Origin of the sequence: Chryseobacterium sp. JV274 (assembly GCF_903969135.1) — a bacterium.
Classification (GTDB): domain Bacteria; phylum Bacteroidota; class Bacteroidia; order Flavobacteriales; family Weeksellaceae; genus Chryseobacterium.
In genome coordinates this window covers 2,074,202-2,131,872 of the sequence record NZ_LR824569.1, presented here as the reverse complement: position 1 = coordinate 2,131,872, position 57,671 = coordinate 2,074,202, and the positions used below count along the sequence as shown (strand labels likewise).

Sequence of the window (57,671 nt, the reverse complement as noted above, 5' to 3'; positions counted from 1 at the left end):
ATGCCTTATCAGATCAGAATCAACAACTAAACTAAATTTTATATTGTATACAAAAATCCCGGATCTGAAATTTCAGATCCGGGATTTTATTTTTTATAAATACTTATCAGCTTTTCTTGGTAGCCATCCCATAAATCCATAGGATAATTAAAGCTCCTCCGATTGAAAGAATCCAGCTTCTTGGATTCCAGAATGAAGAAACATCTCCCCAGTGTAGAACGTAAACTCCTATAGCTCCTCCTACAAAAGCTCCCAGAATCCCCAGGATAATAGTGATTAGCCATCCTCCTCCCTGACTTCCTGGCATGATCATTTTAGCGATTGCACCTGCAATAAGACCGAATAAAATCCATGTTAGTATTCCCATAGTTGCAAATTTTTTTAATTGTTAATATTTAAAATTGATTGTTGCTAATATAAGGGAAAACATGATATAAATCATCTTTTCTTGAAGAATGAGTCTACAAATTCCGTACCATTAAAAAGCTGCAAATCCTGCATTTTTTCGCCTACACCAATATATTTAACCGGAATCTGGAACTGGTCAGAGATGCCAATTACAACACCTCCTTTTGCTGTTCCGTCTAGTTTTGTAACTGCTAATGCATTAACTTCCGTTGCTGCTGTAAACTGTTTTGCCTGTTCAAAGGCATTCTGTCCGGTAGAACCGTCCAGAACCAGCAGGATCTCATGAGGTGCATCAGGAATTACTTTCTGCATTACTCTTTTGATCTTGGAAAGTTCGTTCATCAGGTTGATCTTGTTATGAAGTCTTCCTGCTGTATCAATGATCACAACGTCTGCATTTTGTGCTACAGCGCTTTGTACAGTGTCAAATGCTACGGAAGCTGGATCAGAACCCATTTCCTGTTTTACGATAGGAACACCCACTCTTTCGCTCCAGATCACAAGCTGATCTACTGCAGCGGCTCTGAAGGTATCAGCAGCTCCAAGAACTACCTTTTTACCCTCTGATTTGAACTGGTGAGCCAATTTTCCTATAGTCGTTGTTTTTCCCACTCCATTTACTCCTACAACCATAATGACGTAAGGTTTTTTGGAGGTATCAATATTTCCTGTACTGGCGTGAGGATTTTCAAGCAGTAGCCCTGAAATCTCATCACGAAGAATTTTGTCAAGTTCGTTTACGCTTACATATTTGTCTCTGGCAACACGTTCTTCAATTCTTCCTATGATTTTGATAGTAGTAGAGGCGCCTACATCGGATGCAATCAGTATTTCTTCAAGATCATCAAGAACTTCATCATCTACTTTGCTTTTGCCGACTACGGCTTTTGTCATTTTTTCAAAGAATCCCTGACTGGATTTTTCCAATCCTTTGTCTAAAGTTTCTTTCTCTTCCTTTTTGAAAATATTTTTAAACCAACTCATAGTTTTAGTTTATTCTTATTTGTTTTTAATCACTGCTGTGGCTTCTACTTCTATAAGCACATCATCTCTGAAAAGCCTGCTCACTTCCACAAGGGTGCTTACAGGAGGGTTTTGAAGATTGACATACAAATCTCTGACTTTTCTGAAATCAGGTGTTTTTTTGATATCTGTGGTAAAGATTCCAAGTTTAATGATATCTTTTCCTGTTCCCCCATATTCTTTCAGGATGCTTTCGATATTTTTGAATACCTGCTGAGTCTGCTCCTCTATAGTATTTCCCACAAGGTTACCTTCCGGATCCAGAGGCACCTGTCCAGATAATAAAATCATTTTAGAACTCCCGCAGTCAATACTTACTGACTGTGACAGGCCTTTTATGCTGAAAACTTTTGGCGAACTTTTATATTCTACAGGGCTCATTGTTTTCTGACTGAATGAAAATAGAAAAATTGCTGTGCAAGCCAGAACAAGTACCTTTTTCATACTTTACTGATTATTAATCTGGTGCACAAAGATAACAAAAAAACTACCCAAAATATGAGTAGTTTTTTATATTGTAAACAAAGTACTGATTATTTTTTCAAATAACCGTCTACTTCGTCAGCATTCATTACTTTTTCTTCGAAAACGTAAGCTCCTGATTTAGAAGACTTAATCATTTTCACCACTTTTGTCATTTTCTTAGACTGACCGCTTTGTAGGGTTGCTACTACTTTCTTTGCCATGGTAAGTTATTATTTATAAATTACTTAATTTCTTTGTGAAGGGTAGATCTCTTAAGAACAGGATTGTATTTTTTCAATTCCAATCTCTCTGTAGTGTTCTTTTTATTTTTTGTAGAAATGTATCTAGACATTCCTGGCATACCGCTTTCTTTGTGCTCTGTACATTCAAGGATTACTTGAACTCTATTTCCTTTTTTTGCCATGATTTATTAATTCTTTTTAATCAATCCGTTTCTAGTAGCTCTTTCAATAGCTTCCTCGATTCCAATCTTGTTAATCACTCTCAATCCATGAGCTGATACTTTCAGTGTTACGTGCTTATCTTGCTCTGGAAGGTAAAACTTCTTCTCTAATAAGTTAATTTCAAAACGACGCTTCGTTTTGTTATTAGCGTGAGAAACGTTGTTACCAACCATTGCACGCTTTCCTGTTATTTGGCAAATTCTTGACATATCTCGATGTTCTTATTTGTATAATATTTGAGAGTGCAAAATAACGAAGAATTTTTTAGATAGACAAATCTTTTAGAAAATATTTGCAAATAAGTGACTGATTAATAATCATGAATTTTTAAAATAGTAGAATCCTTGGGATACAGCAGATATTCAGTGCTGATATATTTCATACAGGCTTTTTTTAGAGCAAAGAATTTAATATTCTATCTTTGTTTTTAATTAATCTAAATAAAAACAACTATGAAGAGGATTTATATTTTATGGTCTATGTTGCCTGTCAGTCTGATGGCTCAGAATTTTACTGAGGTACAGACCAGCATGAATAATTTTTATTATTCTGCGGCAGATATTGCTGATATAGACAACAATGGTACAATGGATATCGTGCTCAATGGAGCAATAGATTCTGATGGTGACGGAAATGTAGACAGTACTTATAATGAAGTATATCAGAACAATGGAACAACATTATTGCCTTATGCAGGATTGGGAGCTGATGTGACTCATCTTGGAGATATTAGATTTATTGATTATAATAATGACGGGCTGATGGATATTATTTCCACAGGACTCAGCTATATGGATGTTGTGAATTATAAACAGTACCGATTCAAAAATACAGGAACAGGTTTTGTAAAAGATGCTGAACTTCCCGGGAAAATTTATGGATCTGTAGAAGTTTTTGATTTTAATCACGATGGAAAATCAGATTATGCGATCAACGGAACTCAATATGCTCATGGCGGAGGTTTTGGAAACAGTTTAGACTATTATAAAAATACAGGTAATGGTTTTGATATGACAGGGAACTGGGTGGATGGAACCCAGAATGGAAGCTTTAAAGTAGTAGATCTGAATAATGATAAACTTCTGGATCTTGTGATTATCGGGTCGGATATCAATGGTGCTCCGGTTTCTAAAGTATATATGAATCAGGCAGGAGTTCTTACTCCTACGCAGGACCTTGCTCCTGTAGCGGTAGGAAAAATAGATTTTGCAGATTTCAATGCGGATGGTTTTCAGGATATTGTAGTGATTGGAAGAGATGGAAATGATGACGGATATTTTGCTGTTCTGATGAATGACGGTGCTGGCGTACTGACTCCTCAGATAATACCTGCAGGTGATATTTCTGATGTTGCATTAAGTGTTGGTGACCTTAATAATGATGGGTATTATGACTTTATCATTTCAGGAAATGAAGACTATAATGCTTTTGTGAAAACGTATATCTATGATGTTTCCAATAATAAGTTTAATGAAGGAATCTTAACGGGTATAACTGCGCTGGGAGGTCCGGGACTGATCAATCTATTTGATTTTAATAATGATCATCATCTGGATATCTTATTGGGGGGATTTGACTGGGCGGCTTCTGATCTGCCTTCACTGACTAAAGTTTTTAAAAATAATTCTACAGCTGAAAATGCGAAACCCACAGCGCCAACTCAATTGAATCTGACTAAAAGCGGAAACCGTTTTAATTTTGCATGGAGTGGGGCATCTGATGACAAAACTCCGGTGAATGCATTACGCTATGAAATTACGGTAGGATCTACACAGGGAGCTCATGATATTGCAAAATACATAGTAACGACACCATCATGGTTTCTGGACCTTGATCCGGCTATTCAGAATGTATACTGGAGTGTGAAATCTATTGATGCCTCAAAAGTATATTCCGATGCTTCTGTACAAAGTGTATTGGGAACATCCGAAATTAAATCTGTTAAACAGCTTGTCATCTATCCGAATCCTGTATCAGATAAAGTCTACATTAAAGGAGAAAAAGTTTCTGAAGCTGAAATGTATTCTATGGATGGAAAAAAACTGAATATCAGTGTGAATGGAGATCAGTCTATTGACGTGTCCCATTTACCTAAAGGAGTGTATTTATTAAAACTGAAGATAAAAAACGAAATAACCACAAGGAAGCTTACGATTAAATAATTGAATCAATTCTATCTTCTATCAATGAGAAAAGCCAGACGTCCAGCTGGCTTTTCTCTTTTTTATTCGTGAAGATTTGTGCAGTTTGTGTTTAAAAACTATGCTTTCTTTGTTTTCTTTTTGAACCATTCAATAAGGTAATAAAACAGTAAGAACCCCAATGCAAATATGGAAAACCTTGAAAGAATATCTCCTGCTCTGGTATAGAATGTCTTGGTGTCATACAGGTTTACTTTCGCAAATAAAGCGGTTTTGTCTCCATAGAAAGTATCAGCAGTCACTTCTCCTTTAGCATTGATATGCGCTGAAATTCCACTGTTTGCAGCGCGGGCAATTTCTCTTCTGGTTTCAATGGCTCTAAGTTTAGCATAAGATAAAAGCTGTTTATGTCCTTCTGTAACACCCCACCAGGAATCATTGGTCATAATAGCTAAGAAATTGGCTCCTTTTTTCACATAGTCTGTTACAAACTCACCGTAAATACTTTCATAGCAGATAATAGGTGCCAGTTTCCCTTTGTTGTACGGATTTGAAAAAGCAACTCTTTCTTTGTCTGTTCCCAAAGAAGCTACAGTTCCTCCCAGGTTGAGCATAGCATTTCCTAAAAGCGGTTTTAAAACATTCATATAAGGAAATATTTCAACACCCGGTACCAGTTTTCCTTTGTGGTAGGCCTGTACTTTCTGATTAGGCACAAGTTGAATCGCAGTATTATAACTGCTCACCCAAACCCCGCTATTAATCTGATAGGCTTCTTTAGGTAAATCGGCAGGATTATAAAAAAAACGATGTGAAGAAATTCCTGTTGCAAAAACAGATCCCGGATGATTGGCTAGAAATCCTTTGATATTATTGAGAAGTAAACTCTTTTCAAATGCTGTTTCAGAAATAGATCCTCTCCCCGGAAGAGCGGTTTCAGGAGCAATATAATAATCAATTTTACCTGTAGAGTTTTTTTCAGCAAGTGCTAATAAATCCTGCTCAATGGTCAGGCTGTCTTTTGAATATTTTTCGGCGTAAGGATCAAGATCTGGCTGCAGCATCAGAACGCTTACCTGTCCGGTTGGTTTTTCAGCAAAATTATTGTATTTGATCACTGAAATAATCATCGGAAGAATAATAAGAGCTCCAACGATAGTTGAATTTTTAATTAAATCTTTTCTCTTTCTTCCGGCTTCCCATGTTCTTACTGTGTAGAAAATCAGAACGTTAATCAGAAGAATCCAGAAACTTCCTCCGGTAGCTCCTAAAGTGTCATACCACTGGATCAGTTTTGGATAATCAGCGAATACATTCCCCAGGTTCAGCCACGGCCATGTCAACTCCCATCCTAGATGAAATTTTTCAAAACTCATCCAGATCGCGATCAGGAATCCTAATCCCCAATACGTTCCCTGAGCATTTTTATACCAGTGATAGCATTGGAATACTAAAGAATATAAAAGAGAATTGACTAATACCGGAAATACAACAGCCATCAGAGAATGGCTTCCATCAGGATTCTTTGAACCATACAGCCATCCTGTAGTTACTATGTTCCAGATCACAAAACACAGATAAGACAATCCGAAGACAATCCAGCTTTTCCTTTTGTAATCTGAAAATTTTGAAACACCATGTTCCATCATCAGAAGAGGAACAAGGGCAAAAAATATAAAAAACGGAACTCCATAAGTTGGCCATGAAACCGACAGCAGCATTGCTGAAATAAGTGTAAGTAGAACGTATTTCATTAAATTATTTTAATACACAAATTTAATGTTTTTGAAATGAATATATTAGCAGTTCAATGTTAAAGAAAATATATAAAATCATTATTGTTCCGTATACTCTGTTTCTGCTTTACCTGATGTTTTTGGGAATGGGCAGATTTCAGTATGAAGAAAATCTCCTTACTTTAGAACCTGTTTTTTCTACAATAAAATTTATCCAGGGCCCGAATAAGATGATAGATATTGTGATGATTGTTCTAGGAAATATTATCATGTTTATTCCTTTTGGGTTTTTGGGTTGGATTTTTCCTGACCTGAAAAAATTAAAACCATTGATTTTTAGCTTTATCTCATGTATCGTTATTGTTGAAGCTCTACAGTACTTTACAAGAATGGGAATCTTTGAGGTAGACGATATCATCCTGAATACATTTGGCGTGTATCTGGGATGGGAATTTTGCAGGATTTTTGAAAAAAGATTTAATTATTAAGTTCCTTGGCTCGTTTTTCGGCATTCAGAATCCCCTGTTTCAGAATTTCTTTTAAACTGCTGTCTTCAAATGTTTTTAAAGCAGCTTCTGTAGTTCCGCCTTTAGATGCTACATCGTTAATCAGTTCTTCAAGATTTTTTTCTGAGTTATTGATCAGGTGATAAGCTCCCAGCATCGTCTGCTTTACAAAAAGCTTAGAGAGATTTTCTTCAATTCCCATTTCAATGCCAGCCTTAATCATGGCATCAATGATGTAATAGAAATAAGCGGGACCACTTCCGGAAAGTGCTGTAACACCGTCTAAAAGTTCTTCTTCTTCCAGATAAACGGATCTTCCGGTGCTGTTCAGTAATCTTTCTATACTTATTAATTGAGTGAAAGAAATTCCTTCTGCAGCTGTATATCCCGTAATTCCCATTCCCAGAAGGGTAGGAGAGTTCGGCATTGCTCTTACAACAAGCGGATGGTTCAGTAATTTTTGAATTTTTTCAATATTGATTCCCGCCATGATGGATAATACCATCTGGTTTTCTTTTAAAGTAAATTGAATATTTTGGGCAACCGATTGAAAATCCTGAGGTTTTACAGCGATGATAATCAAATCAGAATCAATTTCCTTTACTTCTTCAAAGGTGGAAATTTTAGATTTGGGGAATTCTTCAGCTATTTTGGAGATTTTAGATTCATTTCTGATAATCAGATGCAGATGTTCAGGTTTGATCAGTTCGTATTTCAAAAATGATTTTGAAAAAGAAAGGCCCATATTTCCGGCTCCAAGAATAGCTATTTTCATCACGAGTTGTAATTTTTAAGCTAAAATAATGATTTTCCGGAGACTGGATGTGAATTGATTCTGAATTAATTTTGTTGGAAAACGCAAAGTCGCAAAGATTTTGAAAAACAGACTGTTTTTAAGACGCAGGAAAACCGAAGATTTTCAGCAAGCATGTAAATATTATAAAATCCTGTAGCAAAGATTATACGATATTTAATTTTATCGAAGATAAAATCTTTGCGCCTTAAAAGTTCAACATAAATTAAGGACTCTGCGCCTTCCAACAAATAGAAAAAAGCTGTACTCATCATGAATACAGCTTGTATATTTTTTTTAGATTAAATAATATTCACTTCCCGTTCAAGCTCTATTCCGAATTTTTCTTTCACAGAATTGATAATTTCAGTAGAAAAGTCAAAAATTTCTTTTCCGGTAGCATTTCCTGTTGCATTGATGATGACTAGGGATTGCAGTTTGTGTGAAGCTACATTTCCAATCTGCTTTCCTTTCCAGCCGCATTGTTCAATCAGCCATCCTGCAGGAACCTTCACCATATCACCATTAGGGTAGCTTTGAATATTTTCAAACTTTTGTTTTAAATCTTCAAATTGAATTAAAGGAATAGTCGGGTTTTTGAAAAAGCTTCCGGCATTTCCGATTTCTTTAGGATTCGGCAGTTTGCTTTGTCTTATATTGATTACTGCTCTGGAAATATCCTGAATGGTAGGATTTTCAATGCCGAGATTTTCCAGTTCAGATTTGATAGCACCATATTCTGTTTTGATAGAATGGTCTTTCCGGGTAAGTTTAAAAGTGACTTCCAGAATAACATATCTGCCTTTTCCTTCCTGTTTGAAAATAGAGTCTCTGTAACCGAACCTGCACTGTTCAAGGTTGAATGTTGTAAGTTCAAGATTTTCCAGATCCAAGACTTTGCAGCTGACAAAAATATCTTTGATTTCTGTCCCATAAGCCCCGATATTCTGCATCGGAGAAGTTCCTACATTTCCGGGAATTAAAGAAAGGTTTTCCAGCCCGCCAAAATTCTTTTGCAGGCAGTACATCACAAATTCATGCCAGTTTTCACCTGCTTTTGCGGTTACCAGTGCTTCATTTTCATTGACATTCTCTTCGGTAATTCCTTTTAAATTAAGTCTGATAGCCAGACCATCAAAATCTTTGGTAAGAAGAATGTTACTTCCTCCTCCCAAAAACAGAAGCTGAAGAGATTGGGTTTCCGAGAAAATAAGGGCCTCTTTTAATTCATCAATTGTATTGACCTCTGTAAAATAGCGGGCTTTGGCTTCAACACCGAATGTGTTATAAGGTTTTAATGAAAAATTTTCCTGCATGTTTTATTTGTATTCTTGGGGAAGAATTTTGTCTAGTTGTTCTTTAAGTTGTTGTAGCTGCTTGTAATGTAAAGTATCCACATAAGCATTCACATAGATGTGTGATTTTTTCGGAGTCCGGATCTGGAAAGTTTCATCTGTTCCGTCTGCCGATTGCTGGCTGGGAGAACTTTTTATATGATCAAGATCTACAATCCTTACCGATGAGATAAGCTGTTTCCATGTGCTGGAATTGATGGCAGACCCCCATTTTGTATGAGTTTGAGTGGCTGTCATTCCTTTTTCTGCAAAAACGGAATCTTTTGTGACTTTAATAATTCTGTAATTTCCAAGATGTCCTCCGATTTCGGATACACTGATGAAAGTAATCTCGTGCGGATTTTTGTGAGAAATAGTCTGTTCCGTTTTTTTGGAATCACAGGAAAAAAATGCCGACAGCAAAAGAATCGAAAACAGTATTTTCAGATAGAGTTTTTTTGTTGTCGGCATAGGATATATTTTACAGACTGAATTCTTCTCTGTACTTCTTTAAAGCTTCTTTAAGAATTTCAGCACTTCTTTTTAAATCTTCTTCTTTCAGAACGTAGGCAATTCTTACCTGTTTCTTTCCTAATTCCGGATCACTGTAGAATCCTCCTGCAGGAGCTACCATGATGGTTTCGTTGTTAAGAGCATATTTTTCAAGCAGCCACTGTGCAAATTTTTCAGTATCATCTACCGGAAGTTCAGCAACACAGTAGAAAGCTCCTCTTGGTTTTGGGCAGATAACTCCAGGAATAGCATTTAAAAGATCTACCAATACATTTCTTCTGTGGGTATATTCTTCTCTTACTGCTCTGATGTAAGCCCCATCATTCTGGTGTGCTGCTGTTGCTGCAATCTGTCCTAAAAGAACCGGGCTCAATCTCGCCTGTGCAAAAAGCATGGCAGCATTACGGATTTTGTTGGAACGGGTAACCATACATCCGATTCTTACTCCACACATAGAATAACGCTTGGATTCTGAATCTATGATGATACAGTTTTCACTCAGTTCAGGGAAATCAAACATTGAGATCTGCTGTTTTCCGTCATATACATATTCTCTGTATACTTCATCAGAAATGATTACGATATCATATTTCAAAGCAATGTCTGCAAGCTGCTGAAGCTCCTCACGGGTATACAGATATCCGGTAGGGTTTCCTGGGTTACAGATAATGATTGCTCTTGTTTTTTCTGTGATTTTTTTCTCGAATTCTTCAATAGGAGGCAGAGCAAAACCAGTATCAATAGTAGAAGATACCGCTACTACATTCACATCAAATGTGCTGGTGAAACCATTGTAGTTGGCATAGTAAGGCTCAGGAATAATCACTTCATCACCTTCGTCACATAAAGTAGAAATAGCAAAGTTCAGGGCTTCAGAACCTCCATTGGTAACAATGAAATTATCAGGGGTAAGATCTGAAAAACCTAATGAATGATAATATTCTGTAAGGGCTTTTCTGTATTCTATATTTCCTTCAGAAAGTGCATATTCCAATACTTTTAAATCGATGTTTTTTAAAGCATTTAAAGCTGTTTCCGGAGTTTCAATATCAGGCTGTCCAATATTAAGGTGGTATACTTTTATTCCTTTCTGTTTTGCTTGTAATGCAAAGGGAACCAGTTTTCTTACCGGCGATGGCGGCATATGCAGCGCTCTGTTTGAAATATTCGGCATTGTTCAAAAAATTTGTATGACAAAAATAGGATTTAATTTCTCAATAATAAAATTAAGAATCAATAAGAAGGTGTTTCATTAAGTTTCACACTGTATTTAAAATCTGCTTATTTTAATGATGTTTAATATTAATTTTTCATGTATTTTAAATAAAGTTTAAGATTTTAGTAAAAATAATATTTTCATATTGTTATTTTTACTAAATTTCGCCTCAAATGTGATCAAAATGGCAATAAATTTATTTTCTAGAGTGGTACCTGCTATCGCTCTCTTCTCAGCCAGTGTACTAATGGCTCAAAATTATCAAACCATGCCGATTGCTTCAGGCTTAACAGCTGATGTAATTGCAAACGGTATAGGTTCTTCAACAATTACTACAAATAATGACGTAGACGGAGTTTCTTACGCTTTTGTAGCTAAAGATTTTCAGCTGACATCCACAAGTGCTGCTATTACGTATGGTATTCCTGTTGACGGAACTGTTAATTCTGTAGTGGCGGCAACTCCCGGATTGAAGTTTCAGTTAGCAGATTTGAATGTTAACAATTCTTTGAGATTGGCTGCTGTAAATGATAACGGGACCTTGGCATTTACAACCGCCAAACCCGTTACCAAACTGTATATGCTTGCTGTAAGCGGAAGTGGTACTTCTACAGTAAGTGCAGTGGTAAATTTTACAGATGGCAGTTCGCAGACATTTTCAAGTATCAGTCTTGCAGACTGGTATAATGGATCTAATTTTGCCATCCAGGGGATAGGAAGGGTTAAAAAGCCAGGAGCTACTCCTGCAGCTGGTGATGATGTTCCTTCTCCTGAGGGCGGAACGAACCCAAGATTATATCAGATTGAACTGGCAATAGATGCCGCGAATCAGGCAAAACCAATACAAAGTGTAACGGTTACCAAAACCACTGGTTCAGGTTTACCGAATATCTTTGCTTTTTCAGCAGATGTCTATTCAGACTGTGCACCTCCCGTATTACAGGCGGTTTCTGGAATAACAGCTAATTCTGCTTTAGTTTCATGGACGGGCAATGCTGCCAGTTATGATGTATACCACAGTACTTCAAACACAACACCTGCGGGTTCAGTAACGCCTACTTATCCGGGGGTAACAGGTACAAGCACAACTATTGGTGGTCTTAATTCAAATACAACGTATTATTATTGGGTAAGAAGCAACTGTAATACTGCAACAAGCCAAAGTGTATGGTCTTTTGTTGGAACATTTAAAACAGCTTGTTCTACTTTTACGGTTCCCTATACAGAGAACTTTGATACAACAAGTACAGGCTCCAGCACTAATACGAATGCGCCAAGCTGTTGGGCATATCTTGAAAGTGCATCATTTGCAGGGTATGGATATGTAACGACATCAAATAACTATTCAGCACCCAATGCATATTACATGACTAATTCAAGTGCTACTACTGGTAGTCAAATGCTGGTTGCGCCTCCAACTGTAAACCTTTCAGATGGTACTAAACGTGTAAGATTCTATGCAAAAGCCGGAGGAAACAATTATACATTATTAGTAGGAACATTATCAAACCCTACGGATCCTGCTTCCTTTACACAAATAGGTTCTCCTATTGCTTTGACAACTACTCATACACAATATACGGTTAACATACCTGTAGGTTCTGATTTACAATTAGCATTTAAACATGGTTTAGGAGGTTCTTCACGTTCTATTTATATTGATAATATTACCGTTCAGAATATTCCTTCTTGTTTTGAACCAACTGCAGTTACATCATCAAATGTAGCAGCGAACACAGCAACGATCGGTTGGACGGAACCATCTCCAGTTCCTGCAGGCGGATACGAAGTTTATTACAGCACAAACAGCACTGCGCCGGATGTATCTACTGTTTTAAATGCTACAAACTCTGTAACTTCTACAACAGCTTCTGCACCGTTAAGCGGACTGCAGCCCTCTACAACATATTATGCATGGGTAAGATCCAGCTGTAGTGCATCTGATAAGAGTATCTGGAGTACTTCTACATCATTTACAACTCTTTGTGTACCAATAACTACACTGCCTTGGAGTGAAAATTTTGATGCAATGGCAACTATAGGTTCTGCAATCATTCCGAACTGCTGGACACAAACTCCGGGAGGAAGTTCATCTACTTATAACTTTACCTCAGCAAATGCTTCTCAGCAGGCTTATAATGATCCTAAATCTGCTCCGAATTATGTAACGATCTATTATCCATATAGCAATGCTGCTTATTTATGGACACCTACATTTACTTTAACTGCAGGAAGTTCGTATGATTTTACATTCTACTGGGTAGGAGATGGCTATTCAGGTTGGCAGAATGAAGTATTGGTAAACAACGGACAAACAGCGACTGGAGCAACTAGCTTATCAACATTTATTACGGCTGATCAAACAGCTGCAGGGGGAGGTAATAGTGCTAATTATACTAAAGTTACCGTTACCTATATCCCAACGGCTACTGGTGACTATTCATTTGGAATTAAAGCTTTGAATACAACAACAGATCCGTACTATATGGGATTTGATGATTTCTCTCTTACACAGTCTAATTTAGCTACTGCTGAAACATCTGTTAAGAAAAAAGAAGTGAATGTATATCCTAACCCTTTCAAAGATGTTCTGCATGTTGCTGATATCAAAAATGTTAAATCTGTAACGGTTACAGATGTAGCAGGAAGAGTAGTGAAAACTATTGACAATCCAACTACAGAACTTCAGTTAGGTGAGTTGAATACCGGTCTTTACTTAGTGACAATGAACTTTAAAGATGGTTCAAAATCAACAGTAAAGGCAATTAAAAAATAAAATTTTTTGAGTTAATAATTTCTGTAGGCAGTTGCATTGATGTGGCTGCCTTTTTTATGATCTATTTCATAATAACTGGACAATTTATTCTTAAAAAATGTTGATGAAATTATTATACATTTGCATCGAAAACTATAACATCCATGAATAAATTTAAACTACTTTTTTTAATACCATTATTTTATTCCGAATTTTCGCAGGCTCAACGAATTGATAAAGAAACAATCAGTTTTCAGCTTTTGAAAGAACCGGTTTTTCCTACAGATCTTTCCAGCAGAAACTATACGATTACGGTAAAATCTCCTTATAATATTACTAAAGATGATGTTGTAAGACTTTCAAAAGAAGATCATCAGAAAAAGGTAGATAATTATCAGGCAAACGTTGAAAATGCCAAGTACGAACACGGAGAAAGATTAAAGGATTATGATGCTGAAGTAAAAAAACTTCAGGAAAAGTACAAACTTGAATCTGCAGAATACAGCAAACTATCAGCGGTTGAAAAAATTGCGGCAACTAACGGAGCTCCTACACTGAGATTACCTTCAAGACCTATCCTTAATATTCCTCCGGTTCCGGTGTATCAGCAGCCAGACCTGAGAGACGCTTTAATTGTAGATAATAAGATTCTGGCTTCCCAAATGGATGTAACAGGTTTTTCAAAAGGAGGAAACTATCTTGACATTGTGATTGAAATGGAACGAACAAACTTTCAGGACAATCAAGGGAAAACTTTTGCCAATCAGCCTACAAGGATTATCGCAAAACAAGATGGAGCTGTAAAACTGGATAAGACCTATTTCTCCGATTTTTCGGAAATAGCAAGTGTTCCAACCAACGAAATTAATCTGAATGCTCAGGAAAAAAGATATCTTCAGAGAACGATAGACCGTACAAGGAATATTATCAATGAAAATTTTGGGTATCAGACCATCAATTCTACGGTGACCCTGGCCACTGTAAAGAACAAAGGAGAGTATGACGATTTGGAAAAAGCCTACATCTACGTGACAACCAATCTGAAAAAACTTCAGGCAAAGTCAGAGTATGCTCCAAACAAAATAGCGATGGAAAATATGCAGAAAGGAATTGATCTTTGGAAAAGCAGTCTGACGAAAGTGAATTACAATGATAAGAAAGCGCTTTATAACCAAAAAATCGGGGAGTATCTTTATTTTAACCTGATCAGATTGAATATCGCTTTAGGAAACTATCAGGAAGCAGAGAAATATTTAAATGAGTTACAGGAACATTTAGTAGATATTAAACTATCCTACGACGCTAATCTTGAACTGAAAAGATTAGAAGAAAAAATTTATAATAACTAACGAAAACTATATGATTAAACAGATTATTGCTTCGGCATTAATTACAGCTTCTGTGTACGCTTATGCACAGACGAAAGTGACTGAAGGAACAAAATTTACAGTGGATGCCAATCTTGAAACGGATGATAAACTGGTGTTGGCAGATGATTACAATTCTTATATGTTCAGCGCAATCAATATCGACGGGCTGATGAGAAATGTTTTTCCCCACAAGAAATTACTGATGAGAAAACTGGATCAGAACGGAAGTCTTGTAGATACTTATGTGAAAGATTACGCCAACAAAACGAATGGAGTACTTCACAATTATTTGGGATCACAGCAGATAGATGATGATAAGTTTATAGCATTTACAGAAGAGTATTTTGGAAAAGAAAACAGAAAAGAAGTCTTTCAGCATGTTTTCAGCAGAAAAGAAGGTACTTTTACAACAAAGAGTATTGCAAAATACAGTATTGAATCTACCAATAGATCAGGAACTACTTACGTACTTTTCTCAGAAAACGGGAAATATGCAGCCATCTTCAATGACCGGTTTGCCAACAAAAAAACGGATAATGTGAACGATGTTCTGGTAATGGATCTGAGAACCCTTTCTCCGGTTTGGAACAAAGAAATTACATTGAGTAATGATTATGTTGAAAAATCTTTTACATTGACCAACTCAGCGAAAATCGTTGTACTGCGTAAAGCTGCAGGTTGGAAGGAATCTTATAAGCTGGAACTGGTTTCCAACACTGAAGATAAAGACCTTCCATTTGATGATAAATATATCCCTGAGAAACTATATGCATTCAGTAAAAACGATAATGACTATCTGGTAACTTTTGGAAGGAAAAATGCAGCGGTTACTATTGGCGCAAGTACTTTTGGAACGGTAATGTACTATGATATGAAATCTGGAAAAGCGGTCATCAGCAATACCAATTTAGCAGGAAGTAAAGACATGAACGATGTAAAGGTCATCAAAACCATTGTGAAAGGGGATGAAACTTTAATGGCTGTTCAGCAGGAGACTGTGACAAGACCAATGCCTACAACAATGAATCGTTTCCCTGATCCTGTATATTCTCTGGATGCCGGAATGCTGATCAAATTTAATAAAGAAGGGGAAGTAAAGCAATTTGTTGCAGCAGGAACTTCTACAGGAAAAAGAATTCATCTCGTTGAAGCCGGAGACAAACTTTATATTTCTGCTTTCTATCCTAAAGGAGCATTCGGAAACACAGGATTTTCTATGAAAGTTTTTGATTTTGCCAATCTGAAACCTCAGGAAGTAAGCCTTGATTATAAAGGACGAAATTTCTTCCAGAACTATGGTTTTGCAGATGGAAATATGATTCAGTACGTTCCGAATGTAAACAAAATGATGTTCCTTCAAAAGAGTAGTAAAGACGTTCAGATGTTCAGTGTGTACAATTTTATAAAATAATCGTATTTTAGAAAAAATTAAAATATGCAGATTCAGTCAGTTTCCATAGAAGATTATATCTCAAAGATTCCTGAAGAAAGACAGGAGTCTTTTAAAAAGCTTTTTGATACGGTGAATGATAACCTTCCGAAAGGTTTTGAAGAAGCTACGAATTATGGGATGATAGGTTGGGTAGTTCCTTTGGCAACTTTTCCTGCCGGATATCACTGTGCACCGGGAACACCGCTGCCATTCATCAATCTGGCTTCCCAGAAGAATTTTATAGCACTCTATCATATGGGACTGTATTCAAAGCCGGAACTTCTGGATTGGTTCGTAGGAGAATATCCAAAATATTCCAAAAAGAAACTCGATATGGGGAAATCCTGTATCCGCTTCAAAAAAGTGGATGATATTCCTTTTGAACTGATTGCCGAGCTGAGCCGGAAAATGACTCCCGATGACTGGATCGGAATTTATGAATCTCAGTATAAAAGATAAAAAAGAGCCCTTAAATCAAATAGATTTAAGGGCTCTTTTTTATGCTGGAAGCTGGAGGTTTGAAGCTGGAAGTCATATTTGTGTTTTTAGAATCACTGATCGTAAATGCTGGAAGCTGGAAGTTATATTTGTGTTTTAAAGCGACCGATTGTCATTCCTTGATGAGCATTCTGAATATTAAAAAGTTAATAAAATTGATATATAGTTATTCATCGGCTTCCGGAAACTTCCATCATCCAGCTTCCCTCTTCCAGCTAAAAATGTATATCCCAGATCCCAGCCTTCCTTTCAAGTTCGATCAAAGCGGCTGCATTATCTGCAAGGGCCTGGTAATACTCTTTTCTTACGTTGTTATACGTTCTCTGGGCATTCAGAACTTCAAGGATAGAGCTTTCCCCTCTTTTGTAGCTGTAGGTAATTCCTGCCAAAATACTTTGTGCTTCAGAAAGCATTCCGTTATGAAATTGTCTGAGCTGTTTTTGCGTTGCTGTATATTGCTGATAAGCCTGCATTACTTCAGCCTTTATGCCTTGTTCGATCTGTTTGTATTCAACCTCAGCCTGGGAATGTGCCATTTCTGCTATTTTCAATCCTGCATTTCTTCTGTTGGAAAACTTCAAAGGAATACTAATACCCATTTTTACAGCATTTACGGTTGGAGATGGAGCAATTTCATTAGTCGCTTCGGTATGTCGTTCTGCTCCGGCACTGATGCCTAAATCTATCATACGATTGGCTTTTTCCAGATTGATCTGACTTTTGGCAACTTCTGTATTTTGTTTGGCTGCCAATAAATCTGCTCTTTCGTTTAACGCCTGAAGAATCAAATCATCAATACTGAAATCTCTGTTGAAGGCATTAAAATCCCCGGCAACATCTCTTCCTGCTATTTTGCTGTCTCCAAGAAATACTGATAAACTGGTGAGAGCCTGTTCTTCTGCACTTTCAGCCTGATATACTTCATTGAGCAAAGAAGCCGCTTCCAGCTTACTCTGTTTGGACGTAACTAATGATATAGTTCCCAATTTGTAACGGATACTGTCGGATTTTGCCAGCTGCTGCATATTTTCATAAGAATCCTGCTGTACCTCAAGCAAAGCTTTGGATTTTAGAGCATCAATATATCCTAAGCTGGCATCCGCACGGAGATTCCTGAAAAAATCCTGCAATTGTATTTTGCTTAGCTCAGATTGGTTTCTGGCGAGATTAACCCGGGCTTTTCTTTTGCCGCCAAGTTCAAGCGTCCAGCCAATGGAAGCTCCATATACATATCCCATATTCTGCTTCACTCCGTTATTGGAAGTTTCCATTTCCAGTTGAGGATCAGAAAACATATTGGCAGTCTGGATGGAAGCTTCAGCCATACTTACATTGTATTTCTGGGAAGCATATCCAAGATTTTTATTTCCAACAAGACTCAGGTAGTCTTCAAATTGTAAAAGTTCTTTTTCCTGTGCCTTCATACCTGTTATACTCAACAATACTACAGATAATATGATAATATGAACTTTAATTTTCATCTGATTCTAAATTTTGTTTTTCATTACGTCGTTCAGCCATAAAATAAATAGCCGGAAGCACGAATAGTGTTAAAATAGTAGAGAACATCAACCCATAGACAATTACTGTTGCCAGTGGACGTTGTACATCAGAACCGATTCCTGTAGCCAATGAGGCAGGGAATAATCCGATTACTGCAACCGTTGCCGTCATCAGTACAGGTCTGAAGCGGTCTTTTGCTCCTTTGATGGCAGCTTGTTTCAGCTCATATCCTTTCTTACGCAGATCGTTGATATGAGAAATCATAATGACTCCGTTCTGAATGGCAACTCCGAAGAGTGCGATGAATCCTACTGCAGAAGACACATTCAGAGACATTCCCCGGATATTGAGTGCCAGCATTCCGCCAAATAAAGCTAACGGAACAATTGACATCAGAACCAAAGCCTGTCTGAAATCTCCAAATGCACCATACAGCAACAAAAACATAATTGCCAATGCCAGCGGGACAATAAATGCTAACCTTGAATACGCTCTGTTTTGATTTTCAAACTGCCCACCCCATTTGATCTGGTATTTCTCATGATCATATTTGATGTCTTTTTCAATTTTATCCTGTGCTTTTTTCAGGAAAGAAGAAAGATCGGTACCTCTTAAATTCAGTTTTACGGTAAGGTGGCGTTTGTTCATTTCTCTGGTAATGGTACTTTCACCTGTACTTAATTTTACTTCTGCCACCTGAGAAAGTGGAATTTTCGCTCCGGAAGCTGAGGTCAGCATTAGGTTTCCTATTTTGTCAGGAGTGTCACGGCTGTCTTCCGTATAACGGCAGGAAATATCATATACTTTATTACCAATAAAGATCTGGGAAATTGCTTTTCCTCCCAATGCCACTTCAATAAGGTCGGCAACATCTGCTACATTCAGTCCATACTGAGCAATCTTGTCTCTGTCTGCAATAATCTGCAGCTGAGGTAATGGTGGTTCCTGATCAATGGCAAGATCTGCTGAACCCGGAATTGTATTTAGGGTTGATAATACATTTTCTGCAATACGCCTTGTTTCCTTAAAATCTTCTCCATACACCTTTACCACCAGTTCACTATGAGCCCCTGAGATTTTATCCATTACTCCGTCAATCATAGGTTGTGAAAAACCTACGGTGAATCCCGGCATATTTTTATAATCTGCTGCCAATTCTTTGATGAGATCTGCTTTTGTTTTCCCGGCCGGCCATTCGCTGTAAGGTTTTATCCCGATAGAGACTTCAAAGTGTGAGGCAGTCCACGGATCTGTACCATCATCATTACGGCCTGCCTGAATCATCATATAAGTAATTTCAGGATGTTTCAGAGTACGGACACGCAGCGTATCACTCATTTCTTTTGATTGGGCTAAAGAAATTCCGGGAGGTAACTGTACCTGCAGCCATATAGAGCCTTCATCCAGTTCGGGAAGAAAGTCTTTTCCTACATGATAGGAGAGGATTCCGGCAGATACGAGAACAATCATAATAGGGATGATAACTCTTTTAGGAGTCTGCATTATTTTTTCAATGCTCTTTCCATAAGCAGTGCTTAGTTTTTCCAGCCATTTATTGTGATAAATCTTCTGTGGTTTTCGATAGATCACGTAAGCCAATCCAGGGATCAGAAGCAAGGCTACAGCAAGTGCTCCCAATAGGGCATATCCAACAGTAAAAGCCATAGGGGTAAATAATTTTTTTTCTACTCTTTCAAACGCAAACAAAGGCAGATAGGCAGTAATGATAATAATGGTTGAAAAGAAAATAGGCTTTGCTACTTCAATTACTCTTTGGGTGATTGTTTTTTCTTCCAGTACTTCTTCCGGGTTTTCTTCTCTTTTCCTCAGAATGGTTTCCAGCATAACGATTGCTCCGTCTACAATGATCCCAAAATCAATGGCTCCCAGTGAAAGAAGGTTGGCAGGAATATTCGTAAAATGCATCAGTATAAAAGCAAATAATAAAGAAAGCGGAATAGTTATCGCCACCAGTAATGCTCCCCGCCAGCTTCCAAGAAATACAATCAGTACGATAATAACCAATACAATTCCTTCAGTAAGCGTATGAGAAACTGTAGTGAGTGTTGTTTTTACAAGGTCTGTTCTGTCCAGAAAAGGATGAATCTTTACTCCGGGTGGCAGTGTTTCGTTATTCAGTTCTTCGATCGCTTCATGTACTCCTTCCAACACCTGTGAAGGATTTTGCCCTCTTAATAAAAGGACAATACCTTCTACGCTTTCAGAATAATTACGTTTTTGGTCTGTGTAGCCCAGAATTCCTTTTCTTTCCAGGTTTCCGTATTTTAATGTTCCTACATCATTCAAAAAAACAGGAACGCCATTTTGGGTTTTGACTACAATTTTTCCAAGATCATTTAAGTCTTTTACCAAACCTATTCCGCGGATGACATAAGCGAGGTTTCCGCGGGAAAGCATACTCCCTCCGGCACTCACATTGTTTTTGGAGATTGTTTCGGTAACTTCTGACAGAGATAATCCGTATTGTTCAAGCTTATGGGGATCAAGTTCGATCTGGAACTGCGTGGTAATTCCTCCAAAATTGGTAACATCAGCAATTCCTGAAATCTGTTTAATGCGTGGGATGATCACAAATTTTTGTAAATCCGTCAATTCCCGCAGACTGTGGTTGTTACTTTCGATTATGTAACGGTATACTTCTCCAATGGGAGAGGTGAGGGGATCTAACCCTGGTTGTGCATCGTAAGGAAGCTCTACATCCGTCAGTCTTTCCTGAATACGCTGTCTTGCCCAGTAATCGTCTATCCCATCATCGAAAACCATTGTAATAATGGACAGTCCAAAAGTACTTTTGCTTCTCATCACATGCATTCCGGGAAGTCCGTTCAGAGATCTTTCCAAAGGAATGGTGATTTGCTGTTCTACTTCTTCAGCGGCCAGTCCCGGAACCTGTGTTACCACCTGCGAGGTTACATCAGCAATATCAGGATAGGCTTCTATGGATAGTCTGGTCCAGGAATAATACCCGAAGAATCCCAGTAAAAGAAAGAGAGCAAGCATCAGCCATCTCTTCTGTATAGAGATTGTTAATAATTTCTTCATAGTTTTTGATTTCGCATCATTTTACATTATTTTGCATCCAGCATATAAATTCCCCCTTCAGTCATGATGGTTTCTCCGGGTTTTAACCCTGAAGTGATTCTTACTGTTTTCTGATCAGTCTCTCCTGTTGTCACTGAACGTTTTACATATTGACTCTTGCCTGTTTTTACCCATACATATTGGAAGTTATCCTGCTGCATCAAAGCGGTTACGGGAATCATCACTGCTTTTGCAGGAGTCGTGGAGAAGTTGACCGTAGCATACATGCCTGGTTTTAATTTTCTGTCTGGATTATCACATTCAATAAGGACTTTTATACTTCGGGTATCTTCATCTACAATTTCATTGATGTGATATACTTTTCCGGTAATATTTCTGTCCGGATACGCACTTACTTTTACAGAAACCTGATCTCCGGTATTCACAAAGCGGATGTCCTTTTCTTTTACATCACCGGAAATCCAGACTTTGGATAATTCTGCAATGATCATTACCGGATCAGCATCTCCTTTCAGATATTGGCCGTTTACAATTTTGTTGGAAATGATCTCTCCGCTGATGGGAGCTCTTACAATAAGAGGACTTCCTATACCTCCACCTTTACTGTTATAGACTTTCAAGGCAGAAGAAGCATTGGAGAGGGATGTTTTTCTATTTTTAAAATCCGTTTCCGCTTCATCCAGCTCCTTCTGAATACCTACGCCATGTTTTACGAGATCCTGCTGGCGTCTGTGATTTTTTTCGGCAAGCTGTACATCATTCAGGGCATCCGTATAATCTTTTTGAACCGAAAAATAATCTGAAGAAAGAATCTCAAAAAGAGGACTTCCGGCAGAAATATGTTGTCCAAGCTGAATAAATGATTTTGTAATTCTTCCGGAAAAGGGACTGGCAATTTCTGCATAATGATTAGGAATTGCCTGAATAGTTCCCGCTGAAATTACCCCATCGCTGTGTTCCTGTTCGGTAACAACCTGTGTTTTAATTTTTTTGAAAACGGGATTGTTTTCCGGAACAGTTACCTGGTTACCTTTTATCATTATTTCCGGTTCTTTATTTTGTTGAGGTGTATTGTCTTTACAAGAGGCTGCAAAGAGAATAATACTACTTAAGATTATCTTTTTCATGATCTTAATACAATTGAGTGCTGTTACTGATTTTTACTTTTTTGTTGTTATTTTTCTTGGTACTGAACCATTTTTTGCTCCTTGCTTCTTTATGAGAAGAGAGAGTAGGTCTAAGGAATATATTGGTAGAGACAATAAAGAAAACTGTGATGAGGGCTTCTGCAGGATATCCCAGTGCACATAATGCGCCTATGGCCGCAGAACACCATAATGTGGCTGCTGTATTTAATCCTCTTACGGTAAGGCCGTCTTTCATGATAACGCCGCCGCCCAGGAAACCGATTCCGCTGACAATATAAGAGGTGATTCTTCCGGCTGCATCGCCACCAATTCTGATGGCAATCAATACGAATGCTGCAGAGCCAATGCAAACCAAAGTATTGGTTCTGAGTCCTGCATTTTTTTTTCGCCACTGTCTTTCAAAACCTATACCGGTACCCAGGCAGAATGCAGTCAGTAAACGAAGGGTAAATTCAAATGTATTCATAACTTTTCCTTTTTTTATAAAGCGTTGCAGCTGTACGGGAAAAGTGAGTACAACTAAAGCTTTAAGATTGATAACTACTGTAAGGATCTGAGTCCATATGCTTTATTTTTTACTGTGCAAAAGTAGAAAAGCCTGCCTTTTTTTACCGTTAGAAAAGCTTTAGAATGTTATTAGAAAATCATTAGAGAAAATCATTTCTGCTTTTTTAAGTTGCTCCTGAAAGAGTCAATTATTGATTAGACCCTATTAATAAGAGTAAACTGTACCCATTGTAAAAGATAAAATTTCAATACATTTGGGGCAGGCAGTTTTACATGATGAATTTCACGATTTATCATGTAAATAAAAGTGTGTTTAATCGCGGAAATTTCTTTCCAAAATCTTTTGAATTATATATTTAGAAATGAAAAAATCAAACATAGCGATACCCGCTACATTGTTAGCGATCATATGTGTACAGGGAGGAGCTTCCATTGCCAAGCAGCTTTTTCCTGCCATTGGAGCTATTGGAACGGTTACTTTAAGAATTGTACTTTCAGCTGTTTTGCTTACGTTGATTAACCGTCCGAAATTTTTGCAGTTTGACAGACAAAAATGGAAATACTGTGCGATATACGGAATAGGTTTGGCAGCGATGAATCTTATTTTTTATATGGCGATTCAAAGAATTCCTTTGGGGCTGGCGGTTACTGTGGAATTTGCGGGACCTTTATTTCTTGCATTAGCTTTGTCCCGTAAACTGCTGGATGTTGTCTGGGCTTTGCTGGCCTGTGTGGGAATCCTGCTGATTGTTCCGTGGCAGAATGATCATGTTGATTTGGTAGGACTTGGGCTTGCCTTTCTTGCAGGGATGTTCTGGGCTCTTTATATCATAATGGGTGGAAAGGTTTCGAAAATAATGGACGGAAAAGATGCCGTGACTACCGGAATGATATTTGCGAGTATGGTGATTATTCCTTTTACAATATGGGATGGTGCGGTTTTCAATCTTACTCCGGCTATTTTTGTAAAAGGGCTTGGGGTTGCTATCCTTTCAAGTGCTTTGCCATTTTCATTAGAGATGATGGCTTTGAAGAGACTTCCTGCAAAAACTTTCAGTATTCTGATGAGTCTGGAACCTGCATTTGCAGCGCTTTCAGGATTGGTTTTTCTTGCTGAAGAATTATCTTTTTTACAGTGGATTTCTATTACCTGTGTAATTGCAGCCAGTATTGGAACTACAGTTTTCAATAAAAAATCTCTTTCTCACGAATAAGCAATAGAGAAATTAAATGATATCAAATATCACGGTAAAAATAGTATCATTATGATCTGATACGACTGTAATTTTTGCGTGGTGAAGGAGAATAATTTTCTCAGTAAGGAAAAGCCCTATTCCATGTCCTTTCTCCGGTTTGGGTATTTCGCTTCTGTAAAAAGGTTTAAAAATATGTTCTAAATCTTCGCTAGGAATCATGTTTCCTTTGTTGGTAAAACTAATCAAAAGGATTTTCGCATTGCTTTTGACATCTATTGAACATATGTGTTCTGGTGAATATTTACAGGCGTTGTCAATAAGATTATTAAAAGCGACCTGCAGAAGATATTCATTTCCCTGGATGACCAGTTGATGCTCTTCTAACGACTCATCTATATTTAATGAAACTTTATATCCTGAATTTTCTTTTATGATTTTGGTGTAAGATTCCAGAAGAACCTCATCAAGACGAACTTCGGAAAAACTGATTTCGTTAGGGTCATAACTGGCTTTAGCGAGATCCATCAAACTGTTGGAAAGTTTTACCATATTTCGTGCATCTTCAAGCGCATATTGAATGGTTTCCTGATATTCTTCTTTGGTTTTATCTTTTTCAGAAGCCAGTTCCAGTTCGGTAATAATAGCAGCCAAAGGTGTTCTCAGTTCATGGGAAATGTTGGATACGAAATGCTTTTGTGAATCAAAAGAGTTCTCAAGTCTTTCCAGCATTCCGTTGAAGTTTTGAGCAAGTTCATTAAGTTCGTCTTTCTCTTTTGTTGTTTTAAGCCTTAATTGTAGTTTTCCGGCCGTGATTTTTTTAATCTGAGTGACCATTTCACTGAGCGGATTCAATGCTTTTTTGGAAAGAAATATTCCGGCCAGATAAATTAATATTAAAATACTGAAGAAAGAGATAATGCTGATGGTAAGAAGATGAGTGAGATATTCATATCCATATTGATCATAAGCTGCAGCGGTTACCGCATAAGTTTTTCCCTCATAATGATATACCATTCCGATCACCTGCAAATCGTTTAAAAAGAAATTGATTCTCTTTTTCTGGAATATCTGGGAAAGCATTTCCGGGGTTTCCTTTACATAATCCACTTTGGCATCATCATGATAAACGAGCTGCTTATTAATATCATAAATCGCTACCTGAACTTCATTTAGGGTTCTGGTATTGTTTTTATAAAGTTTGTGCATTTCCTGCTCCGGCAGTGAACTTCGGAAAAACAGATCTGCTTTGGCAATCGCTTCATTTTGAAGCTCACTGTAAAAAGATTTTTCTCTGGCTTCTTTGGATGAATAATAAATCGAAACGCTGTAAACACTTAAAAGCATTGCAGTGATTAAAGTAAAAAGCAGCGTAAGTCGGGTTCTTATTTTCATCCTGATATTTTTAGTTTATCTCAGTGATTACTGCACAAAGCCTGATTCATAGTCTTTTTTCAGGATAAATCCCATGCCGGCTTTGGTGTGGATCAGCTTAACTTCAAAATCTTTATCAATTTTTTTTCGGAGATAATTAATGTATACATCAATAAAATTCGTTCCTGTGTCAAAGTGGGTTTCCCACACTTTTTCTGCAATTTCACTTCGGGGAAGAACCCTTTCCGAATTTTCCAGCATGAATTTTAAGAGGTTAAATTCTTTCGGAGTCAGTTTTATTGGAGTATGATCTCTGCGCACCGTTTTCTGCTCCAGATTCATTTCAATTCCTTCATAGGTAAGAACAGACACTTTTTGCTGTCTCTGTTGTGAAAAGCGTTTCAGAAGTACTTTGATCCTTGCTGTCAGTTCGCGCATTTCAAAAGGTTTGGTAAGATAATCATCGGCTCCGGCATCAAATCCCTCCAGCTTGTCATCAGTAGTTCCCAGTGCAGTCAGCATAATTACAGGAAGATTCGGTTGTAATGCTTTGATTTCATTACAGAATTCAAGTCCGTTTTTTTTAGGCAGGACAATATCTGTGACTACCAGATCAAAATTGGTCTGCAAAGCCAGTTTCAAACCTATGATTCCGTCATATGCTACGGTTACCTCAAATTCAGCTTCCTGAAATCCTTTTGCAATCAGTTTTGAAAGTCTGTCATCATCTTCAACTAATAAAATATGTGGCATAAGAATCTGTGAAATGTTTGGGTTGATGTGAAGAATAGATCAATATTCCCACAAATGTAATGATTTCTATTTTGTAATTTTGGCACCGAAAGTATAATCAAATGTCTGAATTTAGAATTAAAAAAAGAAAAAATACTGTTGTTGGGTTTTTGTTCTGTCTGATGTTATTATTGATACAGTGCAAAAATACTTATTCCGGTAATGTACTGCTCAAAAATGGAGATCTGCTTTTCGTAACGGCTAAAGAATCGGGGCTTTCCGGTGCTATTAATAATGTGACTCAAAAACAAAAAATAGCTTCATTTGATCACATAGGAATTCTGGAAAAAGATGGTAACAAAATGTTTGTTTTGCATGCTGCGCCAAAAGGAGGTTCTCAGAAACAGGATCTGAAAGATTTTATCAAAGACCAGAAAGAAGATGGGCAGGAGGTAATTGTTTATCGTTTGAAGACCGAATACCAGAAAATAATTCCTGAAGCTGTTGAAAAAGCGAATTCTATGCTTGGAAAACCTTATAACTTCAATTACATCCTGGATGAAAATTCATATTACTGTTCAGATTTCGTTGAAAGAGCTTTTAGGGCAGAAAATATTTTCAAACTGGAGCCCATGACATTCATTGATCCTAAAACAGGAAAAACGAATGCATTCTGGGAAGAATTTTATACCAGGAAAAATCTGAAGATCCCTGAAGGAGAGCCTGGTTGTAACCCCAATGGACTTGCTGGTTCTGATAGATTAGAACGAGTAGGGAGTTATTAAAATATTGAGAGAAGCTGAAGAGGCTTCTTTTTTTTTATGTTAAAATTTAAAAAACATTAGTCTACTAATTTGGTGGACTAATGTTTTTTTATATTTTTGTCACAGATTTAAATGCAGAACGCAATATGATCTTAGAAGTTTAACCAAAAAATGTTTAGCGATGATTACACCTAATCCGGGCCTGCAGGTTTTACAAAATAAAATTAATCTGCCTAAAAAAGAATTGTTATTGGAAATAGAGTTGAATGGCAAAATGAAATTTGAACATTTAATGAATACCATCTACAATCAATTTGGGATCTGTCATAGAGTGCTATCCGCTAATGTAGAGTATGTGAACGGATATAGTTTTGGTTCAGTGCAGTTATATATTAATGTCAGTTCAGAAGATTTTCAGCAGCTTGAAATCTATCTGAATAAAAATAAACTTATGAATACGACGGTGGAGTATATCTGCAGAAAGTATTTTTAAGTGAGATTCATATAGTTTTAATTACTCAAAGTGTCCGGTACTTTTACCGGACACTTTTTATTTTTTATTAAAAGCAGATATAAAAAAACAATAATTAATCGGTACAGAATTGAGGTTGCCTCAAAAGTGTCATTCTGAACGAGATGAAATGTAGTGAAGAATCTCATGTATTTGACTGATAATAAGATTCTTCCTTCGTCAGAATGACAAAAGTCAAACAAAAAAGCGCTCAGATTACTCTGAACGCTTCCATATTAAATAAAATAATTTTAAATTCTTTCGATATCAGCACCAATTGCTTTCAGCCTTCCATCGATATTTTCATATCCTCTGTCGATTTGTTCGATATTATGGATAATAGATTTTCCTTCTGCAGAAAGTGCTGCAATAAGAAGTGCATTTCCGGCTCTGATATCCGGGGAAACCATCGTTGTGCCTCTTAGAGGAGCTTCCTGGTTCAATCCGATTACCGTTGCTCTGTGTGGATCACATAAAATGATCTGAGCTCCCATGTCAATTAATTTATCAACAAAGAATAATCTGGATTCAAACATTTTCTGATGAACCAGAATACTTCCTTTTGCCTGAGTAGCTACCACTAAAATAATAGATAATAAATCCGGCGTAAATCCTGGCCAGGGAGCATCTGAAATAGTAAGGATAGACCCGTCAATAAATTTCTGAATTTTATAATGTTCCTGAGCAGGAATATAGATGTCATCACCACTTTGCTCAAGTTCGATTCCTAATTTCCTGAATGTATTTGGGATGACACCAAGCTGGTTCCAGTTTACATTTTTGATGGTAATTTCAGATTTCGTCATGGCCGCAAGACCAATCCAGGATCCGATTTCTACCATATCCGGAAGCATTGTATGCTCCGTTCCTCTCAGATAATCTACTCCTTCAATAGTAAGAAGGTTAGATCCGATTCCTGAGATATTGGCTCCCATTCTGTTCAGCATTTTACACAATTGCTGAAGATAAGGTTCGCATGCCGCGTTGTAGATTCTTGTTTTTCCTTTTGCCAGAGCTGCTGCCATTACAATATTAGCAGTTCCGGTAACAGAAGCTTCTTCCAATAAGATGAATTTTCCTCTTAATTCTTTAGCTTTTAAAGAATAGAAATATTCCTCTTCATCATAATTGAATTCAGCACCCAGTTCAACCAGCCCCTGGAAGTGAGTATCCAGTCTTCTTCTTCCGATTTTGTCACCTCCCGGAGTCGGCATATAAGCTTCTCCATAGCGGGCAAGCATCGGGCCCATCAGCATAATAGATCCACGCAGTTTTGCGCCGTCTTTTTTGAACTCGTTAGATTTTATATAATCAAAATTTACCTGATCAGCCTTGAAAGTATAATCTCCCTGTCCGTTTTTAGTAATTTTTACTCCAAAATCTCCAAGAATTTCAATCAGTCTGTTTACATCATGAATATCCGGAATATTTTTGATTCTTACTTCTTCGTCCGTAAGGAGAACCGCACATAAAATTTGTAGAGCCTCATTCTTGGCTCCTTGTGGAGTTATTTCGCCCTGCAGTCTTTTTCCTCCTCTTATCTGAAATGTTCCACTCATTACTTCCTGTTTTTATGATTGTTGTTGTTATGCCTTCTCTTGTTAGGCTGGTTATTGTTCTTATTATTGCTGTTGTTGCTGTTCCTATTGTTGTTATTGTTATTATTTCGGTTGTTGTTATTGCTGGTGTAATAGATTTTACTTTTTTCAAGTGAATCTATTCCCGTAAGGTCCAACCTGTTTTCAGACAGTTCTTTCAGGTGGCGGAAGATAACATCGTCCGTCACATGTTCTTTATTATAGACATTATAAGACTTCTTCATATTGTTGGCAATCACTTCGATAAGGGCCTCTTTTTCATCACCAGATTCCAGTTCGATTGCTTTTTCTATCAATTGAAGAATACTCTTTCCGTAAAACTTAAAGTCACCTTGAAGTTTTGGATATTCCATTCTTTTAGGTTTTTCTGCCAATTGTTCCGGAGTTGGGAACGGATAAGGAGAGTCTACGTCCAGATCATGATTAGCAAGAATAAAAAGATGGTCCCAAAGTTTATGTTTATAATTTTCCTCGTCGCGAAGTTGTGGGTTTCTCTGACCCATAAAATCGATGATTGCCATAGCCATTTCATTCCTTTCCTCTTTGGTAGGAAGTTCTTTGCAGCGCTCAACCAACTGTTGTATTATTCTGCCATATTCCGGCATATTAAGCTGAGTTTTTTGGGTATTGTATTCCATAGTATGCAAATATATGGATTAAAAGAAAAATTGTTTCGAGAATCTGAAAAATTTATGATTTTTTAATGAAAATTTTAAATGGCTTTCTTCTTGATTTATTATTAAAAATTAAAATATTTCCCATTCGTTTGAATTTGTTTTCAATAAAATTGTATCTTGTTTAATAGATTGATAATTAATTATTACGATGAAAAAAACATATTTTTTCCTTTCCCTATTGGCTTTAGCACTGGTTAACTCTTGTCAGAACAGGGATGAATTGATTACGGAGACTTCCGGGCAGGAAGAAGTTCATAACAAAACTGTGAATGTCACTCATCATGACGGCCGCCCTTTCAGTACCGGAAATGATTCCGGATCTATGCAGGGGAAGTTTATAGCAGGACCAGGTGGAGGAGTTTTGATGCAGGGCTTTTACTGGGATGTTCCTGAAGGGGGAAACTGGTGGAACACTGTTAAAGATAAATTAACTGCATGGTCCGATGCCGGAATTGGTGCCGTATGGCTTCCTCCAGCTTCAAAAGCGCAGAACGGAGCTTACTCTATGGGATATGATCCTACAGATTATTATGATTTTGGAAATTTTAATCAAAATGGAAGCGTGGAAACCCGTTTCGGATCAAGAACAGAACTTGAAGCACTGATTACAAAAGCGCACGCAGAAAGTATGCAGGTGTACGCAGATATTGTGATCAATCATAATAGTGGCGGACAATCCGAAGCCAATCCTTTTACAGGAACGAATACCTGGACTGATTTTTCAGGCGTTGCTTCCGGAAAATTTCAGAGAAACTACAATGATTTTTATAAAAATGCTTACGGAAACAATGATGAAGGAGCTTTTGGTGGATTTCCCGATCTGTCTCATGCCAACCCTCATGTGCAGGACTGGCTTTGGGGTAGAGACGATTCTGTTGCCAAATATTATAAGAATGTGATGAAATTTGATGGCTGGAGGTTCGATTACGTTAAAGGTTTCGGTCCTTGGGTTGTCAATACCTGGAATTCCAATGTAGGTGGATTTTCTGTTGGTGAACTATGGGATTCCAACGTAAATACATTGGAATGGTGGGCCAATAATGCGAACAGCTCTGTATTTGATTTTGCAGCTTATTATAAAATGGACGAGGCATTTGACAACGGAAATTTGAATGTTCTGAATGATGATATGATGTGGAAAAGAAATCCATACAAAGCAGTCACTTTTGTAGCCAATCACGACACAGATATTATTAACAATAAAATGCCGGCCTATGCCTATATTTTGACTCATGAAGGATATCCAACCATTTTTTACAGAGATTATGAAGAATGGCTGAACAAAGAAAGACTAAATAACCTGATCTGGATTCATAACAATAAAGCTACCGGAACAACTTCTATTCTGTATACCGATAATGATGAATATATCGCAAGACGAAACGGATATAATGGAAATCCCGGGCTGGTTGTTTATATCAATACATCATCAAACTGGCAGGAAAGATGGGTAGAAACCAATTGGAGCAGCCAGCAGATCAAAGATTTCACCGGACACTCAGGCTGGTATCCTACAACTCAGGGAGATAAATGGGTGAAAATTCAATGCCCGCCAAACTCTTATTCTGTGTGGTCACTGAATTTATAAGTGATAAGTAATAAGTGATAAGTAATAAGCGGGTGATAGAATTATTTTTATAATCAATCCCAGTTTGTTTACTTATCCATCAAGTTTGTCATTCCGTAGGAATCTCCGCAACACATCATTTTAATGTTAGGTTGTCCGGTTTTTCTTACGGAATGGTATTTTATATAATCTGAAGGAAATTGTATATAAGAGAAACTACACCTGAATAAACTTTTTCTTCTGATGCTGATCCGGTAAATAACACTTCTGATTGGCAAGTTTCATCCTGTTTCTGGAAATAGTATCATATACTTTGTCGCTTAAAAAAGCAGGTATAATTTTTCCAATAAAGGAAAGTTTATAAACTCCTCCCAATAAGTTAGCGATTTCCAGTACTGCCCTTGATTTGATTTGATAATACCGTCCGGGCTTCCATAGATACAGGGTATTGAATATATTAGTTTCCAGGCCTCTTTCGGATAAAAATTGTTGCCCGAAATCAGATTGTAGAGAAGCAAACATGAATTGGTCTTTCTTGTCACGCTCCAAAATCCACTGTACCCAGAAATTACAGACTCCGCAATCTCCGTCAAAAAACACAATATGTTTATTTTCCCAGTTTTCCACGACTTTATTTATTAAACATGATTCTTCTTTCGGTATCTTCTTTTACTTTTTTAAAGTATTGGATAAGTTCTGCACGCTGTTCATCCGAGAGTTTGGCATTCTGATGTCCTAAATAATAAGACTCAAGCGGCATTTCTTTTTTTTCAACCATTTCTATAGATTCCTCCAGTTTATGAAGCTGTCTTTTAGGTTCATATACTGCAAAGGTAGAAAAATTAAGATGTTTCCTGCCTTCATTAATATGATTTTTTACCCACCATGAAGCCGGGGAAATATTGGTATACCATGGATATGCTGTTTCATTGGAATGACAGTCGTAACAAGAAGTTCTGATGGTACGGGCAATTTTTTCCGGAGTGTTTTTGATCTTAAGAAAATCCATGCCGGGTGTAGGAGGCGGATTTGTTTTGTCAATAGGAAAAAACTGAATGATGATAAAAGCAACAAGAATGATAACAATTATTTTTTTCATAGCAGGTGTTTCATGTTTGGTAATGATAAAGGTAGTTAATTTATTTTTAGTGAGATAAAATCGGAAGCTTTAAGAGTGAGGTTGGAGGTGCTTTTAGAAGTTCTTGAAATAGCTCGTTTTTTTCAATTTTTATAAATATTAATCAAATATTTTCCGGCAATCATCAAACTTTCCTCTTCAAGCTTCCTTTCTTCCTTTTTCCATAAAATTCTTACGTTGAGTAATTCTAAATTGAGCCCTATACTGCTGTTTTTATTTAAGTTAATCTGAAAAATGATTAACTTAATACCACAATTTAGTCTTAATTCTCATGCAGTCGGAAATACATGTTTATAGTTTTTGACTATCGTTGAAATAAAAATTAATAGATTGTATTTATTACCCAAACGTTGTAGGTTTGTCATATTCTTATAACAGAGAATTTAAACTGTATTAATCAATATAAAAATAAAATAAACGACAATGGAAAACGATTTGAATGACATCAGTAAATGCCCGTTTCATAACGGAACAATGAAGAAGAGTGTAGCAGGCGGTGGAACCCAAAATTCTGATTGGTGGCCGGATCAGCTTAGAGTAGATCTTCTGCGCCAGCATTCCTCCCTTTCAGATCCTATGGACAAAGATTTTGACTATGCCAAAGCATTCGAAAGCCTGGATCTGGAGGCCGTAAAAAAAGATCTTCATGCATTAATGACAGATTCTCAAGACTGGTGGCCGGCAGATTTTGGTCATTATGGTCCTTTATTTATCCGTATGGCCTGGCACAGCGCAGGTACCTATCGGGTAGGAGATGGTAGAGGCGGAGCAGGGGCTGGCCAACAGCGTTTCGCACCCTTAAACAGCTGGCCGGATAATGTAAGCCTTGATAAAGCGAGAAGATTATTATGGCCGATTAAGCAGAAATATGGCAGAAATATCTCCTGGGCAGACCTTTTGATTCTTACCGGAAATATTGCCCTTGAATCAATGGGCTTCAAAACATTTGGATTTGCAGGAGGACGTGCCGATGTTTGGGAACCGGATTCCGATGTATATTGGGGATCAGAAAAGACGTGGCTGGGAGGTGACTTACGTTATGCCCACGGTTCAGAAGGAGTTGTAGAAGGACATTCAGCAGTTCTTCCTACTGATGATAATGCAGACGGAGATATTCATTCAAGAAACCTTGAAAATCCATTGGCAGCCGTACAAATGGGACTTATTTATGTAAACCCTGAAGGTCCGGACGGAAATCCAGATCCTATTGCTGCCGCTAAAGATATCCGTGATACTTTCGGCCGTATGGCAATGAACGATGAAGAAACGGTTGCTTTGATCGCCGGAGGACATACTTTTGGTAAAACCCACGGGGCTGGTCCTGCAGATCATGTTGGCAAAGAACCTGAAGGAGCAGGAATTGAACAGCAGGGATTAGGATGGTCAAGCAGCTATAAATCCGGAAGTGGTAAAGACGCTATTTCCAGTGGCCTGGAAGTGACCTGGACAGAAACGCCGACTCAATGGAGTAATTATTTCTTTAAAAACCTTTTTGAAAATGAATGGGAATTGACAAAAAGTCCTGCCGGAGCTCACCAATGGGTAGCAAAGGATGGTGCTGATATTATTCCTGATGCATTCGATTCTTCTAAAAAGCATAAACCAACAATGCTTACAACGGACCTTTCATTGAGACTGGACCCTGCTTATGAAAAAATTTCTAGACATTTTTACGAAAATCCTGATGCATTTGCCGATGCCTTTTCAAGAGCATGGTTTAAGCTTACACACAGAGATATGGGACCGCGTGCCCGTTATTTGGGACCAGATGTACCACAGGAAGAACTGATCTGGCAGGATCCTATTCCGGAAGTGAATCATGAACTGGTTGACGGAAATGATGTGGAAGCATTAAAATCAAAAGTTTTAAATTCAGGATTAAGCAATGCTGAACTGATATCTACAGCCTGGGCTTCTGCTTCTACTTTCAGAGGAAGTGATAAGCGTGGGGGTGCCAATGGAGCCAGAATAAGATTGGAACCTCAAAGAAACTGGGAAGTGAATAATCCTTCACAGCTGAATAAAGTATTAGGAGTATTGGAAGGAATCCAGAAAGAATTCAACGATTCTCAAAACGGAGGTAAGAAAATCTCTTTAGCTGATCTTATTGTTCTGGCAGGTAATGCTGCGGTTGAAGTTGCTGCAAGAAATGCAGGACAGGATGTGAAAGTTCCATTTGCTCCGGGAAGAATGGATGCTTCTCAGGAACAAACCGATGTAGAATCTATGGGATATCTAGAGCCTATTGCCGATGGATTCCGTAATTACCTGAAAAGAAGATTTACCGTATCTACAGAATCTTTACTAATAGATAAAGCCCAACTGTTAAGTCTTACAGCTCCGGAACTTACTGTATTAGTAGGAGGTATGCGTACTTTGGATACCAACTTTGACGGTTCAAAACATGGTGTATTTACCAGCCGTCCGGGAGTTCTTACCAATGATTTCTTCGTGAATCTTTTGGATATGGGAACTCAATGGAAAGCTATGTCAGACGATCAGCAGCTTTATATGGGAAGTGATCGTTCAACCGGCCAGCCAAAATGGACCGCAACCCGAGCTGATCTTGTTTTCGGATCCAATTCCGAATTGAGAGCGATTGCTGAGGTATACGGAAGTGCCGATGCACAAGGTAAATTTGTAAAAGACTTTGTGGCAGCATGGACAAAAGTGATGAATCTGGATAGGTTTGATCTGGTTTAATCTTTTTTAATCATATAAAATAACAGGCTGTCTTGAAAAGGCAGCCTGTTATTTTATATTGTTGACTATGAAGGTCAGGAGAAACTTTATTTATTGGTTTCTTTTTAATTTAATAATTTCTTCTACTAACAGTGGAATTACGTTTCTTGCCATAGCAATGAAATCCTGATCTTCAGGTTTTATTGAAATGAATTCTATATCATAGTCTCTCTTTTCTTCTCCAGTCATTATAAAACTGGATCCGGAATTGAAATCTCTGCCTTCAATATATGATGTCCATGGAGATGGGGTAGCGTTATTACATACTTCCATGATGTTTTTTAATTCTGATTCTGTCATTTTACTCAGTTTTATTCGGATTTTTTGAGTGCTGGATTAAAAAAATAGGTCTGTTCTGTCGTTATTCGTGATCGGGATTACAATTTAAGAATTTGTCATAAAGATATAAAAAACAAAAACCATCCTTAAAAAAGGATGGTTTGTAGACCCACAGGGATTCGAACCCCGACTGACGGTACCAAAAACCGGAGTGCTACCGTTACACTATAGGTCTGTTTCTATGTTGCGAAATTATAGAATTTATTTTAAATATGAAAATCAAAATTAAAGATTAATTAACATAATACATGGGCAATTGCTTTATGTATTGATTGCCAAATAATTATTTTCTGATAAAAATCTTCAAAAAAATATGCTTTAGCCTGAAATAGGAGACTCACAGATGTTGTCAGTTCAATTTTAATCTTAACGAACATGATATTTTATCCGGTGAATAGCAACTTCCAGCCTTCTTCTTCCAGCTCCCATCCTTAAAAGCCTCGTTAAATAATAAAATCTTATCTTTGCAAAAAATTGGGCTCCAAAAGTTGGAGTAACCCATTAATAACATGTCCTGAGCATAAGCAGAAGGATTATTAAACATTTTTTATGTCAAATATTGTCGCAATCGTTGGACGTCCCAACGTAGGAAAATCCACGCTTTTTAATCGTTTATTAGAAAGAAGAGAAGCTATTGTAGATTCTACAGCCGGTGTTACCAGAGACCGTCACTACGGAAAATCAGACTGGAACGGGGTAGATTTTACTGTAATTGATACCGGAGGTTATGATGTAGGTACAGATGATATCTTTGAAGAAGAAATCCGTAAGCAGGTACAATTGGCTGTAGAAGAGGCTACTTCCATTATCTTTATGATGAACGTGGAAGAGGGACTTACTGATACAGATTACGAAATTTACAGTTTATTAAGAAGATCCAATAAACCGATTTATATCGTTATCAATAAAGTAGATTCTGCAAAAGAAGAACTTCCGGCAACAGAATTCTACCAGTTAGGAATTGATAAATATTACACTCTTTCTTCTGCTACCGGTTCAGGAACAGGAGAAATCTTAGACGATATCGTTAGAGACTTTCCAACAACAGAATATAAAGATCCTTTCGAAGGATTACCTAAAATCACTATTGCAGGCCGTCCAAACGTAGGAAAATCTACAATGACAAATGCTTTATTGGATGTTGAAAGAAATATCGTAACGGATATTGCAGGAACTACAAGAGACAGTATCCAGACTTTATATAACAAATTCGGACATGAATTTGTATTGGTAGATACTGCAGGGATGAGAAGGAAATCTAAGGTAAACGAAGATCTTGAATTCTATTCTGTAATGAGATCTATCCGTTCTATCGAGTATTCTGACGTAGTAATCATTATGGTGGATGCTACACAAGGATGGGAATCTCAGGATATGAACATCTTCGGACTGGCTCAGAAAAACAGAAAAGGAATTGTAATCCTTGTGAATAAATGGGATTTGATTGAAGACAAGCAGACCAATACAATGCGTGATTTTGAACAATCAATCAAAGATAAAATCGGTCAGTTCCAGGATATTCCAATCCTATTTGTTTCAGCTTTAACGAAGCAGAGAATCTTAAAGGCTGTAGAAGTAGCCATGGAGGTTTATGAAGACCGTAAGAAGAAAATTAAAACTTCAAAACTGAATGAAGTAATGCTTCCAATCTTCGAAAATACGCCACCACCTGCATTGAAAGGGAAGTATATTAAAATCAAATATTGTGTTCAGCTTCCTACGCCGTCACCACAGTTTGTGTTTTTCTGTAACCTTCCACAGTATGTGAAAGAACCTTATAAAAGATTTACTGAAAATCAGTTGAGAAAACAATTCGGATTTACCGGAGTTCCGATTGAAGTATATTTCAGACAAAAATAATAAGAACAAGTGTTCATTGGAAACTCCGGCAAGCGAAGCTTGCCGGAGTTTTTTATAAAATCAGATCAGAGTTTCTCATTTAGCCCAATCTTTCAATTCGTTTTTTAGTTGTAATTTTGTAGGAATTAATGTCAATTAACTGAAATTAAAAATAAAATTTTCATGCTTACTATTTTATCGCAAAACTTTTCTCTTGTCAATGAATGGATTAACGAACTTAGAAACGTTAATGTTCAGCATGACCGAATGAGATTCAGAAGAAATATGGAAAGAATCGGGGAGATTGCCGCTTTTGAAATCAGTAAAGGTCTGGAGTACAGAGAAGTTGAAATTCAAACTCCTTTAGATACAATTAAAAGCAGGGAAATTGCTGTACAGCCTGTTATTACAACCATTTTAAGAGCGGGAGTTCCATTGTTTGAAGGAATTCTGAACTATCTCGACAGAGCCGACTGCGGTTTTGTAGCTGCCTACAGAAAACATGATGCCAACGATTATTTCTCAATCAAGCAGGATTATCTGACTTGCCCAAGCATCGAAGGCAGACCTTTGATTGTAGCAGACCCAATGCTGGCAACAGGAGCTTCTTTAATTGAAGCAATCAAAGACCTGTTAACCAATGGAAATCCAACCCAGCTTCATATTGTTGCAGCCATTGCATCAAAACAAGGCGTTGAAACCATTCAGAATGCCTATCCTGAAGCTCACATCTGGGTAGGAGCTATTGATGAAGAGTTAACATCAAAAGGTTATATTACTCCTGGTTTAGGAGATGCCGGAGATCTTAGTTACGGAGAAAAACTTCAAAGATAATTTAAGAAAGATTCCAGAAATCTTTTATTAAGTTCAACAATAGACTTGGTCGTACTTTATCCAGTGGATGTTTTGTGTCTGGAAGTACGGCCAATTTTGCATTGGGAAGACTTCTGTAAACCCTGGAGCTTTCTTCGAGAGTTACCATATTATCTTTATCTCCTACCATGATTTGAATGGGAATATTAATCGTCGCAAGATTATTTTCCAACGGAGGATTTTTACCTAAATCAATCATCAAATCAGCAATAGCAGGAAGAAGCTGCTTCCATTTTGATCCGTGTTGTGATTCTAAAACCTGAGCATATTGTGGAATTTTCTCAAGAATGACATCAGGACTAAGCATTTTACTTTCTTTTAAAGCCTGCTCCTCAGTCCAGTCAAACTTTGTTCCCAGCGTTATAATAGAATTTACATTTTCAGGATTCTTCATCGCGTAACAGAGTGCCGCATAACCACCCATACTGTGCCCGAAAATAGATACATCTGTCAAATTATTTGCTTCACAATATTCTGATAGCTCCTGAGTATACTTTTCAATACTAATACCCTCTGCCGGAAGTTCCAGATCTCCATGTCCTGAAAACAAAGGAGTGTGTACTGTAAAATAGTGAGATATAGTTTTCAGATAAGGCGTGAAAATGTCGCTGTGACCTAAAGCTCCGTGTAATAAAAGCAGATGTGGCATAGTGGTTTAGTTTCCGGAAAATTAAGAAAAAGATTTGAACGATGAAAATGTCGGGTGATTGAAAGGTTTTACATATTTGAATCTCGTATTCATAATAGATTTCCTGACTCATTTCTTATCTTAAACATCTATTGCTATTACTAATACACTCACTTTGTTATTTCCGGCATTTAAAATTTCCCATGCAACCGATGAAACGGTATTCCCTGTGGTAAAAACATCATCAATCAGAAGAATATGTTTTCCTGAAACCGATTGTGTGATAGAGAATGTGTTGACAGCTTCCAATCTGTGTTTCTTATCCTTTAAAGCCTGTGCCTTTGAATAATGATTTCTTTTGATTAATTGATGATCAAAGGGGATGTCATAAAATGCCGCTAAGGTTTCTGTGAATAAATGAAGCTGGTTGTATCCACGTTCCTTCATTTTTTTTGGATGAAGCGGTACACTTACCAAAAGATCAGGTTTCTCGTTCTTAAAGTCCAGGCGTTCTGTGGTCCAGTCTGCAAGGATCTTTCCAGCTTTTTCCCGGCCTTTGTATTTCAGCTCATGGATAATCTGCCGGCTTAAGCTCTCCTCTTCAAATTGCAGTAAAGCAAAGGTGTTTTCAATAGGAAAAAACAAACTGCATTTCTCCTTAATCGGATTATTTTCAAAATAGGAATAGTGGGTAAAATGGAGCTGGCTAAAACAAAGATCACATACCAAAAGTTCAGAATCAATGATTTTGTTGCAGTGGATACAACGGTTCGGAAACAATAAATCTACTATCATGACTGTGTTTTGTACTAAGATAGGAAATAAAGGTCAATTAAGTCAATGGTGAATTTTACTTCGTAAGTGAATTGAAGGTGAAAAAGTTCATAAACGAATATTTCATAGCAGTATTAAAAATTCACAAGTGAAGCGAATTGACGATTCACCATTCATCATTTAGTTTTGTATTGGTACTAATCAACTTTTGCTTTCCGAAGGTAATAGTGAATAATTATTAACGCTAATGTTCGGAATGTTTATTAATCTACATTATTTATTCGTAAAGGCATTTCATTAAGCAGATGGACAGACTTTTCTTTGCTGAGTGAAACGCCATAGCGCCCGAAAAAACTATAAAATATTATAAAAACTTTGCGAACTCTGCGTTTAAGATTTACGTATTATTCTTAGATTTAAAACATGTATTACGTATCTCAAAACATATTTAAAATTCGCAAGCGAAGCAGATTGACGATTCACCATTCATCCCTTAATTCTCAAACCTCTTCCTTATCTTCTCCACAGAACTTTTCATACTCAGGTTAAAATGTTCCTTTTCCAGCCTTACCGGAGGAGCCTGCCTCACTTCACAATCTGCAATACTGCACGATTCACAGGTAACTCCAACATTGATCGTTTTTAAAGAAGGAGATTTTATAAAGCTTATTTTTTTGATCGTTTGAGTATTCAATAAAATTCCCAAACAATAGCTTCTGTTGCTTCCGTCTGAAAAAGGGTTCTTTTGCGAAGTGGAAATGACAAGATAACTTATTCCCTGGTCTTTATAATGGGAGATCTGAGCATCCGTCAATGTTTCATTTTCTTTTAAATGATCAAGGTTTTTCACGGCAATCCACCGTCTGCAGTAATGCTCGTTGGTTGCATTGGCATGAGGAGCCTGCTGATGGTTCAGATGAAGTTCTTTTAAAATCTGAATCTTATCCGAATTTTTCTTTTTTACCAGACACAGATAAAACAAATCTTTAATTCCCATTTCAGCCGAAAGAATATTAGTCAGTCGGTAGTAGAACGTTTCAGGGGAACGGGTAAAACTGTTAATAAGATTTTCAAAATTTTCAGATTCCCATGTATTGTGCTGAAAAAATTCTGATGTCTTCTCAATGACAGGCTCTTTTGAAATTAATAAAGCCCCTGCAAAATAAGAAGCATAAAAGTTATTGAGAATTTCCTCAAAACTTCCAAAGTCAAGCCATGAATAGGTGTTTGGACGTATTTTTAGTTCCAGAACATTGAAGCCGATTTCTTTAGCGAGGATAAATGTTTTCTGATCCTTTTCCAGTTTTTGATTCAGTAGTAATAGTTTTTTCTCCGGAATAAAAAGCGAACGAAGGTTATCCAGCGTTCCATATTTTTCAAAATCTTCAGATTGAATCGTATAGCTGAATTTTTCTGTAAGAATTTTTTCCAGAATTTCAGACTTTAAATTTTTGCCGGGTTTTATCTGATTTTCCTGAGTAAACAGATTTACTTTTTCTTCAATTTCCGGAAAATAATTGTCATATAATTCCTGGAATGATCTTAATACGGCAAAATAAAATCTTTCTTTGCCAAGATTATAATTCTGGGAAATCTCAATCAGGGCATTGATGAAAGCCGTCACCTTTTTGGGAGCATCACTGATAATGCTGATAAGATTGTTTTTGTTGATTCCGAACAGCTCCAATGGTACTTCTTTGAAAAAATCAGACTGCAGAATTTCATTGAAAGGAGCCAGACTTTTATCGAGTTTGGTGGACACCAGATCATCAAACGTACAGCTCAGTGCTTCAGAAAGCTGGATGATCTTATCGTGTTTGGGATATTTTTTTCCGTTTTCAATTTCGTTAAGATAAGATTTTGATAATCCTGTCTTTACAGCAAGATCCTGCAGAGACCAGTTTTTCTTTTGTCTCTGCTGTTTCAGTTTTAACCCGAAAACTGTTTTGATAAAGTCACTTTCTGAATTCATTACTCAAATATAAATAATTAGATGCGATTATTCGCATAATAATTTTTGAATAAATTTAGCGAACGTTCGCTGTTTGTGAAAATTTTTATTTATGTTTGTAATATCAAATCACAAAATCAATATGTTATGGAAACCAAGACTCAATTAGAAATAAAAGCTCAGAAGCAGTTTGAAGCAGTTTTTACTCCAGATTTGATGGATTTTCTGATTGCACTTCATCAGAACTTCAATCATAAAAGACTGGAACTTTTAAAAGTAAGAAAAAATACCCAGCAGAATTTTGATCAAGGAAAGCTTCCTGAATTTTTAAAAGAAACAGAAGAAATCCGTAATGGGAATTGGGTATGTGCCTCTTTGCCGGAAGATTTGTCAGACAGAAGAGTAGAGATTACAGGACCTGTAGACCGCAAGATGATTATCAATGCATTAAATTCAGGGGCTTCTACGTTTATGGCAGATCTTGAAGACAGCAGCTCGCCGGTATGGGAAAACTGTATTCAGGGACAGATTAATCTTTCTGATGCTATTAACCGTACTATTGATTTTGTAAACGAAGCAGGAAAAACTTATAAGCTTAACGAAAAACCTGCAGTTTTACAGGTTCGTCCACGTGGTCTTCACCTTCCGGAGAAGCATATTGAAATCAATGGTGAAAAAGCTTCCGGTTCGCTGATTGATTTTGGACTGTATTTTTTCAGAAATGCAAAGTCGCTTTTAGAAAAGGGAAGTGGTCCTTACTTCTACCTTCCGAAACTGGAACATTATAAAGAAGCCCGTTGGTGGAATGAGGTTTTTGTCTTTGCCCAAAACTATCTGGGAATTCAGCAGGGAACAATTAAAGCCACAGTTTTGATCGAAACCATTACGGCTTCATTTCAGATTGATGAAATTTTATTTGAATTAAAAGAACATAGTGCAGGACTGAACTGCGGCAGATGGGATTATATTTTTTCCTATATCAAAAAATTCAGAAACCTTCCGGAGTTTATTGTACCGGACAGAGATCAGGTGACCATGACTTCTCCTTTTATGAGTGCCTATTCAAAAAGAGTCATCGAAATATGCCATAAGAGAAATGTACATGCTATCGGCGGAATGGCCGCTCAAATTCCTGTAAAAGACAATGATGAAGCCAATAATATTGCTTTTGAAAAGGTAAGAAGTGATAAAGAACGGGAAGTGAAAAATGGTCATGACGGAACCTGGGTAGCACATCCAGCCTTAGTTTCAGTAGCAAAAGAAATTTTTGACAAGCATATGCCTTCCAAAAATCAGATTGACAAGAAATTTGAATATCACATAACAGAAAGTAATCTGCTGGAAATTCCCAAAGGTGAGATTACCGAAAAAGGAGTCAGAAAAAATATCAACGTAGGAATTCTCTACCTCGAAAGCTGGCTGATGGGAACCGGTGCTGCTGCTATTTATAATCTGATGGAAGATGCTGCTACAGCAGAGATTTCAAGAACACAGATCTGGCAATGGCTGAAAAATGAAGCGGTGTTAAGTGATGACAGAACATTGACCCGAAGTATGATTTTACAGTGGGAAAGCGAAGAAATGGACAATATTGAAAAATATGTAGGCGAAACCCGTTTCAAAAACGGAAAATTCAACCTTGCCAAAGAACTTTTCAATGAGCTGATCTTCTCTGAGAATTTTGAAGAATTTCTAACCCTTAAAGCTTATCCTTTTATTTAGTGAAAATATTGGTTGCTGGTTTATAGTTGCTGGTTGAAAATCAGATCATCAATTAACAAACAACAATAGAACCAGCATCTAGCAACAAAATTACTTTCAAATCTAATCAAACAAAATCCAAATATTATGAAAACAAGACAAGAACAAATCCAGGCTATAGAACAAGACTGGCTGACAAATCCACGTTGGAACGGTGTAAAAAGGCCCTATACAGCAGCAGAAGTTTTGAAACTTCGCGGTTCTTATACCATAGAATATACCATTGCTACGGAAATGTCCAAAAAATTCTGGAATAAATTAAATAACCAGGATTATGTGGCAGGACTTGGAGCTCTTACAGGCAATCAGGCCGTGCAGGAAGTAGATGCCGGACTGGAAGCTATTTACCTTTCAGGATGGCAGGTGGCTGCAGATGCCAATTTATCGGGAGAAATGTATCCGGATCAATCACTGTATCCCGCCAATTCAGTGCCTTCTGTGGTAAAGAAAATTAATAATGCATTGCTGAGGGCAGATCAGGTACAATCTGTGAGCGGAGCTGGAGATAAAGAATATCTGGTACCCATCATTGCAGATGCAGAAGCAGGTTTTGGAGGTAACCTGAATGCTTTTGAACTGATGAAGCAGATGATAGAAGCGGGAGCTGCTGCCGTACACTTTGAAGATCAGCTTTCTTCTGCAAAAAAATGCGGACACCTGGGCGGAAAAGTATTGGTGCCAACACAGGAGGCAGTCAACAAACTGATTGCAGCACGTCTGGCAGCCGATGTACTGGGAGTTCCGAGTCTTATTATTGCAAGAACAGATGCGGATGCAGCGGATTTACTGACCTCTGATATTGATGACAGAGATAAGAAATTCGTAACAGGAGAAAGAACTGCTGAAGGATTTTATGTAGTAAGAAACGGAGTAGAGCAGGGAATCGACAGAGGTTTGTCCTATGCTCCATATGCAGATCTGATCTGGATGGAAACCTCAAATCCTGATCTGGAGCAGGCAAGAAGATTTGCAGAAGGAATTCATGCGAAATTCCCTGGGAAAATGCTTGCTTATAACTGTTCTCCTTCATTCAACTGGGCGGCAAGGCTGAGCGTGGAAGAGATGTCTACTTTCCGTGAAGAGCTGGCAAAAATGGGGTACAAATTCCAGTTTATTACATTGGCAGGATTCCATGCTTTGAATACAGCAATGTTTGAATTGGCATTAGCTTATAAAGAAAGAGGAATGGCTGGATACTCAGAACTGCAGGAACGTGAGTTTGCCCTGCAGCAGAAAGGATTCAGAGCGGTGAAGCATCAGTCTTTTGTAGGGACGGGGTATTTTGATGAAATACAGAATGTTGTTACAAACGGTTCTTCAGCTACTGTAGCAATGAAAGATTCTACAGAAACCGCACAATTCCATTAGTCATTTTTTCCATATTTTTTTGATGTTAAACCTTCCTTATTGGGGAGGTTTTTCTTTGTTTGCCTGCTTTTAATTCATTCAGATTTTCAGGAATAAATGTTATATGATAAGTAATTAAAATTTGAATTATATTTGGGGACGAAAAAATATTATTAAAACAATGAATTTAATTAAAGTACTTTTTATTACATTAGGATTAACGCTTACTGCAAATGCTGTAAATGCTCAACAGAAAATTGGAAGTGTAAACACAGAAGAAATTTTTGCAAGTTTATCTGAAGTAAAAACTATAGGAACTACCATTGATAATCTGACTAAAACAAAACAGACTGAAATTGAAAAGCTGATCAATGATTATCAGACTAAGCTGAAAACGGCACAGGATAAAGAAAAAACCTTAAATGAGTCTAACAAAGAAGCAGTAACTAAAGAACTGATTGCAGCACAAACAGAATTACAAGGTTTAGGTAAAAAAATAGAAGAAACTAGAGCGCAGGCAGCTAAAGATATTTCTGCCAAGCAAAATGAAATGCTTACTCCACTGCAAAAGAAAGTAAGAGATGCTATTTTTGCTGTTGCTAAAGAAAAAAATCTAAGCTATGTATTTGATACAGCAGCACAGGAAGCTAATAACCTGCTTTATACGGACGGAAGTGAGGATATTACGGCTATTGTAAAAACCAAATTAGGTGCTACGGCAACTGCTGCTAAGCCTGCTGGAAAATCTAAATAATAATTTCAATATACTGAATATTGAACGGAATCAGAGAGCATCTGATTCCGTTTTTATTTTAGAAAATAAATTTTTGTTCTTATAGAACGAAGACCGTTCTGTTTTAAAATGATAAATTTGAGTAAACTTTTCATGAGCATGAATTTAATGTACGAAAAACAGATAAAGGTAACAGAAGAACATATTGATCAGAACAACCATGTAAATAATGTACAATATGTACATTGGGTGGAAGAAGTGGCCGCAGAGCACTGGGATCTTCTAAAATATCAAACCGAATATGTAAACGATGCCTGGATGCTCCTGGATCACCATATCCAATATAAAAAACAGGTTTATCTGAATGATATTATCACAGTAAGAACCTATCCTATGGTCCCTGAAGGAGCTAAACAGCCAAGAAAAGTGGAATTTTACTGCAATGATGAGCTGGTGGTAGATTCAAGTACACTTTGGATTCTCTTCGATCCGGAAACCAAGAAGATCAAACGTCTGGGAAGTGACTGGCTCGAGAAATTTTTCTAGATCGTAAAATGATTAAAATCAAAGTAGGAAATAGAATTTTTATTTTTAACCTACAATATTCAATAAAAAACTACATAACATGAAATTCTTTTATTCGCTGGCTTTACTATTGTTGAGCATTGCAGCCCATAGCCAGGACAATCCTTACCTGTTTTCCGATGATATTAAAAAGAAGGTGGAAGATCCTGCTCAAAGTCAATCCTGGAGAAGCCAGATGGGTGCAACATATTACTCCATAAGCGGACACTATAAACCTGCACTGGAAAGTTGGGACCAGACTTTCGGAAGGGTGAAAAAGCTAAACACTGCCGATAGTCTGAAATTCACAAAATTAATCCCGGTCAATGCAAAAGAATATATCCTGAAAAAAGCAGACGATGAGAAAATAATCATCATCAATGAGGCTCATCACAATGCAAGTCACAGAACTTTTGCATCTTCTTTACTTCAGGGGTTATATGATAGAGGCTACAGATACATAGGAATCGAAACACTGGAAGGAGATTCTCTAAATACTGTAAAATTTGCTACCCTCAACAGCGGATATTATTCTAAGGAACCGGAATTCGGAAACTTTATTTATAATGCTTTGAAAATTGGATTCAAGCTTTTTCCTTACGAAGCTGAAGGCAATAATAAAGAAAGGGAAATTGGAGAAGCCAAAAATATTTTCAATTTTATGCAGCAAAATAAAGAAGGCAAATATCTGATTTACTGTGGGTATCAGCATGCTTATGAAGGTATTCATAAATCCTGGGAAAAGACAATGGCTGGGCGGCTTTCAGACTTGACAGGGATCAATCCATTGACCATAGACCAAACTCAGTTTTCAGAAAAAAGCTTATTGAAGTATAATGAACCGCTTTTGAAATTGGTAAATAATACTGTTCCAGTTGTTTTGAAAGATGAAAACCAAATGATCTATAATGGTGAGGACAAAGAGTTGTATACAGATATTAAAATCATTCATCCCGTTACAAAATACATCAAAGGCAGGCCAGGTTGGATGCTGCATGAAAACAGAAAGTTTTATAAAATTCCAGCTGCTCAACTTTCAACATATCCGGTTATGGTTTTTGCATACCGAAAAGGTGAATTTGAACAAAAAGGAATTCCTGCCGATATCATTGAACTCAACACGCCTCAAGACCATCATTTTTTAATCCTTGATAAAGGAAATTATGATATTGTCATTAAAGATAAAGAGTACAACATCATTCATAGATTTGAAAAAAGAATAAAATAAAATTCAGGCAGAAATCAGTTGGGTAAAATGAGACAATGAAAAATAAGTTGAGGAAAATTACCATTAATACTATTGAGTATCTGTATTCTGTGACAGACCAGTTCCATTCTGAAACAGCAACCAATACTCTGACTGTAAAAATTTTTTTAAATGGTCAGAAAAAAACTCCTTTAATCATTAAATTCCTGACGGCCGATTATTATATGATGGGACAGCCTTTAAAATCGGGTGTTAAGCTGATAAATAAAATTACAGGCTCGGAAGATGAGGTTAATCTTAATGAGCCCAAATACATCAAACAGTTTATTTTATTGGGATTAAAAAAAGGATGGTTGGGAACTCATTCAATAGAAATACAAAACGGACTTCATTATTTGAATGAATTAGGTTTTGAAACAGACAAATTAATTCCCGGAGAATAAAGTTTTTTTCTTCAATGTAATATAATAAGACTAATAATTGTTTTTAATAGAGTAGTAAGAAACAAACATTACCATGAAACCATCCATTTTAACGATACTTTTTTTGAATTTTTTCTTTACGGGTCATAGCCAGACCGCAGACCAGTCAAAAACAATCGATAGCTATATAAAAAAGGTTATCCAAATCAATGAAATACCAGGATTAGCCGTGGGAATCGTTACAAATAATAAAGTAACCTTCCAGAAATACTATGGAACGGAAACCTTAGAGACTGATAAAAAAGTAGATGCCAATTCCATGTTCAGGGTATATTCTACTACAAAATTGATATCAAATGTTGGGCTCTTTCAGCTCGTTGAGCAGGGAAAAGTATCTTTGGAAGATAAAATCTCAAAATATATAGACCATGTGCCCACAGAATGGCAAAATATTCAGGTGAAGAATCTTTTATCACATTCTTCAGGATTACCGGACTGGATTAACTTCAGTGATATTGCAGCAGATACAGCCAATGATGAAGTGATTGCCAGGCTGTCAAAAGAAAAAATGGAATTTGAAACCGGAACTGATTACAGATATAACCAGACCAATTATATGCTGATATCTATGATCATTGAAAAAGTAACCGGAGAAAAATTTGAAGAGTATATCGTGAAGAATCAGTTTTCGGACTCTAAAAATCAGGTGGTCTTTTCATCCAATTCTATTGAAAAAATTCCCAACAGAATTGTAAAATATAGTTACAACAAGGAGAAACATCAATATGATAAATCTACATTTGTAGAAGGGAGAAGAGCACATCCCGCGAATGGTTTGGCCATTACATTACCTGCTTTTTTACAATGGAGTATCCATCTCAGCAAAAATGATTTTCTAAAACCTGCCACACAAGAATTAATGTGGAAACCGTTTGAATATAAAAATAAAGACATCACCTTCACTCATGGCTGGGATATGGGAACTTTTAATAATATAAAATCCTATCATTTTTCTGGTGGAAATGTGAGTGCATACAGAATTTTCCCGGACAAAAATATGGCTGTTGTATTGATGTACAACGGATATAAAGAATTTGCAGTGATGTATCAGGTGATCAATCAGATTGCGGGTATTATGGATAAGCATTTGCTGAATCCTTACACATTGGCAGAAGAATATACAAAGTCTGAACCTCTTGTTCATCCCAATCTTAAAAAAGAAATCTATGGGTATCGTACAGAAAAAGAGAATGTTGTTTTTTCTTATCAATTTCCTGAAAATCAAAGTATAGAATTTATCAGGAATATTTCGGTTTCCGGCTCGTTTAATGACTGGAATCCGGATGATAAGACCTATTATATGAATCTGAAAAAGAACAATACTTTTGAGCTGGTCTTACCAAAGTCTCAGTTTGAAAAAGGAAAAACGTATCAGTTCAAATTTATAATGAATAAGAACGGCTGGCTTACTGTACCTTACAATGCAATCAACGTTGATGGAACTCCGGATAATAATTTAACCTTAAAAATAGATTAAAAAAGGGAGATATTGAACGTGGAAACACAAAAATAAAAGTTTTAGGAGAGCAATCAGAATAGGTTGTTATGATAACCAGTAAAGTAAAGATTGAGTGAGTTAATGAAGAGTTAATGTCATGTTCTGAAGAGAAATTTGTATAACTTATTTTTAAATTTACCGTAACAAATAAGGCTTTTATGCTGTCTTTAGGTAAGAACAAGCCATTGAAAATTATATAATGCTAAAGAAATATTTTTTACTCAATCTCATATTAATTTCCTCCATAGGATTTTCACAGAATACAAAAGTAGAAATACAATTTCAAACTCACTCTACAAGCCAAACTAAGGCTGTAAAAAAAATTAGTGAACACATAAAAGATTATGTAATCGTTGGACTGGGGGAAGGTACACATGGAACCAAAGAGTTTAATGAAATAAGAAGTGAAATCTCAAAACAGCTGATTAGCAAAAATGATTTTAGAATTGTAGCCTTTGAAAGTTCTTATGGTGATGCCGTATTCCTTAATGAAGCAGTGAACTCTGATGTTGATTTAAAAGAGGCATTGAAAAAATATATGACTTCTATCTGGCAGACAAAAGAAATTAATACCCTTTTGGAGTGGATCAGAGCATACAATAAGAATCATAAAGACAAAGTAATCATTTCCGGATTCGATACTGATTCTCTCACGAAGAGTGCTGAAATTTTGAAAAAAACCGATGATTTTGGAAAGGACTATTCTGAGATGACAGGAGAAATTCAAAAAAAAGCCATGTTACAGGATGGAATGTGGGAAAAACAAAATGATCCATCTTTCAGATTGAATATGAAGGAAGTAATAAAAAATGGGACAGAAGGATATATACTCACTAAAAAGGTAGACAGCTTATATGGTAAGAAAATGGATTTGAGTTCAAAACTGGCATTAGAGCATCTCGAACTTGGATTTAAAATACCTTATGAAGCGAGTAAAAAGAATTATGATGTTTCCAGAGATTTTATCATGGCCGAGATGATTAAAAACATTCAGTCAGGGTATGATAAAAAAATGATTCTTTTTGCACATGACGGACATGTTGCATTGAAACCTATACTGGTAGATGGTATGGGAGGGTATTTAAAAGAAAAATACGGAAACAAATATTACGCACTGGCAACAGCTACTGTTTTAGGAACCTATAGTGCTACTGCAGATCCCCGTGCAGTAAAGAACAACAAATACAGCTCTTATCCACTGCCAAAACAATTGGAAAATAGCTGGGAAGAGAAATTGGGGAGCAAAAAAAGTGAAAACTATTTTGTAGACTTCCGCAGCAGCAATGAAGAAATATATGGAAAGGCTTTTAAAATGAGACTTCTGGGATACAACCCTATAACACCAGCAACAGAAAAATTTACCATCACAGAACCCCTTAAGTTAAACGAATGTTTTGATGGAATAATTTTTATAAAACATACAAATGCCGCAGAACACTTATCTACAGATTAAATCCTGAGAATTTCAATAGATTTTGTGAATCAATTTATAGACGGTCTGGCTTTCCAAGTTAGGCCGTTTTATTATATCTTTGCAGTATGATACGTATTACAAAAATTTTTACATTTGAAACAGCTCACGTGCTTTACAACTACGATGGGAAGTGTAAAAATATGCATGGACATTCCTATAAGCTGTTTGTAACAGTGAAAGGAAAACCGATCAATGATATTGAAAATCCTAAAAATGGAATGGTGGTAGATTTCGGAGATATCAAAAGTATCGTAAATTCCGAAATTGTAGATGTATGGGACCATGCGGTTCTTGTAAATGCTCTGTCTCCACACAAAGAATTGGGAGATGACCTGGAACAGAAAGGGCATAAAGTAATCTATTGCAGTTTCCAGCCAACCTGTGAAAACATGTTGTATGCTATTGCTGCTAAAGTAAAATCAAAACTTCCTGATGGAATTTCTTTAGCCTATCTTAAACTTCATGAGACAGAAAACTCTTATGGAGAATGGTTTGCAGAAGATAATTAATAATTTACCCCAAAACTCAGAAAGTGTTAAAGACAACAATTAATTTAGAACCTGGAAAAAAAGTATATTTCGCTTCAGATCAGCATTTTGGAGCTCCCACTCCAAGTGAGAGCAAAGTGCGTGAAGAAAAATTTATACGCTGGATGAATGAGATCAAAGAAGATGCTCAGGTTTTGTTTTTAATGGGCGATCTTTTTGACTTCTGGCATGAGTGGAAACATGTGGTTCCCAAAGGGTATATCCGGGTACTCGGAAAAATTGCAGAACTTAAAGACAGAGGAATTCATATTTATTTCTTTGTCGGAAACCATGATCTGTGGATGAAAGATTATCTGGAAGAGGAGATTGGCTGTACTGTTTTTTATCAGAAACAATATTTTGAAATGGGAGGAAAGCAGTTTTTGCTGGCCCATGGAGACGGGCTGGGACCTGGTGACAAAGGATATAAGAGAATGAAAAAATTATTCACAAATCCGGTGGCACAATGGTTCTTCAAATGGCTTCATCCCGATATTGCGATGAAAGTTGCATTATACCTTTCTCAAAAAAATAAAATGATCTCCGGAGAAGAAGACAAAGCATTTCTGGGAGAAGATAAAGAATTTCTGATCATTTATTCCAAAGAAAAACTGAAGTCAGAGAAGATAGACTATTTCATCTATGGACACAGACATCTCCCAATGGTGCTTGATCTGGAGCAGAATTCAAAATATATCAACCTTGGAGACTGGATTTCCTATTTTACCTATGGGGTTTTTGAAAAGGATTTTGAACTGAAGACTTTTGAAAAATAAAGCAAAAAAAATTACCCCCAAAAAGAGGTAACTTTCGAACGGGCCGAAACCCATTCTTGTTTTTAATCCATATTCCATTGTGGTATGTGCAAGAAGCTTACCAAAATGTAATTTGTAGATTAAAAAAATATTAAATATCAATATTTTATCTTTATAATTGCTTTATACTGAAGTGATAAGGCGCTCAAAAGATTATGGAATTAAAAAATATATTCAATATACAGACTGAACAGGATTTCCTGAATGCATCATTGAAAACATTTCGCTATCAATATGAAAATGTTGAAATATACAGGAAATTCATCGACTTTCTGAATGTTAATCCTGATGAGGTGGATAGTTTGGTGAAGATTCCGTTTTTGCCTATCGAAATGTTCAAAAATCATCAGATTCTGGATAAGAATGTAACAACCGATCTGTTTTTTCAGAGTTCAGGAACAACGCAGATGAATCTGTCAAAACATTTCATTGCAGATCCGGAACTTTATGAAGAAAGTATTTATAAAAGTTTTGAACAGTTTATTGGGAAGCCGGAAGACTTTATTTTTCTGGGTTTACTTCCAAGTTATCTGGAAAAACAGCATTCGTCATTGATCTATATGGTAGATTATCTGATGAAAAAATCTGCCAAACCTGAAAACGGATATTTCCTTTATAACCATTCTGATCTTTTTGAGTTATTGAATAAACTTCAGGATAAAAAAGTCATTCTTTTCGGAGTTTCCTTTGCTCTTCTTGACTTCCTGGATTACTGTCATTCCGAAAGAAGCGAAGAATCTCTGAATTTTCTTGAAAATTTAATAGTGATTGAAACCGGAGGAATGAAAGGCAGAAAAGAAGAAATGACGAAAGATGAATTGTTGAAAATCTTAAAGGACGGTCTTAAAACAGATAAAATCTACTCAGAATACTCCATGACAGAGTTGCTTTCACAAGCGTATTCCCTTGGGAATAATGAATATGTATGTCCTAACTGGATGAGAATCATGGTTCGGAATGCAGAAGATCCTCTGGCCTATGAAAAAGAAGGAAAAACCGGAGCTATTAATATCATTGATCTTGCCAATACCCATTCCTGCTCTTTTATTGCGACGCAGGATTTAGGTAAAATTACAGGTAATAAATTTCAGGTACTGGGAAGAATAGATCATTCTGATATCAGAGGATGCAGTCTGCTGGTTAGCTAATGCTTTGAATATAACAAGACAATTGTGAATAGTCAATTCGCTTTGCTTGTCAATTTTGTATCATAATAAATAGCTTGCGACTTTTGCTGAGTGAAACGTCTTTGCGAACATTAAACAGCAAGTAAATAAAGAACTTTGTAAACATTGTGTTTATATTTTAACAATGATCAAAATAGAAGAACTCATACACGCCTATATCCATTCCCATTGCGATTTTGAAAAAGAAATCGTACTGACCAATTATTTTCAGGCCGATTGGGAAGCAGATATTCTGATCATAGATTCAGAAGGGGGAAGTCATGAAATCGAGATTAAGTTTTCGAAAAGTGATTTTAAAAATGATTTCAAAAAATCATATCTCAATAAAGATACCGGAGAAAAATTTTTGAAGCACGATAAAATTTCCTGTGGAGATTATATGTGTAATTCTTTTAGCTTTTTACTTCCGATGGGAATGATAAATGCTGCCCTTATCCCCGAACACTGTGGAATTATTGAATTTTACCATAACGCAGACACCTGGGAAACCGAATTTTATCTGATCCGCCCACCCAAAAAACTTCATGAAGATTCTTACTGGAAACTGAATGATAAAGATTTTTTTATAAGGAAAATGGCGCTCAATCTTCTTCAGCGTAAAATGGAGATCAAAGGAAAGCATGAAGAACTGATCTTCAAAAATCCTTTTGATATCAAAAAACTGAAATAAAGCCAGGAGATTCTGGTAAATAAAATGATATAATTTTAACGCAAAGTTCAATTTTCTATATTAAAAATTTAGAATAGTGTATTTGTGATCATAAAATAAAAAAATCCTGCCGCCTGACAGGATTTTATCATTGAATATGATTTTAAAATTAATCTGCAATTTCTGCGGTGTCTCTCTGAAGCAAGAACTTGTAAATCAATCCTCCTACAACTCCTCCTAAAATAGGAGCTACCCAGAACAGCCAAAGCTGTGACATGGCAATTCCTCCCATGAAGACAGCCTGTGAAAGTGATCTTGCAGGGTTTACTGAAGTATTTGTAATAGGAATAGAAATCAGGTGAATCAAAGTAAGAGCAAGACCGATAGCAAGACCGGCAAATTTACCGTTGGCCCATTTATCTGTAGCTCCCATGATCACAATAAGGAAAAAGGCAGTTAATAAAAACTCAGCCAGGAACGCAGCTCCCATACTGAAAGCTTTTCCGTTGTAAACGGCCTCTCCGTAAAAGTTCGTGGCAAAATCTCCGGGTTTTGAGAATTCTACCGCTCCTGCACCATTTAGGATTGTATACAGACATCCTGCTGCTACAATGGCTCCCAGACACTGGGCTACGATGTAAGGAATAAGATCTTTGGCAGGAAATCTTCCCCCGGCTAAAAGTCCAAAAGAAACTGCCGGATTAAAGTGTCCTCCTGAAATATGACCTACAGCGTAAGCCATCGTAAGAACAGTAAGACCAAATGCCAAAGCAACTCCTAAAAGTCCGATGCCAATGTCGGGAACACCGGCTGCGAAAACAGCGCTTCCACACCCTCCGAAAACAAGCCAAAATGTGCCGAAAAATTCAGCGAAAAGTTTTTTTATCATGTTGTTTATTATTTATGTATCTCAAATGTAAAATTTAAATCTTAAAGTAAAAAGTTAAAACTGAAAAAAAAACTCAAAAAAGAGTGAACAAAAATTATAAAATCGATAATTTGGTGTAAAGTTTGTTTGGGATTTATTTATACAGTATTATAGTCGGTTTTGAAAGATATAACATAAATGTTTTATCTTTCATTTGTAATTTAAAAGGATGGTGAATGAGAAAGTTTCTTTGTGTGGTCTTTGTACCCTTTATTTATAGTTTACATTATTCGCAGGCAGCAAAAAAGGCTTTTCCCTGCTATGATCTTACTACTGTACTGAAGGTTGAACCTACACCGCTTTACAAACCCCATCTTGATGCCTCAAAGAGTTTTGGAATAGAGCTGTTGAAAGACTCCAAAACAGTACAAAAGTATATCAACAAAGGTAAATTCCATAAAATAAAGAAATCTGGTAAAGGATATCAGGTTCAGAGACTTGATTACAGCAGGGCTTATATGGTATCCAAGGCCAAAACTACCCTTGAGAAGATGGGTTCAAAGTTCAGTAAAGATACAAAAGGAGGTACTTTTACCGTTTCATCCATTACCCGGACTCTTGAAGACCAATGCCGGTTGAGAAGAGTAAATTCTAATGCCTCACTAGGGATTAGTTCTCACAATTATGGTAACTCTTTTGACATTTCTTATGTAAGATTCAACAATGTTCTGAAGTACAATCCGAAAATGGAAATCGCTCTGGAGAAAGTTTTAAAGTATTATCAAAATATCGGTAGAATATATTACATTAAAGAAAGACAACAGAGCTGTTATCATATTACAGTGAAAAATTATTAATTAAAATCTTACTTGCGTAGCATGTTTAGTTTATATATTTTTATAGAACTAAAAACTATGCTTATGTCAACATTAAACATTGTAGACTATATGCTGCCTGTAGAAGAATGCAAAGCAGCATCAAACGAATGGAAAGCGTACTTCTCTGACTTTTCCAAAATTCAAAAGCTGATTCCTACCAACTATGTTTTTAATATTTCCAGTGAACACCTTGAGTGGATGAAGGAGTTCAAGGACTATAAAGACTTTTGTGCAGCAGTAGGAGTTTATAGAGATCGTCTGATTCTTATTTTTTACCCTATGAATAACGAAGGGGTAAAAATAGACGTTAAAGAATATCCGTACAGTTTCCTTACCGAGCTTGACAGAGACTTGAGACTGCAGGAGATTCAGGAATACACTATTGTTAGAAATGCTGTTCTTTCTAAAAATCTTCAAAGCACAGAGAAGAATGCTAATATGGGATTCCCGGTTTCCAATACACCTATTCTTGAGCAGGATATAGCAGTATCAGCTATTGAACGTTGGAGAAACGAAGGTATGGAGTGGTTTTATAAAGAATGTAGAGAAAATGAAGGTATTGGAATTTTCAGAAAATTCTATGTTCCTACCGCAGACCTTTGCCTTGAGGATGATGGTTTGCTGGGTATTACCTGTTCTTTTGGCCTTAGATACAATGATATCTATGGGAAAATGCTGGTAACTCTTATTTTTATTTCTACCCGATCAAATCTTAGAAATTCGGAGCTGGGAGCAGAGACCATTTCCAATACATATGACTGGGCAAAACCATGCCCTCCTATCTGCCGTATTCCGGACGTAGATGTCGGAAGTGGATTTTAAAAACGATAAACTGAGGAATGGCTGAACTTTATAAGGCAATTTTATTCCTGAATTATGCACTGCTTCTATCTGTTATACTGCTGGGAGCAGCAAAATACCGCATATTAAACCAAAAAGAAAAGCCGTATTTTTATTGTATTGCTTTTCTTTTTTTTATTGAACTGCTGAATCTGGCGCTGCCCTATATCTTCAGACTCAATGATACATCATTTCTTTATCCCTTTTATATTGCAGGAGAGTTTTTCTTGCTGACAGGTTTATTTATCAGAAAACTGGATTGGCCGAAATATGTTCTGGGACTTACAGGCCTGCTGGCGGGAGGTTTTATGATTTCAAAATATGGGTTTGATTATCCGTCCAATGCCGATATTGCAAAAGTGGTTTCCAATATTGTTATCATCTGCCTTTCCGGGTTTACCCTGATCCGTGAGATTAAAAACACCTCTGTACAGAATCAGAATCGTTTTATTCTGGTAGATGCCAGTATTTTTTTCTACTATTCTGTTTCGGTATTTATTTTTATCATCCAACATCAGATTGCAGAACTGTCGGAAAACGATTATTATATTATTCTCAGTGCCAATAATATTCTTTCGAGTATTTTGTACTGTTCATTTTTATATACTTTTATCAAATTAAAGAAGTAACTTTAAATATCAATCTGCTGATCCTTATAATTGTTACCATAACAGTTATAGTATCCTTTATTCTGCTTGCCTACAGAGCTTTTATAACCAGAATTATTAAAGAGAAGAGTGTACAACATGAGGCTGAAGTTCTTCACCAGAAAAAACTAGTACTGGAAAACATCAAAGCCCAGGAAGAAGAAAGGAAAAGAATTGCAGTAATGATTCATGATGATATCGGAAACCGCCTCAATATTCTTTCTTTATGGCTGAATAACCTCGATACCCAGGGTGATGATCTGATTAAAAAAAATATCTATGGCCAGATGTCTTCTCTGATTGATGCCGCCAGAAGTATTTCCCATTCATTGTACCCTGTAAATCTGGAATCGGTAGGATTGGTTTTATACGTTGAAGAATTAATAGCCAACCTTTCCCATAAAATTAATATATCCCTGCAGGTAATGCCGGGATATGAAAAGAAAGATCTTTTCGTAGAAGTTCAGCTGTACCGGATTATTCAGGAATTTACCACCAATGTGATCAAGCATTCAGATGCAGCAGATCTTTGGATCTATATTAAAGATTATCCTGAAAATATGGCTGTCATTATTTCTGATAACGGACAGGGTTTTGAATATGAAGAAGTGAAAAAAGG

Annotated in this window: 55 protein-coding genes, 1 tRNA gene and 1 pseudogene (2 of these 57 running past the window's edge); 30 read left to right on the top strand and 27 right to left on the bottom strand. The window is 36.7% G+C overall.

Annotated features, from left to right (window positions below):
- A protein-coding gene (sppA, locus tag CHRYMOREF3P_RS09940) for a signal peptide peptidase SppA (protein WP_180564520.1) crosses the window boundary here: on the top strand, positions 1–30 show its final stretch. The gene continues 1,728 nt to the left of window position 1, outside the view; 30 of the gene's 1,758 nt are visible here — the last part of the coding sequence; its start codon lies beyond the left edge, outside the window; the stop codon is at positions 28–30.
- A 76-nt stretch (positions 31–106) separates the two neighbouring features.
- Here sppA and CHRYMOREF3P_RS09935 read toward each other — a convergent pair whose 3' ends face one another.
- From CHRYMOREF3P_RS09935 to rpmB, 6 genes are all read right to left on the bottom strand, one after another.
- Positions 107–367 carry a GlsB/YeaQ/YmgE family stress response membrane protein gene (locus tag CHRYMOREF3P_RS09935; RefSeq protein WP_077419074.1) on the bottom strand — a complete coding sequence of 87 codons (261 nt, stop codon included), beginning with the start codon at positions 365–367 and terminating at the stop codon, positions 107–109.
- A gap of 71 nt (positions 368–438) precedes the next feature.
- Positions 439–1,392 (bottom strand): signal recognition particle-docking protein FtsY, encoded by a 954-nt coding sequence (gene ftsY, locus CHRYMOREF3P_RS09930; RefSeq protein ID WP_047386493.1) that lies wholly within the window; start codon positions 1,390–1,392, stop codon positions 439–441.
- Between the two features lie 15 nt (positions 1,393–1,407).
- Entirely contained in the window at positions 1,408–1,875 is a 468-nt protein-coding gene (locus CHRYMOREF3P_RS09925) for a RidA family protein (protein WP_077419075.1), read from the bottom strand.
- A gap of 89 nt (positions 1,876–1,964) precedes the next feature.
- A complete protein-coding gene (locus CHRYMOREF3P_RS09920; RefSeq protein ID WP_073175385.1) occupies positions 1,965–2,117 on the bottom strand; it encodes a DUF4295 domain-containing protein in 153 nt (50 codons plus the stop codon).
- Positions 2,118–2,137: 20 nt separating this feature from the next.
- Positions 2,138–2,320 carry a 50S ribosomal protein L33 gene (rpmG, locus tag CHRYMOREF3P_RS09915; RefSeq protein ID WP_027373683.1) on the bottom strand — a complete coding sequence of 61 codons (183 nt, stop codon included), beginning with the start codon at positions 2,318–2,320 and terminating at the stop codon, positions 2,138–2,140.
- A 6-nt stretch (positions 2,321–2,326) separates the two neighbouring features.
- Positions 2,327–2,569, bottom strand: a complete 243-nt coding sequence (gene rpmB / locus CHRYMOREF3P_RS09910; RefSeq protein WP_002976757.1) for a 50S ribosomal protein L28 — start codon at positions 2,567–2,569, stop codon at positions 2,327–2,329.
- A gap of 243 nt (positions 2,570–2,812) precedes the next feature.
- Here rpmB and CHRYMOREF3P_RS09905 point away from each other — a divergent pair, with 243 nt between their 5' ends.
- The gene (locus CHRYMOREF3P_RS09905) at positions 2,813–4,522 is read left to right on the top strand and encodes a T9SS type A sorting domain-containing protein (RefSeq protein ID WP_232538999.1); all 1,710 of its coding nucleotides are present in this window, start codon (positions 2,813–2,815) and stop codon (positions 4,520–4,522) included.
- A gap of 98 nt (positions 4,523–4,620) precedes the next feature.
- On the opposite strand, the gene lnt is transcribed toward CHRYMOREF3P_RS09905, so the two are convergent.
- Positions 4,621–6,255: an apolipoprotein N-acyltransferase gene (gene lnt / locus CHRYMOREF3P_RS09900; RefSeq protein WP_077419076.1), complete on the bottom strand. Its 1,635-nt coding sequence runs from the start codon at positions 6,253–6,255 to the stop codon at positions 4,621–4,623.
- A 56-nt stretch (positions 6,256–6,311) separates the two neighbouring features.
- On the opposite strand from lnt, the gene CHRYMOREF3P_RS09895 reads away from it, so the two are divergent.
- Positions 6,312–6,725 (top strand): VanZ family protein, encoded by a 414-nt coding sequence (locus CHRYMOREF3P_RS09895; RefSeq protein ID WP_077419077.1) that lies wholly within the window; start codon positions 6,312–6,314, stop codon positions 6,723–6,725.
- On the opposite strand, the gene proC is transcribed toward CHRYMOREF3P_RS09895, so the two are convergent.
- From proC to CHRYMOREF3P_RS09875, 4 genes are all read right to left on the bottom strand, one after another.
- Positions 6,715–7,518 (bottom strand): pyrroline-5-carboxylate reductase, encoded by an 804-nt coding sequence (gene proC / locus CHRYMOREF3P_RS09890; protein WP_077419365.1) that lies wholly within the window; start codon positions 7,516–7,518, stop codon positions 6,715–6,717. The genes CHRYMOREF3P_RS09895 and proC overlap by 11 nt on opposite strands.
- A gap of 320 nt (positions 7,519–7,838) precedes the next feature.
- Complete coding sequence (gene murB / locus CHRYMOREF3P_RS09885; RefSeq protein WP_180564519.1) at positions 7,839–8,852, bottom strand: UDP-N-acetylmuramate dehydrogenase; 1,014 nt, start codon at positions 8,850–8,852, stop codon at positions 7,839–7,841.
- A 3-nt stretch (positions 8,853–8,855) separates the two neighbouring features.
- Positions 8,856–9,341 (bottom strand): hypothetical protein, encoded by a 486-nt coding sequence (locus CHRYMOREF3P_RS09880; RefSeq protein ID WP_180564518.1) that lies wholly within the window; start codon positions 9,339–9,341, stop codon positions 8,856–8,858.
- 10 nt (positions 9,342–9,351) lie between these two features.
- Entirely contained in the window at positions 9,352–10,557 is a 1,206-nt protein-coding gene (locus CHRYMOREF3P_RS09875; RefSeq protein ID WP_077419080.1) for a pyridoxal phosphate-dependent aminotransferase, read from the bottom strand.
- Between the two features lie 226 nt (positions 10,558–10,783).
- Between CHRYMOREF3P_RS09875 and CHRYMOREF3P_RS09870 the strand changes: the two genes are divergently transcribed.
- From CHRYMOREF3P_RS09870 to CHRYMOREF3P_RS09855, 4 genes are all read left to right on the top strand, one after another.
- Positions 10,784–13,375, top strand: a complete 2,592-nt coding sequence (locus tag CHRYMOREF3P_RS09870) for a fibronectin type III domain-containing protein (protein WP_077419081.1) — start codon at positions 10,784–10,786, stop codon at positions 13,373–13,375.
- A gap of 143 nt (positions 13,376–13,518) precedes the next feature.
- Positions 13,519–14,703: a hypothetical protein gene (locus CHRYMOREF3P_RS09865; RefSeq protein ID WP_077419082.1), complete on the top strand. Its 1,185-nt coding sequence runs from the start codon at positions 13,519–13,521 to the stop codon at positions 14,701–14,703.
- 10 nt (positions 14,704–14,713) lie between these two features.
- Positions 14,714–16,135, top strand: a complete 1,422-nt coding sequence (locus CHRYMOREF3P_RS09860) for a hypothetical protein (RefSeq protein ID WP_180564517.1) — start codon at positions 14,714–14,716, stop codon at positions 16,133–16,135.
- Between the two features lie 24 nt (positions 16,136–16,159).
- A complete protein-coding gene (locus tag CHRYMOREF3P_RS09855; RefSeq protein ID WP_077419084.1) occupies positions 16,160–16,615 on the top strand; it encodes a DUF1801 domain-containing protein in 456 nt (151 codons plus the stop codon).
- Positions 16,616–16,869: 254 nt separating this feature from the next.
- On the opposite strand, the gene CHRYMOREF3P_RS09850 is transcribed toward CHRYMOREF3P_RS09855, so the two are convergent.
- From CHRYMOREF3P_RS09850 to CHRYMOREF3P_RS09835, 4 genes and pseudogenes are all read right to left on the bottom strand, one after another.
- Positions 16,870–18,135, bottom strand: coding sequence for a TolC family protein (locus CHRYMOREF3P_RS09850; RefSeq protein WP_180564516.1), 1,266 nt, complete (start codon positions 18,133–18,135; stop codon positions 16,870–16,872).
- Entirely contained in the window at positions 18,125–21,220 is a 3,096-nt protein-coding gene (locus CHRYMOREF3P_RS09845) for an efflux RND transporter permease subunit (protein WP_077419086.1), read from the bottom strand. Before CHRYMOREF3P_RS09845 ends, CHRYMOREF3P_RS09850 begins: the two co-directional genes overlap by 11 nt.
- Positions 21,221–21,246: 26 nt before the next feature.
- Complete coding sequence (locus tag CHRYMOREF3P_RS09840) at positions 21,247–22,347, bottom strand: efflux RND transporter periplasmic adaptor subunit (RefSeq protein WP_180564515.1); 1,101 nt, start codon at positions 22,345–22,347, stop codon at positions 21,247–21,249.
- Between the two features lie 106 nt (positions 22,348–22,453).
- Positions 22,454–22,834: pseudogene (locus tag CHRYMOREF3P_RS09835) on the bottom strand (MgtC/SapB family protein); the annotation flags it as partial.
- A gap of 403 nt (positions 22,835–23,237) precedes the next feature.
- Here CHRYMOREF3P_RS09835 and CHRYMOREF3P_RS09830 point away from each other — a divergent pair.
- Complete coding sequence (locus CHRYMOREF3P_RS09830; protein ID WP_180564513.1) at positions 23,238–24,089, top strand: EamA family transporter; 852 nt, start codon at positions 23,238–23,240, stop codon at positions 24,087–24,089.
- 12 nt (positions 24,090–24,101) lie between these two features.
- Here CHRYMOREF3P_RS09830 and CHRYMOREF3P_RS09825 read toward each other — a convergent pair whose 3' ends face one another.
- Together CHRYMOREF3P_RS09825 and CHRYMOREF3P_RS09820 are read right to left on the bottom strand one after the other, a co-directional pair.
- Positions 24,102–25,463 (bottom strand): ATP-binding protein, encoded by a 1,362-nt coding sequence (locus tag CHRYMOREF3P_RS09825; RefSeq protein ID WP_180564512.1) that lies wholly within the window; start codon positions 25,461–25,463, stop codon positions 24,102–24,104.
- A 27-nt stretch (positions 25,464–25,490) separates the two neighbouring features.
- On the bottom strand, positions 25,491–26,195 hold the full coding sequence (locus CHRYMOREF3P_RS09820; protein ID WP_180564511.1) for a response regulator transcription factor: 705 nt from the start codon (positions 26,193–26,195) through the stop codon (positions 25,491–25,493).
- Positions 26,196–26,296: 101 nt separating this feature from the next.
- Between CHRYMOREF3P_RS09820 and CHRYMOREF3P_RS09815 the strand changes: the two genes are divergently transcribed.
- Positions 26,297–26,959, top strand: coding sequence for a YiiX/YebB-like N1pC/P60 family cysteine hydrolase (locus CHRYMOREF3P_RS09815; RefSeq protein WP_180564510.1), 663 nt, complete (start codon positions 26,297–26,299; stop codon positions 26,957–26,959).
- Between the two features lie 160 nt (positions 26,960–27,119).
- Positions 27,120–27,431: an NIL domain-containing protein gene (locus CHRYMOREF3P_RS09810; protein WP_047386542.1), complete on the top strand. Its 312-nt coding sequence runs from the start codon at positions 27,120–27,122 to the stop codon at positions 27,429–27,431.
- Between the two features lie 269 nt (positions 27,432–27,700).
- On the opposite strand, the gene murA is transcribed toward CHRYMOREF3P_RS09810, so the two are convergent.
- Positions 27,701–29,008, bottom strand: coding sequence for a UDP-N-acetylglucosamine 1-carboxyvinyltransferase (gene murA / locus CHRYMOREF3P_RS09805; protein ID WP_047386545.1), 1,308 nt, complete (start codon positions 29,006–29,008; stop codon positions 27,701–27,703).
- Positions 29,008–29,685, bottom strand: a complete 678-nt coding sequence (locus tag CHRYMOREF3P_RS09800; protein WP_077419093.1) for a DUF4290 domain-containing protein — start codon at positions 29,683–29,685, stop codon at positions 29,008–29,010. Before CHRYMOREF3P_RS09800 ends, murA begins: the two co-directional genes overlap by 1 nt.
- 187 nt (positions 29,686–29,872) lie before the next feature.
- Here CHRYMOREF3P_RS09800 and CHRYMOREF3P_RS09795 point away from each other — a divergent pair, with 187 nt between their 5' ends.
- Positions 29,873–31,312 carry an alpha-amylase gene (locus CHRYMOREF3P_RS09795; RefSeq protein WP_180564509.1) on the top strand — a complete coding sequence of 480 codons (1,440 nt, stop codon included), beginning with the start codon at positions 29,873–29,875 and terminating at the stop codon, positions 31,310–31,312.
- A 195-nt stretch (positions 31,313–31,507) separates the two neighbouring features.
- Here CHRYMOREF3P_RS09795 and CHRYMOREF3P_RS09790 read toward each other — a convergent pair whose 3' ends face one another.
- Both CHRYMOREF3P_RS09790 and CHRYMOREF3P_RS09785 read right to left on the bottom strand, forming a co-directional pair.
- Positions 31,508–31,918 (bottom strand): thiol-disulfide oxidoreductase DCC family protein, encoded by a 411-nt coding sequence (locus CHRYMOREF3P_RS09790; protein ID WP_180564508.1) that lies wholly within the window; start codon positions 31,916–31,918, stop codon positions 31,508–31,510.
- A 4-nt stretch (positions 31,919–31,922) separates the two neighbouring features.
- Positions 31,923–32,390 carry a heme-binding domain-containing protein gene (locus CHRYMOREF3P_RS09785; RefSeq protein ID WP_077419096.1) on the bottom strand — a complete coding sequence of 156 codons (468 nt, stop codon included), beginning with the start codon at positions 32,388–32,390 and terminating at the stop codon, positions 31,923–31,925.
- 462 nt (positions 32,391–32,852) lie between these two features.
- Here CHRYMOREF3P_RS09785 and katG point away from each other — a divergent pair, with 462 nt between their 5' ends.
- Positions 32,853–35,132, top strand: a complete 2,280-nt coding sequence (katG, locus tag CHRYMOREF3P_RS09780; RefSeq protein ID WP_180564507.1) for a catalase/peroxidase HPI — start codon at positions 32,853–32,855, stop codon at positions 35,130–35,132.
- Positions 35,133–35,222: 90 nt separating this feature from the next.
- Here the strand turns inward: katG and CHRYMOREF3P_RS09775 are convergent, their stop codons facing one another.
- Together CHRYMOREF3P_RS09775 and CHRYMOREF3P_RS09770 are read right to left on the bottom strand one after the other, a co-directional pair.
- Complete coding sequence (locus CHRYMOREF3P_RS09775) at positions 35,223–35,471, bottom strand: hypothetical protein (protein ID WP_198424133.1); 249 nt, start codon at positions 35,469–35,471, stop codon at positions 35,223–35,225.
- 143 nt (positions 35,472–35,614) lie between these two features.
- Positions 35,615–35,685: transfer RNA gene (locus CHRYMOREF3P_RS09770), tRNA-Gln, on the bottom strand.
- A gap of 374 nt (positions 35,686–36,059) precedes the next feature.
- Between CHRYMOREF3P_RS09770 and der the strand changes: the two genes are divergently transcribed.
- Together der and upp are read left to right on the top strand one after the other, a co-directional pair.
- Positions 36,060–37,370 carry a ribosome biogenesis GTPase Der gene (gene der, locus CHRYMOREF3P_RS09765; protein ID WP_077419113.1) on the top strand — a complete coding sequence of 437 codons (1,311 nt, stop codon included), beginning with the start codon at positions 36,060–36,062 and terminating at the stop codon, positions 37,368–37,370.
- Positions 37,371–37,532: 162 nt separating this feature from the next.
- Positions 37,533–38,183, top strand: a complete 651-nt coding sequence (gene upp / locus CHRYMOREF3P_RS09760; RefSeq protein ID WP_180564506.1) for a uracil phosphoribosyltransferase — start codon at positions 37,533–37,535, stop codon at positions 38,181–38,183.
- Position 38,184: 1 nt separating this feature from the next.
- Here upp and CHRYMOREF3P_RS09755 read toward each other — a convergent pair whose 3' ends face one another.
- From CHRYMOREF3P_RS09755 to CHRYMOREF3P_RS09745, 3 genes are all read right to left on the bottom strand, one after another.
- On the bottom strand, positions 38,185–38,871 hold the full coding sequence (locus CHRYMOREF3P_RS09755) for an alpha/beta fold hydrolase (RefSeq protein ID WP_180564505.1): 687 nt from the start codon (positions 38,869–38,871) through the stop codon (positions 38,185–38,187).
- 120 nt (positions 38,872–38,991) lie between these two features.
- Positions 38,992–39,645, bottom strand: coding sequence for a ComF family protein (locus CHRYMOREF3P_RS09750; RefSeq protein ID WP_180564504.1), 654 nt, complete (start codon positions 39,643–39,645; stop codon positions 38,992–38,994).
- A gap of 472 nt (positions 39,646–40,117) precedes the next feature.
- Positions 40,118–41,596, bottom strand: a complete 1,479-nt coding sequence (locus CHRYMOREF3P_RS09745) for a helix-turn-helix domain-containing protein (RefSeq protein WP_180564503.1) — start codon at positions 41,594–41,596, stop codon at positions 40,118–40,120.
- A 126-nt stretch (positions 41,597–41,722) separates the two neighbouring features.
- On the opposite strand from CHRYMOREF3P_RS09745, the gene aceB reads away from it, so the two are divergent.
- The 12 genes from aceB to CHRYMOREF3P_RS09685 all read left to right on the top strand — a co-directional run bounded on the left by aceB (position 41,723) and on the right by CHRYMOREF3P_RS09685 (position 53,840).
- Positions 41,723–43,297 (top strand): malate synthase A, encoded by a 1,575-nt coding sequence (aceB, locus tag CHRYMOREF3P_RS09740; RefSeq protein WP_180564502.1) that lies wholly within the window; start codon positions 41,723–41,725, stop codon positions 43,295–43,297.
- A gap of 126 nt (positions 43,298–43,423) precedes the next feature.
- Complete coding sequence (gene aceA / locus CHRYMOREF3P_RS09735; protein WP_077419119.1) at positions 43,424–44,704, top strand: isocitrate lyase; 1,281 nt, start codon at positions 43,424–43,426, stop codon at positions 44,702–44,704.
- Between the two features lie 160 nt (positions 44,705–44,864).
- Entirely contained in the window at positions 44,865–45,437 is a 573-nt protein-coding gene (locus CHRYMOREF3P_RS09730) for an OmpH family outer membrane protein (RefSeq protein WP_180564501.1), read from the top strand.
- Positions 45,438–45,554: 117 nt separating this feature from the next.
- Positions 45,555–45,962: an acyl-CoA thioesterase gene (locus CHRYMOREF3P_RS09725; protein WP_232538998.1), complete on the top strand. Its 408-nt coding sequence runs from the start codon at positions 45,555–45,557 to the stop codon at positions 45,960–45,962.
- A 79-nt stretch (positions 45,963–46,041) separates the two neighbouring features.
- Positions 46,042–47,208, top strand: a complete 1,167-nt coding sequence (locus CHRYMOREF3P_RS09720) for a hypothetical protein (RefSeq protein WP_180564500.1) — start codon at positions 46,042–46,044, stop codon at positions 47,206–47,208.
- 35 nt (positions 47,209–47,243) lie between these two features.
- Positions 47,244–47,630 carry a hypothetical protein gene (locus tag CHRYMOREF3P_RS09715; protein ID WP_180564499.1) on the top strand — a complete coding sequence of 129 codons (387 nt, stop codon included), beginning with the start codon at positions 47,244–47,246 and terminating at the stop codon, positions 47,628–47,630.
- A gap of 73 nt (positions 47,631–47,703) precedes the next feature.
- Positions 47,704–49,146, top strand: coding sequence for a serine hydrolase (locus tag CHRYMOREF3P_RS09710; protein WP_077419123.1), 1,443 nt, complete (start codon positions 47,704–47,706; stop codon positions 49,144–49,146).
- A 220-nt stretch (positions 49,147–49,366) separates the two neighbouring features.
- Positions 49,367–50,620, top strand: a complete 1,254-nt coding sequence (locus CHRYMOREF3P_RS09705; RefSeq protein WP_180564498.1) for an erythromycin esterase family protein — start codon at positions 49,367–49,369, stop codon at positions 50,618–50,620.
- Positions 50,621–50,706: 86 nt separating this feature from the next.
- A complete protein-coding gene (locus CHRYMOREF3P_RS09700; protein ID WP_077419125.1) occupies positions 50,707–51,150 on the top strand; it encodes a 6-pyruvoyl trahydropterin synthase family protein in 444 nt (147 codons plus the stop codon).
- A gap of 23 nt (positions 51,151–51,173) precedes the next feature.
- A complete protein-coding gene (locus CHRYMOREF3P_RS09695) occupies positions 51,174–51,944 on the top strand; it encodes a UDP-2,3-diacylglucosamine diphosphatase (RefSeq protein ID WP_180564497.1) in 771 nt (256 codons plus the stop codon).
- Between the two features lie 194 nt (positions 51,945–52,138).
- Positions 52,139–53,131: an acyl transferase gene (locus tag CHRYMOREF3P_RS09690; RefSeq protein WP_180564496.1), complete on the top strand. Its 993-nt coding sequence runs from the start codon at positions 52,139–52,141 to the stop codon at positions 53,129–53,131.
- 163 nt (positions 53,132–53,294) lie between these two features.
- Positions 53,295–53,840, top strand: coding sequence for a hypothetical protein (locus CHRYMOREF3P_RS09685; RefSeq protein WP_180564495.1), 546 nt, complete (start codon positions 53,295–53,297; stop codon positions 53,838–53,840).
- A 148-nt stretch (positions 53,841–53,988) separates the two neighbouring features.
- Here CHRYMOREF3P_RS09685 and aqpZ read toward each other — a convergent pair whose 3' ends face one another.
- Entirely contained in the window at positions 53,989–54,705 is a 717-nt protein-coding gene (gene aqpZ, locus CHRYMOREF3P_RS09680) for an aquaporin Z (RefSeq protein ID WP_034696881.1), read from the bottom strand.
- A gap of 218 nt (positions 54,706–54,923) precedes the next feature.
- Between aqpZ and CHRYMOREF3P_RS09675 the strand changes: the two genes are divergently transcribed.
- From CHRYMOREF3P_RS09675 to CHRYMOREF3P_RS09660, 4 genes are all read left to right on the top strand, one after another.
- Positions 54,924–55,544: a DUF5715 family protein gene (locus CHRYMOREF3P_RS09675; RefSeq protein ID WP_077419129.1), complete on the top strand. Its 621-nt coding sequence runs from the start codon at positions 54,924–54,926 to the stop codon at positions 55,542–55,544.
- A 63-nt stretch (positions 55,545–55,607) separates the two neighbouring features.
- Positions 55,608–56,387, top strand: a complete 780-nt coding sequence (locus CHRYMOREF3P_RS09670) for a hypothetical protein (protein WP_232538996.1) — start codon at positions 55,608–55,610, stop codon at positions 56,385–56,387.
- A 17-nt stretch (positions 56,388–56,404) separates the two neighbouring features.
- On the top strand, positions 56,405–57,034 hold the full coding sequence (locus tag CHRYMOREF3P_RS09665; protein WP_077419131.1) for a hypothetical protein: 630 nt from the start codon (positions 56,405–56,407) through the stop codon (positions 57,032–57,034).
- Positions 57,035–57,234: 200 nt separating this feature from the next.
- Positions 57,235–57,671, top strand: the 5' portion of a protein-coding gene (locus CHRYMOREF3P_RS09660; RefSeq protein ID WP_228408910.1) for a sensor histidine kinase. It continues 145 nt past the right edge of the window; 437 of the gene's 582 nt are visible here — the first part of the coding sequence; its start codon is at positions 57,235–57,237; its stop codon lies off the right edge, out of view.

Coding starts and splice junctions, on each gene's coding strand:
- CHRYMOREF3P_RS09935 (WP_077419074.1), bottom strand. CDS start 367: ATGGGAATACTAACATGGATTTTATTCGGTCTTATTGCAGGTGCAATC.
- ftsY (WP_047386493.1), bottom strand. CDS start 1,392: ATGAGTTGGTTTAAAAATATTTTCAAAAAGGAAGAGAAAGAAACTTTA.
- CHRYMOREF3P_RS09925 (WP_077419075.1), bottom strand. CDS start 1,875: ATGAAAAAGGTACTTGTTCTGGCTTGCACAGCAATTTTTCTATTTTCA.
- CHRYMOREF3P_RS09920 (WP_073175385.1), bottom strand. CDS start 2,117: ATGGCAAAGAAAGTAGTAGCAACCCTACAAAGCGGTCAGTCTAAGAAA.
- rpmG (WP_027373683.1), bottom strand. CDS start 2,320: ATGGCAAAAAAAGGAAATAGAGTTCAAGTAATCCTTGAATGTACAGAG.
- rpmB (WP_002976757.1), bottom strand. CDS start 2,569: ATGTCAAGAATTTGCCAAATAACAGGAAAGCGTGCAATGGTTGGTAAC.
- CHRYMOREF3P_RS09905 (WP_232538999.1), top strand. CDS start 2,813: ATGAAGAGGATTTATATTTTATGGTCTATGTTGCCTGTCAGTCTGATG.
- lnt (WP_077419076.1), bottom strand. CDS start 6,255: ATGAAATACGTTCTACTTACACTTATTTCAGCAATGCTGCTGTCGGTT.
- CHRYMOREF3P_RS09895 (WP_077419077.1), top strand. CDS start 6,312: ATGTTAAAGAAAATATATAAAATCATTATTGTTCCGTATACTCTGTTT.
- proC (WP_077419365.1), bottom strand. CDS start 7,518: ATGAAAATAGCTATTCTTGGAGCCGGAAATATGGGCCTTTCTTTTTCA.
- murB (WP_180564519.1), bottom strand. CDS start 8,852: ATGCAGGAAAATTTTTCATTAAAACCTTATAACACATTCGGTGTTGAA.
- CHRYMOREF3P_RS09880 (WP_180564518.1), bottom strand. CDS start 9,341: ATGCCGACAACAAAAAAACTCTATCTGAAAATACTGTTTTCGATTCTT.
- CHRYMOREF3P_RS09875 (WP_077419080.1), bottom strand. CDS start 10,557: ATGCCGAATATTTCAAACAGAGCGCTGCATATGCCGCCATCGCCGGTA.
- CHRYMOREF3P_RS09870 (WP_077419081.1), top strand. CDS start 10,784: ATGGCAATAAATTTATTTTCTAGAGTGGTACCTGCTATCGCTCTCTTC.
- CHRYMOREF3P_RS09865 (WP_077419082.1), top strand. CDS start 13,519: ATGAATAAATTTAAACTACTTTTTTTAATACCATTATTTTATTCCGAA.
- CHRYMOREF3P_RS09860 (WP_180564517.1), top strand. CDS start 14,714: ATGATTAAACAGATTATTGCTTCGGCATTAATTACAGCTTCTGTGTAC.
- CHRYMOREF3P_RS09855 (WP_077419084.1), top strand. CDS start 16,160: ATGCAGATTCAGTCAGTTTCCATAGAAGATTATATCTCAAAGATTCCT.
- CHRYMOREF3P_RS09850 (WP_180564516.1), bottom strand. CDS start 18,135: ATGAAAATTAAAGTTCATATTATCATATTATCTGTAGTATTGTTGAGT.
- CHRYMOREF3P_RS09845 (WP_077419086.1), bottom strand. CDS start 21,220: ATGAAGAAATTATTAACAATCTCTATACAGAAGAGATGGCTGATGCTT.
- CHRYMOREF3P_RS09840 (WP_180564515.1), bottom strand. CDS start 22,347: ATGAAAAAGATAATCTTAAGTAGTATTATTCTCTTTGCAGCCTCTTGT.
- CHRYMOREF3P_RS09830 (WP_180564513.1), top strand. CDS start 23,238: ATGAAAAAATCAAACATAGCGATACCCGCTACATTGTTAGCGATCATA.
- CHRYMOREF3P_RS09825 (WP_180564512.1), bottom strand. CDS start 25,463: ATGAAAATAAGAACCCGACTTACGCTGCTTTTTACTTTAATCACTGCA.
- CHRYMOREF3P_RS09820 (WP_180564511.1), bottom strand. CDS start 26,195: ATGCCACATATTTTATTAGTTGAAGATGATGACAGACTTTCAAAACTG.
- CHRYMOREF3P_RS09815 (WP_180564510.1), top strand. CDS start 26,297: ATGTCTGAATTTAGAATTAAAAAAAGAAAAAATACTGTTGTTGGGTTT.
- CHRYMOREF3P_RS09810 (WP_047386542.1), top strand. CDS start 27,120: ATGATTACACCTAATCCGGGCCTGCAGGTTTTACAAAATAAAATTAAT.
- murA (WP_047386545.1), bottom strand. CDS start 29,008: ATGAGTGGAACATTTCAGATAAGAGGAGGAAAAAGACTGCAGGGCGAA.
- CHRYMOREF3P_RS09800 (WP_077419093.1), bottom strand. CDS start 29,685: ATGGAATACAATACCCAAAAAACTCAGCTTAATATGCCGGAATATGGC.
- CHRYMOREF3P_RS09795 (WP_180564509.1), top strand. CDS start 29,873: ATGAAAAAAACATATTTTTTCCTTTCCCTATTGGCTTTAGCACTGGTT.
- CHRYMOREF3P_RS09785 (WP_077419096.1), bottom strand. CDS start 32,390: ATGAAAAAAATAATTGTTATCATTCTTGTTGCTTTTATCATCATTCAG.
- katG (WP_180564507.1), top strand. CDS start 32,853: ATGGAAAACGATTTGAATGACATCAGTAAATGCCCGTTTCATAACGGA.
- CHRYMOREF3P_RS09775 (WP_198424133.1), bottom strand. CDS start 35,471: ATGACAGAATCAGAATTAAAAAACATCATGGAAGTATGTAATAACGCT.
- der (WP_077419113.1), top strand. CDS start 36,060: ATGTCAAATATTGTCGCAATCGTTGGACGTCCCAACGTAGGAAAATCC.
- upp (WP_180564506.1), top strand. CDS start 37,533: ATGCTTACTATTTTATCGCAAAACTTTTCTCTTGTCAATGAATGGATT.
- CHRYMOREF3P_RS09755 (WP_180564505.1), bottom strand. CDS start 38,871: ATGCCACATCTGCTTTTATTACACGGAGCTTTAGGTCACAGCGACATT.
- CHRYMOREF3P_RS09750 (WP_180564504.1), bottom strand. CDS start 39,645: ATGATAGTAGATTTATTGTTTCCGAACCGTTGTATCCACTGCAACAAA.
- CHRYMOREF3P_RS09745 (WP_180564503.1), bottom strand. CDS start 41,596: ATGAATTCAGAAAGTGACTTTATCAAAACAGTTTTCGGGTTAAAACTG.
- aceB (WP_180564502.1), top strand. CDS start 41,723: ATGGAAACCAAGACTCAATTAGAAATAAAAGCTCAGAAGCAGTTTGAA.
- aceA (WP_077419119.1), top strand. CDS start 43,424: ATGAAAACAAGACAAGAACAAATCCAGGCTATAGAACAAGACTGGCTG.
- CHRYMOREF3P_RS09730 (WP_180564501.1), top strand. CDS start 44,865: ATGAATTTAATTAAAGTACTTTTTATTACATTAGGATTAACGCTTACT.
- CHRYMOREF3P_RS09720 (WP_180564500.1), top strand. CDS start 46,042: ATGAAATTCTTTTATTCGCTGGCTTTACTATTGTTGAGCATTGCAGCC.
- CHRYMOREF3P_RS09715 (WP_180564499.1), top strand. CDS start 47,244: ATGAAAAATAAGTTGAGGAAAATTACCATTAATACTATTGAGTATCTG.
- CHRYMOREF3P_RS09710 (WP_077419123.1), top strand. CDS start 47,704: ATGAAACCATCCATTTTAACGATACTTTTTTTGAATTTTTTCTTTACG.
- CHRYMOREF3P_RS09705 (WP_180564498.1), top strand. CDS start 49,367: ATGCTAAAGAAATATTTTTTACTCAATCTCATATTAATTTCCTCCATA.
- CHRYMOREF3P_RS09700 (WP_077419125.1), top strand. CDS start 50,707: ATGATACGTATTACAAAAATTTTTACATTTGAAACAGCTCACGTGCTT.
- CHRYMOREF3P_RS09690 (WP_180564496.1), top strand. CDS start 52,139: ATGGAATTAAAAAATATATTCAATATACAGACTGAACAGGATTTCCTG.
- CHRYMOREF3P_RS09685 (WP_180564495.1), top strand. CDS start 53,295: ATGATCAAAATAGAAGAACTCATACACGCCTATATCCATTCCCATTGC.
- CHRYMOREF3P_RS09675 (WP_077419129.1), top strand. CDS start 54,924: ATGAGAAAGTTTCTTTGTGTGGTCTTTGTACCCTTTATTTATAGTTTA.
- CHRYMOREF3P_RS09670 (WP_232538996.1), top strand. CDS start 55,608: ATGTCAACATTAAACATTGTAGACTATATGCTGCCTGTAGAAGAATGC.
- CHRYMOREF3P_RS09665 (WP_077419131.1), top strand. CDS start 56,405: ATGGCTGAACTTTATAAGGCAATTTTATTCCTGAATTATGCACTGCTT.